At 26.6% G+C, this 57,671-nt stretch carries 55 protein-coding genes and 1 pseudogene (2 of these 56 only partly in view); 10 read left to right on the top strand and 46 right to left on the bottom strand.

What is annotated here, in order from left to right:
- Positions 1-106: the start of an RNA polymerase recycling motor HelD gene (gene helD, locus J2Z25_RS02720; RefSeq protein WP_209738150.1), read on the bottom strand. 2,138 nt of this gene lie to the left of the window's left edge; only the first 106 of its 2,244 coding nucleotides appear in the window; the start codon lies at positions 104-106; its stop codon lies beyond the left edge, outside the window.
- A 945-nt stretch (positions 107-1,051) separates the two neighbouring features.
- Here helD and J2Z25_RS02715 point away from each other — a divergent pair.
- Together J2Z25_RS02715 and J2Z25_RS02710 are read left to right on the top strand one after the other, a co-directional pair.
- Positions 1,052-1,537, top strand: coding sequence for a C-GCAxxG-C-C family protein (locus J2Z25_RS02715; RefSeq protein WP_008678649.1), 486 nt, complete (start codon positions 1,052-1,054; stop codon positions 1,535-1,537).
- 11 nt (positions 1,538-1,548) lie between these two features.
- Positions 1,549-2,478, top strand: a complete 930-nt coding sequence (locus J2Z25_RS02710; RefSeq protein ID WP_209738148.1) for a TDT family transporter — start codon at positions 1,549-1,551, stop codon at positions 2,476-2,478.
- A 146-nt stretch (positions 2,479-2,624) separates the two neighbouring features.
- Here the strand turns inward: J2Z25_RS02710 and J2Z25_RS02705 are convergent, their stop codons facing one another.
- From J2Z25_RS02705 to J2Z25_RS18725, 3 genes and pseudogenes are all read right to left on the bottom strand, one after another.
- Positions 2,625-3,221, bottom strand: coding sequence for a sugar O-acetyltransferase (locus tag J2Z25_RS02705; protein WP_209738146.1), 597 nt, complete (start codon positions 3,219-3,221; stop codon positions 2,625-2,627).
- 392 nt (positions 3,222-3,613) lie between these two features.
- Entirely contained in the window at positions 3,614-3,763 is a 150-nt protein-coding gene (locus J2Z25_RS18730) for a hypothetical protein (RefSeq protein ID WP_280915450.1), read from the bottom strand.
- 56 nt (positions 3,764-3,819) lie between these two features.
- A pseudogene (locus J2Z25_RS18725) lies at positions 3,820-3,924 on the bottom strand (hypothetical protein); the annotation flags it as partial.
- A gap of 477 nt (positions 3,925-4,401) precedes the next feature.
- Between J2Z25_RS18725 and J2Z25_RS02695 the strand changes: the two are divergent.
- Both J2Z25_RS02695 and J2Z25_RS02690 read left to right on the top strand, forming a co-directional pair.
- A complete protein-coding gene (locus tag J2Z25_RS02695) occupies positions 4,402-5,850 on the top strand; it encodes a DUF4317 domain-containing protein (protein WP_209738144.1) in 1,449 nt (482 codons plus the stop codon).
- 53 nt (positions 5,851-5,903) lie between these two features.
- A complete protein-coding gene (locus tag J2Z25_RS02690; RefSeq protein WP_209738142.1) occupies positions 5,904-6,254 on the top strand; it encodes a DUF6568 family protein in 351 nt (116 codons plus the stop codon).
- Between the two features lie 207 nt (positions 6,255-6,461).
- On the opposite strand, the gene J2Z25_RS02685 is transcribed toward J2Z25_RS02690, so the two are convergent.
- The 13 genes from J2Z25_RS02685 to J2Z25_RS02630 all read right to left on the bottom strand — a co-directional run bounded on the left by J2Z25_RS02685 (position 6,462) and on the right by J2Z25_RS02630 (position 19,087).
- Positions 6,462-6,797, bottom strand: coding sequence for a rubredoxin-like domain-containing protein (locus J2Z25_RS02685; RefSeq protein ID WP_209738140.1), 336 nt, complete (start codon positions 6,795-6,797; stop codon positions 6,462-6,464).
- A gap of 1,091 nt (positions 6,798-7,888) precedes the next feature.
- Positions 7,889-8,299, bottom strand: coding sequence for a PTS galactosamine/N-acetylgalactosamine transporter subunit IIA (gene agaF / locus J2Z25_RS02680; protein ID WP_209738138.1), 411 nt, complete (start codon positions 8,297-8,299; stop codon positions 7,889-7,891).
- A complete protein-coding gene (gene murQ, locus J2Z25_RS02675; RefSeq protein ID WP_209738136.1) occupies positions 8,299-9,201 on the bottom strand; it encodes an N-acetylmuramic acid 6-phosphate etherase in 903 nt (300 codons plus the stop codon). Before murQ ends, agaF begins: the two co-directional genes overlap by 1 nt.
- Positions 9,202-9,204: 3 nt before the next feature.
- Positions 9,205-9,915, bottom strand: a complete 711-nt coding sequence (locus J2Z25_RS02670) for an N-acetylmannosamine-6-phosphate 2-epimerase (protein WP_195954150.1) — start codon at positions 9,913-9,915, stop codon at positions 9,205-9,207.
- A gap of 1 nt (position 9,916) precedes the next feature.
- Positions 9,917-11,521, bottom strand: a complete 1,605-nt coding sequence (locus J2Z25_RS02665) for a PTS system mannose/fructose/sorbose family transporter subunit IID (protein WP_209738127.1) — start codon at positions 11,519-11,521, stop codon at positions 9,917-9,919.
- Positions 11,522-11,540: 19 nt separating this feature from the next.
- On the bottom strand, positions 11,541-12,005 hold the full coding sequence (locus tag J2Z25_RS02660) for a PTS sugar transporter subunit IIB (RefSeq protein WP_209738118.1): 465 nt from the start codon (positions 12,003-12,005) through the stop codon (positions 11,541-11,543).
- A gap of 103 nt (positions 12,006-12,108) precedes the next feature.
- A complete protein-coding gene (locus tag J2Z25_RS02655; RefSeq protein WP_209738116.1) occupies positions 12,109-12,945 on the bottom strand; it encodes a MurR/RpiR family transcriptional regulator in 837 nt (278 codons plus the stop codon).
- Between the two features lie 527 nt (positions 12,946-13,472).
- Complete coding sequence (locus J2Z25_RS02650; RefSeq protein ID WP_209738113.1) at positions 13,473-13,682, bottom strand: hypothetical protein; 210 nt, start codon at positions 13,680-13,682, stop codon at positions 13,473-13,475.
- Positions 13,645-13,755, bottom strand: a complete 111-nt coding sequence (locus J2Z25_RS18945) for a transposase (protein WP_425340174.1) — start codon at positions 13,753-13,755, stop codon at positions 13,645-13,647. Before J2Z25_RS18945 ends, J2Z25_RS02650 begins: the two co-directional genes overlap by 38 nt.
- A 269-nt stretch (positions 13,756-14,024) precedes the next feature.
- Positions 14,025-15,347, bottom strand: coding sequence for a family 4 glycosyl hydrolase (locus J2Z25_RS02645; RefSeq protein WP_209738111.1), 1,323 nt, complete (start codon positions 15,345-15,347; stop codon positions 14,025-14,027).
- Between the two features lie 103 nt (positions 15,348-15,450).
- On the bottom strand, positions 15,451-17,007 hold the full coding sequence (locus J2Z25_RS02640; RefSeq protein ID WP_097033457.1) for a PTS transporter subunit EIIC: 1,557 nt from the start codon (positions 17,005-17,007) through the stop codon (positions 15,451-15,453).
- Positions 17,008-17,200: 193 nt separating this feature from the next.
- Positions 17,201-17,941: a MurR/RpiR family transcriptional regulator gene (locus J2Z25_RS02635; protein ID WP_209738109.1), complete on the bottom strand. Its 741-nt coding sequence runs from the start codon at positions 17,939-17,941 to the stop codon at positions 17,201-17,203.
- Between the two features lie 9 nt (positions 17,942-17,950).
- Entirely contained in the window at positions 17,951-19,087 is a 1,137-nt protein-coding gene (locus tag J2Z25_RS02630; RefSeq protein ID WP_209738107.1) for an NAD(P)-dependent malic enzyme, read from the bottom strand.
- A gap of 200 nt (positions 19,088-19,287) precedes the next feature.
- Between J2Z25_RS02630 and J2Z25_RS02625 the strand changes: the two genes are divergently transcribed.
- Both J2Z25_RS02625 and J2Z25_RS02620 read left to right on the top strand, forming a co-directional pair.
- Entirely contained in the window at positions 19,288-19,692 is a 405-nt protein-coding gene (locus tag J2Z25_RS02625) for a PTS sugar transporter subunit IIB (RefSeq protein WP_209738105.1), read from the top strand.
- Positions 19,693-19,887, top strand: a complete 195-nt coding sequence (locus tag J2Z25_RS02620) for a hypothetical protein (RefSeq protein ID WP_209738103.1) — start codon at positions 19,693-19,695, stop codon at positions 19,885-19,887.
- A gap of 220 nt (positions 19,888-20,107) precedes the next feature.
- Here the strand turns inward: J2Z25_RS02620 and J2Z25_RS02615 are convergent, their stop codons facing one another.
- From J2Z25_RS02615 to J2Z25_RS02530, 19 genes are all read right to left on the bottom strand, one after another.
- On the bottom strand, positions 20,108-20,623 hold the full coding sequence (locus tag J2Z25_RS02615) for a hypothetical protein (protein WP_097033461.1): 516 nt from the start codon (positions 20,621-20,623) through the stop codon (positions 20,108-20,110).
- Positions 20,624-20,784: 161 nt separating this feature from the next.
- Entirely contained in the window at positions 20,785-21,132 is a 348-nt protein-coding gene (locus J2Z25_RS02610; protein WP_209738101.1) for a hypothetical protein, read from the bottom strand.
- Between the two features lie 209 nt (positions 21,133-21,341).
- Entirely contained in the window at positions 21,342-22,847 is a 1,506-nt protein-coding gene (locus tag J2Z25_RS02605; protein WP_209738099.1) for a carboxypeptidase M32, read from the bottom strand.
- A 181-nt stretch (positions 22,848-23,028) separates the two neighbouring features.
- Entirely contained in the window at positions 23,029-23,160 is a 132-nt protein-coding gene (locus J2Z25_RS18940; protein ID WP_425340173.1) for a hypothetical protein, read from the bottom strand.
- Positions 23,161-23,186: 26 nt separating this feature from the next.
- On the bottom strand, positions 23,187-23,537 hold the full coding sequence (locus tag J2Z25_RS02600; protein ID WP_425340172.1) for a hypothetical protein: 351 nt from the start codon (positions 23,535-23,537) through the stop codon (positions 23,187-23,189).
- Between the two features lie 220 nt (positions 23,538-23,757).
- A complete protein-coding gene (locus J2Z25_RS02595; protein ID WP_209738097.1) occupies positions 23,758-27,012 on the bottom strand; it encodes a DEAD/DEAH box helicase in 3,255 nt (1,084 codons plus the stop codon).
- Between the two features lie 267 nt (positions 27,013-27,279).
- Positions 27,280-27,756: a hypothetical protein gene (locus tag J2Z25_RS02590; protein ID WP_008678622.1), complete on the bottom strand. Its 477-nt coding sequence runs from the start codon at positions 27,754-27,756 to the stop codon at positions 27,280-27,282.
- A 134-nt stretch (positions 27,757-27,890) separates the two neighbouring features.
- Positions 27,891-28,739, bottom strand: coding sequence for a class I SAM-dependent methyltransferase (locus J2Z25_RS02585; RefSeq protein WP_008678619.1), 849 nt, complete (start codon positions 28,737-28,739; stop codon positions 27,891-27,893).
- A 114-nt stretch (positions 28,740-28,853) separates the two neighbouring features.
- Positions 28,854-32,081 (bottom strand): FtsX-like permease family protein, encoded by a 3,228-nt coding sequence (locus J2Z25_RS02580; RefSeq protein ID WP_209738095.1) that lies wholly within the window; start codon positions 32,079-32,081, stop codon positions 28,854-28,856.
- Positions 32,081-32,785: an ABC transporter ATP-binding protein gene (locus J2Z25_RS02575; RefSeq protein ID WP_008678616.1), complete on the bottom strand. Its 705-nt coding sequence runs from the start codon at positions 32,783-32,785 to the stop codon at positions 32,081-32,083. The genes J2Z25_RS02580 and J2Z25_RS02575 overlap by 1 nt, the downstream gene beginning before the upstream one ends.
- 15 nt (positions 32,786-32,800) lie before the next feature.
- Positions 32,801-33,745: a diacylglycerol/lipid kinase family protein gene (locus tag J2Z25_RS02570; RefSeq protein WP_209738094.1), complete on the bottom strand. Its 945-nt coding sequence runs from the start codon at positions 33,743-33,745 to the stop codon at positions 32,801-32,803.
- Between the two features lie 176 nt (positions 33,746-33,921).
- Entirely contained in the window at positions 33,922-35,163 is a 1,242-nt protein-coding gene (locus J2Z25_RS02565) for a 2-hydroxyacyl-CoA dehydratase (RefSeq protein ID WP_209738092.1), read from the bottom strand.
- A 5-nt stretch (positions 35,164-35,168) separates the two neighbouring features.
- Entirely contained in the window at positions 35,169-38,087 is a 2,919-nt protein-coding gene (locus J2Z25_RS02560) for an acyl-CoA dehydratase activase (protein ID WP_209738089.1), read from the bottom strand.
- 77 nt (positions 38,088-38,164) lie between these two features.
- Positions 38,165-39,181 (bottom strand): LacI family DNA-binding transcriptional regulator, encoded by a 1,017-nt coding sequence (locus J2Z25_RS02555; RefSeq protein ID WP_008678614.1) that lies wholly within the window; start codon positions 39,179-39,181, stop codon positions 38,165-38,167.
- Positions 39,182-39,281: 100 nt separating this feature from the next.
- Positions 39,282-40,799 carry a UDP-glucose--hexose-1-phosphate uridylyltransferase gene (gene galT / locus J2Z25_RS02550; RefSeq protein WP_209738088.1) on the bottom strand — a complete coding sequence of 506 codons (1,518 nt, stop codon included), beginning with the start codon at positions 40,797-40,799 and terminating at the stop codon, positions 39,282-39,284.
- Positions 40,800-40,807: 8 nt separating this feature from the next.
- Positions 40,808-41,794 (bottom strand): UDP-glucose 4-epimerase GalE, encoded by a 987-nt coding sequence (gene galE, locus J2Z25_RS02545; RefSeq protein ID WP_008678612.1) that lies wholly within the window; start codon positions 41,792-41,794, stop codon positions 40,808-40,810.
- Between the two features lie 11 nt (positions 41,795-41,805).
- Positions 41,806-42,969, bottom strand: a complete 1,164-nt coding sequence (locus tag J2Z25_RS02540; RefSeq protein WP_008678611.1) for a galactokinase — start codon at positions 42,967-42,969, stop codon at positions 41,806-41,808.
- 322 nt (positions 42,970-43,291) lie between these two features.
- A complete protein-coding gene (locus J2Z25_RS02535) occupies positions 43,292-45,151 on the bottom strand; it encodes an ABC transporter ATP-binding protein (RefSeq protein ID WP_209738086.1) in 1,860 nt (619 codons plus the stop codon).
- Positions 45,148-47,385, bottom strand: a complete 2,238-nt coding sequence (locus J2Z25_RS02530) for an ABC transporter ATP-binding protein (RefSeq protein ID WP_209738084.1) — start codon at positions 47,383-47,385, stop codon at positions 45,148-45,150. The genes J2Z25_RS02535 and J2Z25_RS02530 overlap by 4 nt, the downstream gene beginning before the upstream one ends.
- 163 nt (positions 47,386-47,548) lie before the next feature.
- Between J2Z25_RS02530 and J2Z25_RS02525 the strand changes: the two genes are divergently transcribed.
- The gene (locus tag J2Z25_RS02525; RefSeq protein WP_008678606.1) at positions 47,549-47,995 is read left to right on the top strand and encodes a MarR family winged helix-turn-helix transcriptional regulator; all 447 of its coding nucleotides are present in this window, start codon (positions 47,549-47,551) and stop codon (positions 47,993-47,995) included.
- Positions 47,996-48,022: 27 nt separating this feature from the next.
- Here J2Z25_RS02525 and J2Z25_RS02520 read toward each other — a convergent pair whose 3' ends face one another.
- The 3 genes from J2Z25_RS02520 to J2Z25_RS02510 all read right to left on the bottom strand — a co-directional run bounded on the left by J2Z25_RS02520 (position 48,023) and on the right by J2Z25_RS02510 (position 49,843).
- Positions 48,023-48,232: a heavy-metal-associated domain-containing protein gene (locus tag J2Z25_RS02520; protein ID WP_209738082.1), complete on the bottom strand. Its 210-nt coding sequence runs from the start codon at positions 48,230-48,232 to the stop codon at positions 48,023-48,025.
- A 24-nt stretch (positions 48,233-48,256) separates the two neighbouring features.
- A complete protein-coding gene (locus J2Z25_RS02515) occupies positions 48,257-48,523 on the bottom strand; it encodes a metal-sensing transcriptional repressor (protein WP_008678603.1) in 267 nt (88 codons plus the stop codon).
- 177 nt (positions 48,524-48,700) lie between these two features.
- Positions 48,701-49,843, bottom strand: coding sequence for a tetratricopeptide repeat-containing glycosyltransferase family 2 protein (locus tag J2Z25_RS02510; protein ID WP_209738080.1), 1,143 nt, complete (start codon positions 49,841-49,843; stop codon positions 48,701-48,703).
- Between the two features lie 230 nt (positions 49,844-50,073).
- Here J2Z25_RS02510 and J2Z25_RS02505 point away from each other — a divergent pair, with 230 nt between their 5' ends.
- A complete protein-coding gene (locus J2Z25_RS02505; protein ID WP_209738078.1) occupies positions 50,074-51,360 on the top strand; it encodes an NCS2 family permease in 1,287 nt (428 codons plus the stop codon).
- A 21-nt stretch (positions 51,361-51,381) separates the two neighbouring features.
- Here the strand turns inward: J2Z25_RS02505 and J2Z25_RS02500 are convergent, their stop codons facing one another.
- Entirely contained in the window at positions 51,382-52,008 is a 627-nt protein-coding gene (locus tag J2Z25_RS02500; protein ID WP_209738076.1) for an NUDIX hydrolase, read from the bottom strand.
- A 159-nt stretch (positions 52,009-52,167) separates the two neighbouring features.
- Here J2Z25_RS02500 and J2Z25_RS02495 point away from each other — a divergent pair, with 159 nt between their 5' ends.
- Positions 52,168-52,386 carry a hypothetical protein gene (locus J2Z25_RS02495; protein ID WP_008678593.1) on the top strand — a complete coding sequence of 73 codons (219 nt, stop codon included), beginning with the start codon at positions 52,168-52,170 and terminating at the stop codon, positions 52,384-52,386.
- Between the two features lie 56 nt (positions 52,387-52,442).
- On the opposite strand, the gene J2Z25_RS02490 is transcribed toward J2Z25_RS02495, so the two are convergent.
- The 6 genes from J2Z25_RS02490 to J2Z25_RS02465 all read right to left on the bottom strand — a co-directional run bounded on the left by J2Z25_RS02490 (position 52,443) and on the right by J2Z25_RS02465 (position 56,798).
- Positions 52,443-52,670, bottom strand: a complete 228-nt coding sequence (locus J2Z25_RS02490; protein WP_008678591.1) for a TIGR04540 family protein — start codon at positions 52,668-52,670, stop codon at positions 52,443-52,445.
- 461 nt (positions 52,671-53,131) lie between these two features.
- A complete protein-coding gene (locus J2Z25_RS02485) occupies positions 53,132-53,677 on the bottom strand; it encodes a hypothetical protein (RefSeq protein ID WP_209738074.1) in 546 nt (181 codons plus the stop codon).
- Between the two features lie 275 nt (positions 53,678-53,952).
- Complete coding sequence (locus J2Z25_RS02480; RefSeq protein ID WP_209738072.1) at positions 53,953-54,639, bottom strand: M48 family metallopeptidase; 687 nt, start codon at positions 54,637-54,639, stop codon at positions 53,953-53,955.
- A 15-nt stretch (positions 54,640-54,654) separates the two neighbouring features.
- Positions 54,655-55,806 (bottom strand): MFS transporter, encoded by a 1,152-nt coding sequence (locus J2Z25_RS02475; protein WP_209738070.1) that lies wholly within the window; start codon positions 55,804-55,806, stop codon positions 54,655-54,657.
- Positions 55,807-55,935: 129 nt separating this feature from the next.
- Positions 55,936-56,316: a desulfoferrodoxin gene (locus J2Z25_RS02470; RefSeq protein ID WP_008678585.1), complete on the bottom strand. Its 381-nt coding sequence runs from the start codon at positions 56,314-56,316 to the stop codon at positions 55,936-55,938.
- Positions 56,317-56,390: 74 nt separating this feature from the next.
- On the bottom strand, positions 56,391-56,798 hold the full coding sequence (locus J2Z25_RS02465; RefSeq protein WP_008678582.1) for a ribonuclease H family protein: 408 nt from the start codon (positions 56,796-56,798) through the stop codon (positions 56,391-56,393).
- Positions 56,799-57,143: 345 nt separating this feature from the next.
- Between J2Z25_RS02465 and J2Z25_RS02460 the strand changes: the two genes are divergently transcribed.
- Positions 57,144-57,671, top strand: the 5' portion of a protein-coding gene (locus J2Z25_RS02460) for a S66 family peptidase (RefSeq protein WP_008678579.1). 336 nt of this gene lie beyond the right edge of the window; only the first 528 of its 864 coding nucleotides appear in the window; the start codon lies at positions 57,144-57,146; its stop codon lies beyond the right edge, outside the window.

The following is a 57,671-nucleotide window of genomic DNA, read 5'->3' as shown; positions in this document are numbered from 1 at the left end:
ATCTTTCTTTGAAATTATGCTTTTCATCAAATTGTTTCTTGACCTCTTTAAATACATCCTGTAACCATTCATTTTCAAGATTCCACTCATAGTTGCTACTATTCATAACCTTTCACTCTCCCTAATATAAATTTATAAAAATAATTTATAAATTCTATTGACATTAAACTTTAGAAGGTGTAAAATATAATTGAGTAAATATATTTTACACTAAATAAACAAAATGATGTCAAACTTCATTGTATCACTTTTATTTTTTATGTCAATAGATTCATATCTCTAAATCATTATATATCTATCAATTATTCCTATTTCTCACATTATAATTTACTTTTTATATTACTTGGATTTTATAAATAAAAAACTCTTACCCATTTCTAACATGAATAAGAGCTCTTTTATTCAACTATATTAATATTCTTCAAAATATCTTAATAATGTATAGTTATATAAGGTTAAACAATTATATTAAGTTATTTTTCTTAAGGCTAAAATATATTTTATTATTACTAGCAGTATTTGTTACTTCATCTACTATTTCTATATCTTCTCTAGTTGACTTCGGTACTTATCCAGATAAATCACATAGATTTCCATCTCCATCTATAAAAACCAACTTTTTATCCATATATACTACTATTAACTTCGCTTAATTTTTATATACTGCTTATTAACTCTAAGGTTCAATATTATATTTCTTTAATTCTGCAAAACATCATTTTAAAACTATATTATAATTTATATCTTCACTATTATGATTATTTAACTTATCTATAACTATCAATAGCTCTAATTCTCCTATTTCTGCTACAAATTATTATAAATTATTTTATAAAATTATAACATAAAATAAATTTTATAAACATCCATAGTTGAATCATAAAATTATTTTGTTATAGTTTTCAATAATTCATAAATAAGTAAATGAATTATTTATTTCTTGATTCTTTTTTCTTTAAAATATTATTATTTATTTCATAAAAACATAAATTTGTATTTAATTTCCTCATGATTTATAATAAAAGTGAATATATAAAATGGAGGTTTTTGTATGAATACAAAAAAAGAGGTAAGTATAAAAAAAATATCTCAAGATGCTGAAGATTTATTTAGAGGAGGATTTTTCTGTTCTGAAGCACTAATAAGTTCGATACGTTCTAACTTTGAGTTAGATATACCAGAAGAAGTAATAGCAATGGCTTCAGGATTTCCTGTTGGAATTGGACGTTCTAAATGTATATGCGGAGCAGTGTCTGGTGGTGTTATGGCTTTAGGTTTATTTTTTGGACGTACTAAACAAGGAGATTCTAAGGTGGAAAAAAATCTAGAATTATCGAAAGAGTTGCATGACTGGTTTAAAGAATACAACGGTAAAAATTCTCTTTGCTGTCGTATACTAACTAAAGAATTCGATATGTCATCTGGAGCTCATAAAGAACAATGTATACATTTTACAGGCATGGTTGCTGGAAAAGTTGCTGAAATAATAGTAAGAGAACTAAATCTTGTTAATACAGACACTTTAGTTACAGTATAGGAGTGCAAGATATGATAAAAAAAATACCACTTCCTATTTCAGGGGTAATCCTTGGTTTTGCAGCTTTAGGTAATTTACTTCAAAGCTATTCTGAATCTATCCGCTTAATATGCGCAATTGTATCTTTAATTTTAGGATTACTATTAATATGTAAAATCCTACTATATCCGTCTATGATAAAAGAAGATATGAAAAATCCAATTATAGCTGGTGTATCTGCAACATTTCCAATGGCTATAATGCTTTTATCTACTTATATAAAACCTTTTATAGGCCAAAAGGCTATTTATATTTGGTATTTAGGATTACTTCTTCACTTAACTTTAATTGTGTACTTCTCAATAAAATTTATATTAAAGTTCAATATAAAAAAAGTTTTTACTACATATTTTATAGTTTATGTTGGACTAGCTGTTGCAAGTGTTTCTGCACCAGCCTTTGAAAAAACAAATATAGGTACATTAGCATTTTGGTTTGCATTTGTATTATGTATGATATTACTTGTAGTTGTAACATATAGATATAGTAAATATAAAGAAATACCTGATCCAGCTAAACCATTATTTTGCATATATGCAGCTCCTGTAAACCTTTGCCTTGCTGGATATATTCAATCAGTACAAACAAAGTCATTGTTAATGATATCTTTTTTATCTGTTTTAGCATTCATAACATTTATTATAGTTTTATTTAAATTACCAAAGTATTTAAAGATGCCATTTTTTCCAAGCTACTCGGCATTTACATTTCCATTTGTTATAAGTGGGATTGCAACGAAAATGACTATGACTTACTTAACTAAAATAGGATATAATGTAGATTTTCTAAAATATGTTGTTTTATTACAAACAATTATTGCTACAGTATTAGTAATTTATACTTTATTTAGATTTATAATCTTTTTAATTCCCGAAAAAAAAGATTATTCTATAAATCAATAATTTTCATCATTAATTCACTTTTATAAATAAAAAAATGAATTGTAAAAAATAATTATATTCTTTTAAGTAAATAAGAAACAACTTACCATATTAAAAACATTGTAAGTTGTTTGTTGTTATTTTGTATCTATTATCTTAATAGAATCTTATTTATAAATCAATTTTTGAGCATTAACTTTATCACTTTCATTAATTTCTCTTAAAACCTTACATGGATTTCCTACTGCAACTACATTTCCAGGAATATCTTTAGTTACCACGCTGCCTGCTCCAATAACTGTATTATCACCAATTGTAATTCCTGGTAATATAATAGCACCTGCTCCTATCCAACAATTTTTACCAATATAAACTGGTTTATTATATTGTGTTACAGGCATACGAAAACCTGGATCTATTGGATGTGCTGCAGTAGCAACAGTAACATTAGGTCCAAACATTGTATAATCCCCCACATAAATATGTGTATCATCTACTAATGTCAAGTTAAAATTGGCATACACATTATTACCAAAATGAACATGCTTTCCACCCCAGTTACTATGAAATGGAGGCTCAATATAGCATTCTTCTCCTATTTCTGCTAGCATTTCTTTTAACATACTTTGGCGTTTCTCATATTCTGTTGGACGTGTTTCATTAAAATCATATAACTTATCCAAACACTTGGTTTGCATCTCTAATAACTCTTCATCACCACAATTATAAATCTTTCCACTATGCATTTTTTCATATTCTCTCATTTTCAATTCTCCTTCTTTACCTGATCCTTTTCATAACAAATAATTTAATTTTAATAAATTATCATATGTATGAATTTCTTTAAATCAATACCTTGTCCATATTTATTATATCTATATAAAAATGTACTTGATAATATCATAACACATATTTTTCAATTACTCTGAAAAAGATATCTTTATTTATCCTCATTAAAGATATCTAGTCTTAGCTGTTCCAAGATTTATTTCTTCATCCTCTGATTTAATATTAAAACTGTAATTACTATTGCTTGCATTAATGACTAAAGAAATCTTATTGGCATCATTTAAACTAACAGTTTTTTCTACTGATTTAATATCACCAATATTAAGTCGTTTTATTACCTCATATCCATTTTCATTTTTTCTTATCGCTAAATCATAAAATATGTTTTTTCATCCTCAAAATATAGAGATGGATCAATTCCTCCTTGGTCTACATAAATAGGATCAGACCATTCATCATAAATATTATCTGTCCAGACATAGAAACTTTGGCTAGTTGTATTATTGGTAGTAGTCATACAAAAACGACCATTGTTATATCTTATTGCTGGGGCAAAAACTCCACCAGAACTATTTATCTTATCAAGCTAAATCTGATTTTTTTTAAGCAATGCCCTATTTGTTTCCAATTGATTAAATCCTTACTCTCGAAAAGAGGAACACCATGGAAATATTGAAATGAACTACATACAAGATAATACGTATCATCAACCTTACATACACTTGGGTCAGGATAAAACCTTTAATTATAGGATTATTATATTTCACTTTATTTACCTCCATTTATAAATATAAAAATCAATTTTATATCATTTACATTAAAAATATCTATTATAAGAATTTTTTAAATTTTATCATAAAATTAAAATACTAAATATCTATATTTATTGATATAAAATACATAAAATTTTACAATACAGCATTATCTATTTTCATCCATTTTTACTTATATAGACATTAATTATTACTCTTCTACTACATATTCTAATTTAAGTTAATTTAATAAAACCTTTAATTAGTTCGGAAAAAATATTATACTAAAATAAGTGTTCAAGTCTTTGATTGACTTACACAACTTTACTTATTGATATAAAATGTAATTAATTTTATTACAATTAATGTTACAAATATAAAAATTAGATTGCGAGGTTTATATATGAGAAAAAAAGATATACTTGAGCTAAAAAGACGTTTAAAGAAAGATCATTGCACCTTCACTAAAATGTGTGGATGCTATGTTAATGGAGAAAAACATATTATTTTAAAATTTAGGGAAACATTTTTAAATTTAGATGAAGATGAATATTTTAAATACTTAGAAATTGCTAAAAAAGTACTCTCTGGAACTATTGGTAACAATATTTTAGAACTTAACTTCCCAACTAATGAAGATCTTATAAATGAAAGACAAATTTCTCTTATGCAGCTTAAAAACAGTCAATTAAGAGATGATACTCTTCTTGATAATTTTTATGACTCAATTATAGATAATTATGATTATACTGGTAACTTTTTAATACTAATTTTTCATGATGCTTATGATGTTATTACTAAAACTAAAGATAATGCTAAAATAGATGAATCAGAAGAAGTATATGAATATGTGTTATGTGCAATATGTCCTGTTTCACTTTCAGAGCCTGGCCTTAGATACTTTGAGGAAGATAATAAAATAAAAGCACGTATTAGAGATTGGGTAGTTGAAGCTCCAACTAATGGATTTGTATTTCCTGCTTTTATTGATCGTAGCTCAGATGTTAATTCTATTATGTATTACACTAAAAATACAAAGGATACACATCCTGAGTTAATGGAAAATGCTTTAGGATGTTATTCAAAGCAAACTGCAACTATACAAAAGGAAATATTCCAATCAATCATTAAAGATACATTTAGTACTGATGAAAAGAAAGCTGAAAAAATCTTTATGGAAGTACAAGAAAACCTAAACAATATGCTTGATGAATACAATGCAATATATGATGATACAGATGCTGAACCTATAAGTTTAACAAAAGATGATATACAAAGTCTATTAATTGAAAGTGGAGTTCCTGAAGAACTTACTACAAAAATTGAAAAGTCTTATGTAGACACCTTTGGTGATGAGCTTCCTTTAGTAGAAAATTTAATTGATGCAAAAACACTTAAAGCAAATGAACAAATTAAAAGAGAAAAACATTTAGAAAAACAAGTTGAAATACTTCAAACTAGACTTGAGCAAGTTAAACAAGAAGCTGCAGTAGATAATGAAACTCCTTTATCTACAGAAAATAATGAAGCTAGCTTAGTAAATAACATTGATAATTTAGAAGTTAATAATGATGCTACGGATCTAGACAAAGAATCTATTAATAATAATATTAGTTTAGAGGAAATTTCTGATACTGATTCAAAAGAAGATTTAGAATCTAACATCAAAAATGTTGATAATACAGATTTAGATGATAATGATACTAACCTTGATTATGATGTTATTCTTCAAGTAAAGCCTGAAAAAATACCTCAAATAAAATCTCAAATAATTGATGGTCAAAAATGTATAGTTATTCCTATTAATGAAGATGAACAAACTACAGTTAATGGCTTAGACGACTTAATTTGATATAGTACTTCAAATTTGGTATAATATTCTAAAAAATAGTAGGAGGATATAAAATGTTTGAAGAAGATCAATATGAAGAAAATATAAAATCATTTAAAAAAATATCTTCTATGGAGGCAGATTACCTATTAAATAATGAAGATAAAACTATTGTTTATATTGGTAGATCAACCTGCCCTTTCTGTCGTAAATTTGCTAAAAAATTAAGTGGATTAGCTAACAAAGTTATTACAAGCATTTATTATGTTGATAGTGCAGATTCTTCTGATAATGAAATTAGATTATTTAGAGATAAATATAATATTGTAACTGTGCCAGGTTTCATTCTTCATAAAAATGGAGAAATAGAAGTTCGTTGTGACTCTTCTATTCCAGAAAATGAAATATTAGATATGTTAAAATAAATACTTTATTGAATTTAAATTAATTATATTAACATAACTTTTCAATTATATATACAATAAATAATAGAAGTATTTTTAAGGCTAAAATTTAAAATTCATATACAAAATTTAAGAACTTACTATATTTAGTAAGTCCTTTTTTTATTGTATTTAGAATAAAAAGAATTATATATTGCATTATCACAATATACAATCTTTAATGTGATTTTACCACTTACCGTTAGTCATATGTCCTGCAAGTTCTGCCTTACATCTTTGCTTTATTGTCCAAGCTTCATTTTTTGCCTTTTCAAATCCATTTACACATTTTGGATCAAGATTTATTTCTATACCTTCTTGTGCAAGCTTAGCAATCTTACTTGCTAGTACAATGATTTCAGCATGAATATCATTAGTTCTATCTGATGAATAAATTTTTTCAGATTCTTCACTAGTAAGTTCAACAAACTTTTCTTTTCCTAAATTACATTTTGGGCATACTTCTGGTGCTTCTATTCCTTCATGTATATATCCGCATACAGCACATTTAAATAACTTTTTCATAATAATTTCTCCTTCAATCTATATCAAAATTTTTCTTGAATTTCCATACTTATATACTACCTCTAATAATGTTGATTGTCAACTAATAATAATTATTATTTATTTTAAAATTAATAAAATTTATATAGCCTTATCTAGATTTTTATTATAATAGTAACTATAAGCTATAAATCCTTAGTACTTTTTATTCACTAAGATATATTAAGCCTAAAAAAAGTAACCTATTTCCTTTATATATTTTTTATAAATTTTGCAGTAACTCAAGCATATATAGTATTATCAGGCACATCTTTATCTTCATAATGATAATATTATTAGTGGGGATATATACATTGGATGTGGAGAAACAGATGCTATGAGAATCATCTCTCGAATAGCTAAACAAATGCAAACAGAATATCCTCATGTAAAGTTCCACTTACGTAGTGGTAAGATCAGTCGGGACTTTTAATGCCTAAAAATAGCTATCTTTCTTCCCATGATGTAATTAATCCTGATGATTTATCAAATCTTCCTCTTTTAATTTCTGCACAAACAATTATAAGCAATTAATTTTCCGGTTGTTTAGGAACAGATTTTTAAATATTAAATATAGTTGCTACATATATTATTTTATATAACGCTTCTTTAATAGTTAAAGAAAGTGTTGGTTATGCACTATGTCTTGATAAAATTATAAATACAACATGAAACAGTAATTTATGTTTCAGACCACTCTCCTCTAAACTTGAGTATTGCCTTGACATTGTTTGGAGAAAAAATCATGTATTTTCTAGCTCAGCTATAAATTTTTTAAGAAGAGTGCAAAAAGAACTTTAACTGCTAAGTTATTTTCAATTCTGAGTAAAATAAAAAAGGTTGTATATTCTCGATATAATATACAACCGTAATTTAAGCCTATAACTAATTTCTTCATCTCTTTTTAAAATTTTGTTCTCATCTTTGTTTTATATAAGAAGTTTTAATTTTAACCTTTAAAAATATGATTTTCTATTAAATAGAATCTATATTTCCAATACTCTATTTAGTTTTGCAAATAATTTCAATTATTTTATTATTTTCTACTTTACATATTCTTCCCCTAGTTATAATTAAAAGTCATCATCTTCAGTAATTTGAATAACAAACTCTCTAATTTGCTCTCTGCCTGAATTTATTATTTCTTGAATAAACTTATTTAAATCATCATGTAAATCTCTTGATAGTGATGCTTCTATCACCATAGGTAAATTACTTGATGCAATAAGCTTAACTTTATCATTTACATATTTAGCAGCTGTTTTAAATGGTGTACCACCTAAAATATCTGTAAATATTATTACGTTCTTACAATCTTTTAGTTTATTAAAGGCATTCTTTATCTCTTCATCAAGCATTTCCGTTGTTAGTTCTTGAACAAAATCAATTGGAATAAAATTTTCCTGTTCTCCAGCTATTAATTTAATAGAGGATGCTAGTCCACTAGCAAAATATCCATGTCCTACTAATATTATTCCTGTCATTATAAATTCCCCTCTCTAATAACCTTAGAAATATTTCCTTGATTTTTCTCTAGCATAAGAGATACTTGATCATAATTTTTCCCTGTTAACTCTATTAAAATTGCATGCTTAACACTACCATTTGAAAGCTTTACTAATTCACTAGCCCTTTCTATCGTACATGAAGTAGACTCCATAATTATTCTCTTTGCTCTTTCTACTAACTTCTCATTAGTCATTTGAACATCTACCATTAAGTTTTTATAGACCTTACCAATCTTAATCATAGTAGTTGTAGAAATAATATTTAAAATCATTTTTTGTGCTGTTCCTGACTTCATTCTAGTAGAACCCGTTATAACTTCAGCCCCAACTACAGCTTCTATGTTAACCTTTGCATGCTTGCCAATTTCACTATTATTTACACAACTTATAGCTCCTGTAAATGCTCCAACTTCATTTGCGTAATCAAGCCCTCCAATAACATAAGGAGTTCTCCCACTTGCAGCTAGTCCTACAACTGTATCCTTATCATTAAGTACTATTTCTTTTAAATCTTCTATGGCTAATTCAGTAGAATCCTCTGAACCTTCCTTCGCCTTTATAATTGCATCCTTTCCTCCAGCCATTATACCTTGTACCAACTCATAAGAAACTCCATAAGTAGGAGGACATTCACTAGCATCAAGTATTCCAAGTCTTCCACTAGTTCCAGCCCCAATGTATATCAATCTTCCCCCTTTTCTTATTCTTTTAACTATTTCATCAATAAGAGTTTGGATTTCCTTATTACACTTTCTAATAGCTGCTGGAATTTTTTCATCTTCTGAATTTATTAAATTCACTATATCTATAGTACCTAAAGTATCAATATCTATAGTATTTTCATTAATTTGCTCAGTTTCTAGCCTTTTTAATTCCATTATTTATTCCTCTTCTTTTATCTTATTGTAATCTTTTATCTTTTCTACAAACTTTTTTGTAATAATTTCTGGTCTTGTTATAGCTGTTCCGATTACTATAGAATGTGCTCCAGCCTTTAAAGCTCTTAAAGCTTCTTCCTCAGTATTAATTTTACCTTCTGCTATTACAGGAGTATCTGTTATAGCAACTATATCTTCAATTACCTTTATATTAACTTCGTTTATATCCTTAGTTTCATCTGTATATCCACTTAAAGTTGTGCTTATTATATCTAAGTTTAAGGGTAATATATTTTTCGCTTCTTCTATAGTAGATATTTCCCCCATAATTAATACATCAGGATAGTTTACTTTAATCTTCTTTACTATATCTTCAAACTTTTCATCATTAGGTCTTTTTCTTGATGTAGCATCTAAAGCTATTATTTCAATACCAGTTTCTAAAATTGCTTCTGCACTCTTATAAGTTGGAGTTATATAAACATTACACCCATCATGCCACTCTTTGTTTATTCCTATTATAGGCAAATCTACTACTTTTTTAATTGCAGCTATATTATCAGGTCCTGTAGCTCTTATTCCTACAGCACCGCCTTCTTTTGCTGCTTTTGCAAAAGCAGCCATAATTTCGCATCCATACATAGCCCAACCTACTCTAGCTTGGCAAGATACAATTAATCCACCTTTTATCTTTTTCATAACTCTATTTTTCATTTTAGAACATACCTATTGCCTTTCCTAATATTCCTAGCACAAAACTTGCAAGAACACAAATATACATTCCTTTTTTATTTCTCTTTAAGATGTTATGAAAACCAAGTACAACTAATAATGGTAAAAGTGAAGGTATAACTGCATTAATTAAATCTTGTACTACTATTTCTTTTCCTCCAAAATTCCATACATAAGCAATGTTAATCTTAACGAAGGAAACGATCATAGCTCCAACTACCATCATACCAACTATAGTAGCTCCCTCAACAAATCTTTCTAATATATCAGTACTCTTCATTTTAGCAACTAGAGATGTTCCTAACTTATGACCATATTTTATAAAATACCATCTAGAAAGAACATTTAATGCGATGTTAGGTACTAAGAATACTACAATTCCAAGAATATTTCCTTCTAAAGCCATTCCTGCGCCTATAGCTGCAAATATTGTCATGAATGTCGCCTTGAATATTGAATCTCCAATACCTGAAAGTGGTCCCATTAGTGCAGCCTTTGCAGCGGAAATTGCTTCTGCCGTAATTGGTTTACCCATAGCCTTTTGTTCCTCTAAAGCTAGTGAAACTCCAAGTATAGCATTTCCTGTATATGGATGGCAATTAAAGAATTCATTATGTCTTAATAATGCTTCCTTTAAATCATCTTTGTTAGGGTATAATTTTTTAAGCGCTGGAATCATAGCATAACAGAATCCTAACGAAGTATATCTTTCATAGTTAATACTTGTCATACTAAAGAAACTTCTTATATATGTTTTAATTAATTCCTTTTTAGTTAAAAGTCCTACAACATTTTCAGTCTCTTCTATAGTTTCATCCTCTTCATCAAAATCATCGAAATCATCATTACTAGACTTTTTACTATCAACTCTAAGAGTAAATAATGCTGATACTATACCTACTCCAATTAATGAAATAGCTAGAACATCTAATTTTAAATATACTGCTAAAACAAATCCGATTAAGAAGAAAGACCAATATTTTTTGAAATTCATCATCTTTAATAACATAGCCATACCAACTGCTGGTAAGATACCTGAAGCAACCTTTAATCCATCAACTATAACTGTTGGCATACTATTTACAACCTGATTAACATAATCACTACCAAAATTTATAGCTAAGAATGTTGGTATAAAGAATACAATAAAGAACGTGATTAAACCTGATAAATGAATTAATTCAACTTTTTTTATTTCACCTTTTTGTAAATACTTATCTGCTAAGTGCATTAGAAATATATTCATATTCCATGCTAACATAATTAATATTTGTGCAAGTATCCCTATTGGTAAAGCAAGTGCAATACCTACTTCAGGATTACCACCATTTGAAATTGCAAATACTGTTGATAGCATACCTGCTATCTGTGCATTAGGAGGCACACTTCCTCCAATAGGTAGAATTCCCATGTACATTAATTCTACGCTACCACCAACAATTAATCCCGTTTTTATATCACCCATTAATAGACCTACTATAGCGCCACCTACTATTGGCCTTGAAATCATCCAATATCCATAACCATAATTTTCAACCATTAAAACAGCAATAAACGTACTTAACAATAACACTGTAACTGTGTTCACTATTCTTCCCCCTCTTATCCTATAGTTTTTCACCTAAATCAATTGATTTATCTGATGGAGTAGCTCTTATTTCTAACTTTACTCCTTCATTTTTTAATTCTCTAAATACATCCCTTAATTCAGCATTCAGAAAAATAGTATTAGATATCTGTTTTCTATCTTCCTTGTGGTATAATCCTCCAACGTTTATTTCCTTTAATTCCACACCATTTTTAACTAGATGCAGTAATGGTTTTGGACTCTTTACAACAACAAAGATTTTTTTCTTTTGATACTTCTTTAGAAATTCAGTAGCATCCTCTTCATTTTTTATGAAGCACCTCATTCCTTGTGGTGTTGCCATCTCTAATAATGATTTTTGAAAAGCATCCTTACAAACCTCATTATCAATCACTAATATTGCATCACTTGGATATTGTACTGACCAAGCAAAAGCAACTTGTCCATGAATCAATCTCTCATCGATTCTTGCTATTGTTATCATTTTATTTCCTCCTTCCAATGTTTGTTCATAGTATAACGTTTTCTTTTATAGATTTCAATGATTTGGTCTTAACATGAAACGGCATTTCAACATTTGAAATCTTTCATCCTTCAATTCTTGTTTTATGTATTTTATGTGAAGAATTTTTATAATCATAGTTACAGTAAACAGTGTATAAAATATCGACTACATGAAGAGATGCTGTACGGGAAGAAATAGCACCGCTTCTAAACTTACTTTCTTTATTGCTTACATAAAGGTTATAATCACATAATTTAGATAAAGTATTTTCACTACTTGAGGTTATAGAAACTGTTTTCACAAAATTATCCTTTAATATTTGGGCTATATCAAGTATTTGTTTTGATTCTCCTGAATACGAAAATAATAAGGCGAAATGCTCTTGATTACTATTTAAAGCTTGTACATATTGACGATCATAGAGGGCAAAATTTATAGCATTTTTACCTACTCTAGTAAATTTAAATGTTGCATCTAGGGCTATAATGTGGCTATTTCCTATTCCGTATAAATCTAAAATTTTTGCTTCCTTTATTAGTTCAACAACCTTTTTTAAAGTCTCTGTATTAATTAATATAGAAGTCTCCTCAATAGATTGGATATTGATAGTATTTAACTTATCAACTATTTCTTTTACATTATCATCTGGACTTATATATGTAGAATCTAATATTTCTATATTTTTACTTTCAAAAATCTTTAGTTCCTGATTTATACTAAGCTTTAGCTTATTAAATCCTCCTATACCAATTCTCTTACATAGCCGTACAACAGTTGCGGCAGAAGTATATGTTCTTTCCCCTAATTCTTTACTAGTAAGATCTATTATTTCATTAGGTCTTTTTAATATGTAATCCCTAACTTGTGATTCCGCCTCTGTTAAATTCTTATTATCCCTAAGCTTAATCAAAATGCTCATCATAACACCACCTTTCTAGTTTATTTTATCATAAACCTTTTCTTTTAACATTGAACAAATGCCATTTTATTAAATAACTGTATTTACCCCCCTACAATATTCTATTATTATAGGCGTTGTAAGTTGATAAAACCTCATACATTCAAATATCCATTTCAAACCGCAGATTATCTCTAATACCAAATTTTAGAGGAAATTTATAAATACCGAGAAGATATCAGAAGGTGAATATTATAAATCTATTTTAATTTGGCAACACATTTCGTGGTTACTTTATTTATATTTAAAGTAACTACTAATTTACTTTAAGTAGTTTTTTTAATATTAATACAAAATTGATTCTTATATAATCATTTAGACAACTCTTATTTTTATCATCTCTTATGTAAATTCTTTCTCAGTGTACCTCCATGTTAATTTCCATTATTACCTATAAACCATAAATAGAATTAAATATTTCAAATAACCTAATTTCAAGTTCTATTTCTAAATTATCAGTTGCTTTTTTCAAAACAAAACTATATCTATTAGCATTCACTTGGATTTTGTACCATCAATAAATAAATTCTCAATTCTATTCCATCCTTCTTTTCTAGTTCAATTACAAATTGTAAAAATAAGTCTTCTACATATTTTTCTAATTTTTGTTTCTGAATATTGTAATGTATTATGCCTTGTCTCCTTTTGCCATTGCAAAAGCTAACGAAAGTTAATATCTCTTTTATAAGCTTTTTCAAGTTTTCTACTAAAATATATTCCTTTCATATAACAATAAACAATTATTCTAAATAATATTTTATATACTATCATTGGATTTCTACTTACAATAGAGTATGCTTCATATAATTTTTAATAATCTAATTCCTCCATTACTTAATATAGTGTTCTTAACGGGTTCATCTTTTGATGTAATAATTTTAAAATTAATTGTGAATTCCAATTGATTGATATATATAATATTTTTTAGATTTATTTTTTTCATATCAATATTATATGCAAAAAGGAGGATTCAAATTTGAATCCTCCTTTCTTACTGACTAGTATCAAAATTTATTTTGATACAGCTCCTTTTAGTAATTCTAAGTTAAATACCAGAAATCCTTATTTTTTTCCATTAAGTCATCTAATACAGCTTTTGCCTTTTCAGGATTTACAATAGTTCTATTTAAAGTTAATGCTTGTAATGCCTTAGTATAATTTTTCTCTAAAAATGCTTCAACTGTAAGAAGTTCATATGCATGTTGCCCTTCCATTAACCCTTTATAGAATGGTTTGATTTCCCCATATTTATAAGGATGTGCTCCATCTTTTCCTACTGTTCCTGAAACTTCAACTATAGCATCTTTACTAAAGTTAGTTATAATATCATTATTTCTACTCATAAGAATAAATTCATTATGAAGATCATAAGCTATGGATTCAGCAAGTTCAATCATTAAGTCTCCAAATACACTATTTGTAATTATTTCAACATCATCTATTGAATTAGCATTAGTAGCTTTAGAACATATGTCCCAAACTTCTTTTTCTCTTGAGTCCTTTGCTTCATCTGCTCTTGTATAATTAGGATCACTTTCAGCTACTATTTCCTCTGCAAAGAAATAATATTGAAGATAAGTTGTTGGAATATATTCATCAAAAAAGTTCATATATTTATTTACTCTTAAGTATGTATCAAGCCAAGATTTAGAACGTTGCTCTGCATTATAAGGTTTAAAGTCATAATCTCTTAAGTAAGTTCTTAGCTTATCGAAATAGTCATTTCCATCTACATCTTTAAGCTCTGTAAACCATCCAAAGTGATTTAATCCAAAGTAAGTAGCTCTTAATTTTTTTTGCTCAACTCCTAATATTTTAGCGTAAGATCTCATAAGTGAATATGGTTGATCACACAAATTTAAGATTCTCTTATCATCTGGAAAGACTTTATCAAGACCTAATGCAACTATTGCAGCAGGATTTGTATAATTTAGTATCCATGTATCTTTTGAATGTTTACGAACTTGATTAACCATTTCTACCATTGCTCCAAGAGATCTCATTCCATAAGCAAATCCTCCTGGTCCACAAGTTTCTTGTCCTACTAATCCATGCTTTAGTGGAATCTTTTCATCAAAACTTCTCATTTCATTTTTTCCAACACGCATTTGACAAAATACAAAATCAGTTTTTTCATATGCCACATCTGGATCTGTTGTGAAAACTACTTCTGTCTCATTGGAATAAGTTTTTAAAACTAACCTAATATAGTCTTCCATTTTTGATGTTCTCTCATTATCTATATCATAAAAAATGATCTTCTTTAGTGGAAATCTATCCTTTAATTTTACTAAGCTTCCTACTAAAGCTGGAGTTCTAGCACTTCCTGCTCCAGTTATTGTGATTATATTACTACTTCTCATTATCTATCCCTCCGCTGTATTTATAATTTAAAAGTTTTCTTATTTTTAATTTTACATATATTAATATTTTTTTCTTATTTTTAACTATTATATTTGCACATTATTACATATTACTTAATTCATCATCTACTGCATTTCTAACAAACTCAACTAAAGGCCCATAAACTATATGAATATGCTTAGATGCTGGGAAGAAGACTCCTGTACATCCTGATGTTTCTAGAAGCTTTTGATCTACTATATTAACTTCACCTAAATCTATCCTTAAACGAGTTATACAGTTATCTACATTCTTTATATTTGACTTACCACCTAAAGCTTTAATAACTATTTTAGCTATTTCATCATATCTTTTTTCTTTTATAAGAGTATTATCTGCAGAAGGTGAATCTTCTCTTCCTGGAGTTTTTAAATCAAATTTTAATATTGTCCATTTAAATACAAAGTAAATTACAACTGCTAAAATTAATCCGATTATTATAAAGCTAACCCAATGAGTATTTTCATAAAGTAATCCAAATATTGCAAAATCAAAAACTGTACCTCTTATATATCCAATTGCAACATTAGCTAATGATAATACTACTGCTCCAACACCTATGATACATGCATAAACTACATATAATAATGGTGCAATAAATACAAATGAAAATTCTAGTGGTTCAGTAACATTACCTAAAAGTGCAGTTAATATACAAGTAATCATTAAAGATTTAACTAGTTTTTTATTTTCTTTATAAGCTGTTTTATACATTGCTAGTCCGATAGCTGGAAAAGCAAACAAAGTACATAACATTTGTTGTTGAGCCATAAATCTTGTTAATGATGGCATCATACTCCAATATTCACTAGTTGGACCTTGATTAAATAAAACTTCATTTAATGTTGGAACAATACCTACAAAAGTTTCTCCATTTATTACATATGACCCACCAGCTTCAGTAAATCTAAATAACGCATTCCAAAGATGATGTAGTCCAAAAGGTATAAATAATCTTTCACCTGCAGCTGTAAAAAATGGACCAACTGGACTTAAAAAAACTACTGATAATTTAGTAAGTAAAGTTACTAATGCTTCCCATATAAATGGTATTGTTAAACCAATTACAACCATAATTCCCATTGTTATTATTGGAACTGATTTTTTACCTGAGAAGAATGCAAAGGCAATTGGTAATTCAAGTTTATAGAATTTATCTGTTGCCCATGCAGCAACTAAACCTGTTACAATTCCTCCTAAAGCGTTTACATTCATAGTTTGTATTCCTAATACCTTTATTTGTCCAAATTGACTCATAACTTCTGGATCTGCTAGCTTTCCAGTTACAGTCAGCCAAACATTCATAGATATAATTAAAATTATATATCCTATAACTGATGCAAATACTGAAATTCCTTTGTCTTTCTTAGACATTCCATAAGCAACACCCATTGCAAACATTAATGGAATATTATCAAATACAGCACTTGCTATAGTTCTTATATTAACTAAAATAGTATTAAGGATTTCATTTCCTAAGAATGGGAATCTTGCTATCATATAAGATTGAACAAGTGCTCCCGTTATACCTAGGATCATTCCAACTGGCGCCATAACAGCAATCGGTAATAGTAATGTTCTACCGAATTGTTGAATCTTTTGACTAAACTCTTTTGACATTTTGTCTTCCTCCATTTATTAAATTATATACTTTATGAATACCTTTTCTTAAAAGAGCGCTCCTCTTAATAATCATTTTACGTTGTGCTTAGAAATGTTGCAATAACTTAAGGTGATACTCTTTTCTTTTATGAAGTCCAAGGTCACAAGAAATGACTTAGGTCATAAATAAAAATAACTCGCATTTTGCGAGCTATTTATAACCAAACTCTTTAATTGAATTTACTAACATCTCAATTACTATAAACATACCAATTCTAGATATACTATCATTAAACTTAGTTTCTGTATCATTAGAGACACAATGAAGAGTATAATCACTAATCTTTGACAATTCATTATTACCAAAAGACGTTATTGCAATAGTTCTAGAACCTTTAACTTTTGCAATATTAGCAACTTCTAATATTTTTTCTGTATTACCAGATAATGAAATTAAAATAACTAACTCATCACTTTCTAATGTATTTCCAACTAAAGTAAGTAAATTATAGTCTTTAACAAAAATACACTTAATTCCTAAAGTTAATAATAGATGATTTAAATAATATCCAGCTGCTTTACTTGTACCTCTTGCAAAAACATAGACGGTTTTTGCTTCAATGACTTCTCTAGAAATTTTTTTGTATAAATCAGCTTCTATAACTACAAAGGTTTTTTCAATATTTTGTTTTAATCCATATTGTAAATCCTCTAAAACCTTTATATCATCATCAGCACTATTATTTGATTTTAAATAATATTTTAAATCTGAAAATCCTTCAAATCCTAATTTTTGAGATAAATTAATAATTACAGTTTTAGAAGTAAATGTCTCCTTAGCTAAATCATTTATTTTCATTTTTATTACCTTCTGTTGATTAGCATAAATATATGTAAATACTTTCTGCTCACTATTAGTTAATTTGTTAAATAATTTAGCTAAATTCTCCATAAAAACTCCTTACTTTTTGAAACTACAAATTATATCACAAACTAAATCTACTATTCTTTTATCAAATACACTTGGAATAATATTTTCACTATTTAGTTTATCTTCATCTATGCAGTTAGAAATTCCTTTAGCTACTTCTAACTGCATTTCTGTAATAATTTTATTAACACGTGCTTTTAAAGCTCCTTTTATTATTCCTGGAAAAACTAATAAATTATTTATTTGATTAGGATAATCACTTCTTCCGCTAGCAATAACCTTTACATTAGCTTCCTTAGCAACTTCAGGCATTATTTCTGGAATTGGATTAGCTAGTGCAAATATTATGGAATCTGAATTCATTGACATTGCCATTTCTTTTGTTAAGATATTTCCTGCACTTACTCCTATAAATACATCTGAATTTACTAATGCATCTTTAAGACTCCCAGCTTTATTTTTATTAAACTTAATTGCACATTTTTCTTGATATTTATTACTTGCATTATCACTAGTGATTATACCATATCTATCACAAATTACAACATTATGAAATCCTGCATCGTAAATTAAATTAGCAATAGCTATTCCTGCTGCTCCAGCTCCATTTACTACTATCTTAATATCAAAATCCTTTTTTACAACCTTTTTAGCATTTAAAAGTGCAGCTAAAACTGCAATAGCAGTTCCATGCTGATCATCATGAAAAACAGGTATATCACAAATTTCATTTAGTTTTTCTTCAATTTCAAAGCAACGTGGTGCACTTATATCCTCTAAATTTATTGCTCCAAAGCTACCTTCTATCAATTTTATTGTATTTACTAATACATCAACATCATTATTGTTAATACAAATAGGAAAAGCATCTACCCCGGCAAACTCTTTAAATAATACGCATTTTCCTTCCATAACAGGCATTGCAGCTAAAGATCCAATATTACCAAGTCCTAATACAGCACTTCCATCAGTAATTACACCAACTAAATTAGATCTTCTTGTATATTTATATGAAGCCTCTTTATCCTTTTCAATTTCTAAACACGGATATGATACACCTGGAGTATACGCAATTGTTAAATCTTCATTATTATTTACAGGACACCTACTTATAACTTCTATTTTTCCTTTCCACATTTCGTGGGCTTGCAAACTTTTTTCTTTCATAAAACATCCCCTCCTTCCTATGTATAATAGATTCTTTTTATGTTCTATTCAATAGAATTGGTATATTTAAGACCTAAGTAATTTTTTGATTATACATAAATTATCTTCAGAAATAAAATAGATTATTAAAAATCTATATACTATATTAGTAAATTTAGGTATTATTATTATATCTTTATCATATTAGGAGGATATTTAAATTGTTAGTATATATATGTTGTGCTGGAGGGGCAACCTCTAGCTTATTCTGCTCAAAAATCAAAAAAGCTTCAAAAGAAAATACCATTTTAGTTGATGATATTATGACAATTATATCAAATTTTAAAGAATACAATGAAAACTACAAATTTATACTCGCTTATGGACCTGCTGAATTTATAAAAGAATCATCTATAAAAGAATATAATCTGAATAATATAATTGACTTAATTTTAATTTGTCCTCAAGTAAGATACCTACTATCATACATAAAAAAGCTTACATCACCTTATAATATAAATTGTGATGTTCTAGATATGAAAACATTTGGAACTATGAATGGAGAAAAAGCATTAAAAGATATAATGAAATATGCTAATAAAAATTACTTTAATAATCCTAATTAAATGCAGTTAACTTTTAATGTATCATCATCTATCCATTCAGCGTCAATAAATTTACTATTTGATTTAGTAGCAAGAAAAACATTTGGTGAATTTTTCAATAATATTTCGTTTATCTTATCTTCATCATATTTAGATTCAATAATAGATACTGCTGTTCTAAATGGAACAGTTGCTCCACCTCCAGTAAATGTATAAGTATAAGTAATATAATTGCCATTATTTCCCAGAAAATATTTTTAATATATTTTATAAATTAAATGATGATTAAGCTAAAGTAAACTATTTTATCTTTTCATAAATAGTGAGTAGTAATTCATTATTAAGAAAATAATTCCCGTATTTGATAACTAAAAATTTAAATTCAAAATCATAATTAAGAGAAATAAAATTAAGAGAATTTACATTAAATTTAACCTTAACATAAATTCCCTTTTATTGTATTTAAGAATTTGTTTTTTTCACTATCATTTAAAAATACTTTAACAGGAACTATTGCAAATATATTAAAATTTTCTTTAAAGATAAAAATTCTTTTTTTATAAATTATTATATTAGAAATATCTTTGAAACTTAATTCACTTTTATTATCATTTTTTAAAATAACAATTTTATCATTTTTTAATTTTAATATTGTCTCACTATATAAATACTTATTATTACTATCTTTATCTTTAAGCCTATGTCTTAATTCCATTTTAACAATAATAGGTAAAAGTACTAACCATACTAAACATAAAATTGTTACTATAATTAAAAAAATATACTTATCTTCATAATTGTATTTAAAATACCATATGGAAATAAGTAATATTATTAACATATAACCATATTTTAAAAAATAATTTTTAACCCTCCTATTCTTTAATTTAGTATTTAAATAAAAATTTAGTTCTATTAAATCATCTACTGTATTTTTATATTTTATTTTCACTTAATCACCTAATTAATAATATTTTTCATTTACATATGATTATATCAATTTATACCAAATTAATCTATGCCAATTTATTACAATAATGGTGACTATTCTAAGATTATGTTAATTCAAGATTTTACTGTTTATTATCCTAAAAAATATATACTTATGGTGATTTATTTTATTTTTTTAACTATTTCTAAACCATATTTATTTAATAAATTTATATCTACATAATTATAAAACTCAATAATTTGACTTAATATTATATTGGCTTCAGTTTTATAGCTAAGAACTCTCCCTTTTGATTCTCGCCTAAAATCGCTCCAGGTCCAAAGATGAGCCGTTCCATTAATTGCTTTAAGCTCATATATATAATTATTAGACCTTATAATATATTGTAATAAAGATAATCTTATATTATTTTTATCAGTTATAAATTCTTGAGGATAAGAATTTATAGTTTTCTTTATTTCTTCATCTAAATTAGAATATTTAATATATAATTCTTTAAATTTTCCCATTGAAATACTCCACTTTTAACATTTTTATATTTGTATAATATCTATTATACCATCTTATTAAAAAAATTAAATTTATAGACATTTTGAGCTTAAATATAAGTTTTTATCTATTATTTATAACTTACTTAAATATTAATCCCTTCGTATAACTTATATACCATAAATACATTAAAAAAGGATAAAACCTAAGTTTTACCCTTAATAAGAAATTATTTTACATTATATATTGTATAGTACTTATTTTTCAAATAATCTATAAAGTATTTAGGATTAAGTTCTTCTCCCGTAATATTTTTTATAAGTTCCTCTGGAGTATATAATGCACCATGTACATGAACTTTTTCTTTTAACCACTTAAATATTTCAGTAAAGTTACCATTTTTAACTTCTGCCATTATATCTGGTTTTTCTTCTAAAAGTTTATGAAACATTTGAGCTCCATATAAATTTCCTAATGCATAACTTGGGAAGTATCCAAAAGATCCATCTGACCAGTGCATATCTTGAAGTATTCCTTCACTATCACTTTTAGGTTCAACCCCTAAATACTCCTTATATTTTTTATTCCATAACTCTTTAAGATCATCTACTTTTATTCTTCCATTAATTAATTCTTTTTCTATTTCATATCTTATTATAATATGAAGCCCGTATGTTAATTCATCTGCTTCAGTTCTAATTAAAGAAGTTTCCACATAGTTCATTGCATCATAGAATTCGTCTAGAGTAATATTTTTAAAATCTTCAAAGTATTTTTTTGCTATAGGTAATAAATATGAACAAAACTCTTTACTTCTTCCTAATATATTTTCATAAAATCTTGATTGTGATTCATGTATTGCCATAGAAGCTCCAGTTTGAAGACCAGTACCTTCTAACTCATCACTTATATTTTGTTCATAAATACCATGCCCACCTTCATGAATAGTACTAAATAAAGCTGAAGTAAATTCATCTTCATGGTAATTAGTAGTTAGTCTTACATCTTTATTTCCAAAGTTCGTTGTGAAAGGATGAACACTTTCATCTAGTCTACCAGCTTCTAAATCAAATCCCATTTTATTTAAAATATATAATGATAAGTCCTTTTGTTTCTTTATATCAAAATTACCATATAAAAAATCACGATTTATCTTTTTATTACTAGCTTTAACATTATTTAATACCTCTATTATTCCATCTCTTAGCTCTGCGAATATTTTATCTAATTTTTCAGTAGTTAATCCTAATTCATATTTATCTAAAAGGGTATCATATTTATCATTCTTAAATCCCCAATAATTAATAAATTCTTTTTGAAATTCAACTACTTTTTCTAAATGAGGCTTGAATATTTCAAAATCATTAGCATCTTTTGCTTTTTCCCAAGCTAATTCTGAATTGCTGCAAACACCAACAAAAGCTACATATCTATCTTGAGGTATTTTTTTAGTTTCATTATAATTTCTTTCAAGTTCCTGTAGCATTCTAGCCTCGGTATGATTCATTTCGTTTTTATATTTGGATAAATCATTTATAAAATCTTCTACTTTAGAGCTAGTAACCATCTTAAAGCTTTCACCTGACAAATACTCTAAAACTTTTGATCTAGATTCACCTGCCTTAGTCGGCATATTAGTTCTCATATCCCAGTAAACTAAACTCATTGCTTGGACTAGTTTTTCATATTCACTTAAATAATTTTTAAGTTCTTCAATTTTTTCTTTTAACTGCATATTACTTCCTCCCTATATAAATTTTACTTATATATAAATATATCATATTTTAATTATTAAAATAAATATATTTTAAATTTATAATAAAACTAAGGTACTAACATATACTCAATACATTATTTATCTAAATAAAAAGAATATGACTTTTAGCCATATTATTAAACATACTTATCAATTAATACTATTGCTGATTAGTAACTTCATTATAAGTATTACCTATTTTAGTTATCTCCTCTTCTGATGCTGGACATAGTGGATAATAACCTTTTTTCACCATCCACCGCCATACTTCATAAGCATGATTACAACTCATAGTAAATGTATCTTTTAAGAATTCTCTTAATCTAGATTACTTGCTTCCATAGCACTCCATGCATATTCTCTACCTGCTCTTTTTAATGTTAACAGATATGATGTTGCAATTTCTCTATCATTTAATGTTGTAGCATTTGTATTAGGAGTTGTAGGTTGAGTCATATTTACTGGTTTTGTAAAGTCTTGTATAGTTTTCTTCAATGCTGGTACATTTAATTTTTGTGTAGGTGTAGTTGCATTTTTAACGTATTCCACCTTTATATTATAATCTTGAATATGAACTGGTAAATGAGTTTCTAATATACTCTTAAGTTCTGGATCTTGAACCATGTTCTTAAATAATCCCATAGATGTTATTGAATTAACACAACTCATTATTAATTCACTTAATTAATTTAATTCATTTGAAGCTTTTGCATATAATAAATGCTTTTCTATTACTTCTAATTCAATACTAATACCCATTTTTACATTATAAAATAGTAAAAGCACAGTAACTTTTAAAGTATTACTGTGCCCTTATATATTTAATATTCTTTATTTAATTATTATTCCTTATATATCATAAAAAGTATTAATATTAATAATCTAAGTACTAATTAATTGAAAAAAGACTTAATATATCTTCTTCGCTTAATGTATTTATACTTGATATATCATTTTCATTATCAATTATCTTTTCAATTAGTTTTCTCTTTTCATCTTGAAGATCAATTATTTTTTCTTCTATAGAATTCCTTGCTATAAGTTTAATTACTTCAACTATATTCGTTTGCCCAAATCTGTGTGCTCTATCAGTCGCTTGATCTTCAACAGCAGGATTCCACCAAGGATCAAAGTGTATTACTATATCTGCTGAAGTTAAGTTTAAACCAGTTCCCCCTGCTTTTAAGCTTATTAAAAATACAGAGTTTATTCCTTCATTAAATTCATTTACAAGTTCTAATCTCTTTTCTGAAGGAATTGATCCATCTAAGTAACTAAACAAAATGTGTTCTGATCTTAATTTACTAGCAATATTTTTTAAAACTGAAGTAAATTGTGAAAATACTAATATCTTATGACCTTCTTCTATACCCTGCTGTAGAATTTCAATAAGAGCATCTACTTTTCCACTAGTTCCAACATAATCATTTATCAATACAGAAGGATCCAGGCACAGTTGTCTAAGTTTAGTTATATAAGATAAAATTTCTATTTTACTTGTTTTTAAATCATCATCCTTAACCTTCTTTTCAATTAAACTCTTAGCATGATCTGCATAAATTGTATATACCTTTTCTTGTTCTTCTGACATAGATACTATTAATTTCTTTTCTATCTTTTGAGGTAGTTCTTTTATTACATCCTTTTTATATCTTCTTAATATAAAAGGCTTAATAAGCTTATTTAACTCTTCTAAAATTTCTTCAGATTCATTTAATTTCTTATGATACCTTACGCTAAATCTTTTTTCATCAAAAAGATAACCAGGCATTATAAAATCAAAAATTGACCATAATTCCATTAAGGAATTTTCAACTGGAGTACCAGTTAATGCAAATTTTCTATATGATTTTATCTTTTTTACAGACAATGAATTTTGAGAATGACTATTCTTAATATATTGTGCTTCATCTATAAAACAATAATCAAATTGTAATTTTTCATATTCATCTAAATCTCTCTTAATTAAATTATAGGTAGTAATGATTACATCATATTTTTCAATATTATCTAATATTTTAATTCTTTCATCCTTAGATCCATTTACAACAGTATATTTAATGCTCGGTGCAAATTTTTCTATTTCACTACTCCAATTATAAATTAATGACGTTGGTGCAACAATTAAAGTTTTAGATGGTAAGCTTGACAAAATAAAAGTTATTGCTTGAATTGTTTTACCAAGGCCCATCTCATCACCTAGAATTCCACCAAAACCTAAATAATCCATCGTTTTAAGCCAATTATATCCTTCCTTTTGGTAAGGTCTAAGTTCTGCAATTAATTTTAATGGCTCTTTAAACGTTAGCTTATTTACATCCTTTATTTTCTTTTGAATTTGCGATAATTCTTTTTTGCCTTTTATATATCTAATATTATTTTCCTTAATAAAACTATCTATATATAATGCTTTATTTTTGCTAAATAGTATACTATCATTTTCTATATCATTTTCTAATGATAATATATCTAGTAAATTTAAAAAGTTTTTAAGCTCTATTTCTTCTAGATCCAAAAATTCTCCACTTTTAAGCTTAAAATACTTAAGATTATCTCTAAGAGCTAATACTATATCTTTAACTTCATTTTCTGGTATGTTATCAATTTTAAATTTTAATTCAAAATAATCAAATTTTCCACTTTGTATATTACCTTTTATATTTTTACTATTGACTTGCTTTATCATTTTAAAGTTCTGTGAATAAAAAACTTCTCCAACATCTTGAAGTTTTTCTATATCATATTTAAAGAATTTAAATAAAAAATCATCGCCAAATAATAAGTAAAATTTATCTCCAGAAGCATCAAAACCAAGAGACCTTAAAAATGACATAACTTCTCTTTCTTTGTTTAAATCTCTATAAATAATTTTATTTTTATATTCATGAAAAATATTAAATTCATGCTCTCCATATTTAACTTTTAAAGTTAATATTACATCTTTATTAACTTTATCAAAATAAAACTTAAACTTAACGTCTTCTTTTACAATTTTATTTTTTATAGACTTATTAATACTTACATCATTAGATAATGTATAAAGTTTAGGTAATAACTTAGATAAAATTCTTATTTCCTCAGCTTTATCTATTGATACAGATTTTGTATTATTAAATATATTCAAATAAGTAGATATATCATAGCAATACTCCAAACTCGGTAAATAAATACTACTTCCATAAATAAATACGGTTCCCTTTTTATCTATTTTTTCAGGTATTCCATCCTCTAAGCTTAATAAATATTCTTTTTCTAATCCTTTTAAAGAAATTTTAATACTTGGCTTATCAAAAATAATCTCACTTTCTACAGGTTTATAAAAAAAGCCTTCATTTAAGTAAACTCTATTTTTTGAAACAGTATCAAAAAATTCTCTTATTAAAAAGTCTGGAATTATTAACATCTTTCCATCTATATATTTATCTTGCCTCCTCATAAAATTTGAAGAAGCTGATTCTATATCTTTTACCTTTTCAATGAAATCTATTATTTTCTTTTCCTTTATACCTAGCCTTTGATATCTTAGATCAAAATTAAAGTCCTTGCCATATTTAATTGGTATCTTATTATAATAAGAAGTTAAAAGCTGATTTATATCTTTAATAACATATAGTCTATTAGAAGATAATCCTTTTAATCCTATCTTAAATTCTGCTGCTAGTTTATTCTTTAAACCTTGTTTATTTATATAAACCTCTATTTTAATTTCATTTTTATTTTCTTCTTCTAAAAGTAAATCTAATATATTCTCTTTTTTACTTTTAAAAATTATCTTATTTAAAAGTGTTTCATTAAATTTTGCTTTGACTTCTTCATTATTATCTAATTCATTTAAAAATTTATAAAAACTTGCAAATAAATGCTTACAACAATAATTATGTTTACGCAACTCATTTCTTTCAAAGTCATCACAGCTACAAAAAGTTGATATTATATTTTTAGTATTTATATCTATTTCCATTTTAGAGTTATACTCATTAAAATAATTTTCTGATATAATTTTAGAATCTATATAAACTAAATCATCATCACATTTCACATTAAAATTAGAAATTAAATCATTTTCTAATATCCTCTTACCGCCCAAATCATTTTTCCCTGATGTATCTTTATTAAATTTTTCTAATAAAACTTGTTTAATCATAATTCTCACCTTATTAATAATGAAATAGTGAAAGAATTAAGGATATAATTCAATTATATTGAATTATAAAAATTGAAAAGTTAATAAAAAATCTTAAAGATTTCTTATTAAAAGTGCTTTGCACTTTTTTATTTTAAGTTTTGCATAACAAAACCTCCTCAATTCTTTCATTCTTTAATTTTTTCATTCCTTCATCTTATACATTGCTTTGCAAAATATAAACTATCTTTAATTATAACAAAAAGAAGCGGCTTTTGCCACTTCTCATTATGCATTCACCCATAACTCCTTTATTTTACATTGCCTATTTTCAAAATCATAGGAAGGGCTATATTTAACTCTTTTCTTTATAATATAATCTTTAATTGAATTTTTAAAATCATTTTCAACTAAAGTTGTAGCAATTATTTTATTATTAGAATCTACAAAACATATAGGTATCCTATCTTGAAATACTAACATTTGAAGATGTTCTTTATCTAAATCAAAATTCTTATTATATATACGTCCATAAATAAATTTATTACCTCCAGCAAATTTAAAAAGTAATGCAAGAACTACTTGTCCATTTATTTTTATAGAATTTGCCTTCATTTCAACAATAGATTCTTCTAGTATATATTTTAAATTAATGTTATCTTCCTTTAAGTAAAAACTAGAATATACCTTATTATCCTCAAATTTTGTAATATAATTACCTATATCTCCGCAATCTAATAGATCTAAATTTTCAGCATAGAACAAAGCCCGTCCCCTCCTAAGAATACAAATTAATCATTAATTAATTATACTACTTATATGCCATAGTATTAAAGGAGTATATAATGGGAATAATACCATTAATGCTTAAACAAGTGTTATTTATTTTCGGATATTTCTTAATTTTCTTTTCTATTAGTCTCATTAATTTTTTCGGTTACTATATCTTTTTTAGTTTTTCTAGCTTCTTTAGGTTTTTCGCCATAAAAAAATAACTTTAATTGCATAATTGAGGAATAACTTAAATTAAAGAAGTTATTATATTCATCTAACATTTTTGATAACTTTGAATCATTTATCATATTGCTATTTATCTTATATCTAAAATTGTCTTTTCCTAAAATATCACTATGATTTATTACTGCTTCAATGTCGTAATTTACAAATCCTAATGACTTTAAAAGAGTTATAAGTACCCTTCCAATTTCTCTATTACCATTTAAATTAGATTGGAACTTCGCTAAATTATCGTTTAAAGCTTTAATTAAATTATTTTTAGGATATGTTAATCCCCAAAGCTCACTATCAATATCAATTATAATTACTTTTCCTCCAGGTTTAAGAATCCTATATATTTCTTTTAATGCCGAAATTGGATTATTAAGATGTTGAAATACAAATCTAGCAATAACACATTCATAATAGTTATCTGGTATCGAAGCACTTGTAATATCATCAACTACAAAACTAACTCTATTACCATATTCTTTATTAAGATTACTATAAGCATATTCAAGAAGTTTTTCATCATTATCTAAAGAAGTAACTTCACATTTACTAAAATTATCTAAGAGTATCTTAGTAAAAAAACCTGGTCCACCTCCAACCTCTAAAATATCACTATCTTCTTTTACTCCTAATAATTTTAGCATTCTCACTTCTTTTTCTGAACCTAAATACGCCTGTTTTTCTAACCTTTCCATCTCTTTCTTGAAACCAATTTTTTCATAAATTTCACTGTATGACATAAATATTTCTCCTAAGATTTATATACATAATATAGTATATACTTTTCAACAAAAATGGTTCTTTTATATAAATCAATAAAAAAAGATAGAAGTTTCCCTCTATCTTATCTTTCATTAATCAACTGATTTTAATGATTCAATCATTTTAACTTTTTTTAGTTTATAATACATAACAATATTTACAAGTACTGCAAATACTATTGTAAGTAGTGCCGATATTATAAAACTTAATGAATCAATACTTCTTCCAAACATCATATTATCCATTTCCACTGTAATCATTATGAATCTATGTAGAAATACTCCTAAAATTTCACCAAACACAATACCAAACACTGTTAATATTATATTTTCCCTATAAATATACGCAGATACTTCATTATTATAAAATCCTAATACCTTTATAGTCGCAATTTCTCTGATTCTTTCACTGATATTTACATTAGTTAAATTATAAAGAACAACAAAGGCTAATGCCCCAGCTGATACTATCATTACTAAAACAACATAATTTAAACTTTTAATTGTATTATCAAAATTATCTTTTATACCAGTATTAAAAGATACACTCTTAACTATAGGCTTATCCATAATTGATTTTGAGAATTGGTCTTCATTTTCTATTATAGAAGTATTAACTAAGATAGAATTAAAGTTACTATCAATATCAAATTTTTCTTTATAATATTTAGAGGACATATAAAGATAATTAAATGTATAATTTTCTGCTATTCCAGAAACCTTCAATGAAAATTCTTTATTGTTAACTTTAACTTTCACATCATCGCCAACTTTAACATTTGCCTTTGTTGCTGCTTTTTCTGAAAGTATTACTCCATCATTATTTAATTTAAGCTTCTCTTTAGATAACCTATTTTGTAGATTTATAAACTGATCTAGCTTATCTAAAGATTCAGGAACTATAATATAAATATCTTTATCTCCGTCACCAGTAACTATCTTAGCACTTTCTGATTGTATCATTAATAGCTTATCTACTTCTGATAAACCACTTATATCTGAAATAATGTCTTGTTTTTCTAATTCACTAGAATCTTTATCTATACTAATAGTTAAATTATATCTAAATATTTCTCCAAATTGCTTATCTACTATAGTCTTTATTGAATCTTTAATTCCAAAGCCAGTAACAATTAAAGCTGTACATCCTGCAATACCAAAAACAGTCATAAAAAATCTTTTCTTATACCTAAATATATTTCTTACTGTTACTTTCCCAATAAAACTTAGCTTATTCCAAATAAAATTAATTCTTTCAATTAAAATTCTCTTTCCATCTTTAGGAGGCTTAGGTCTCATTAAAGCTGAAGGTGTTTCAATTAACTCTTTATAGCATGCAAAAAATGCAGATAGTGTAGTAACTAAAATAGCTATTATAGTTATAGAAATTGATATTGGTATATTAAACTCTAATTCAACTTTAGGTAAAGTATACATAATACCATAGGCATCAAAAACTACTATTGGGAATATAGTTAATCCTATTGCAAGACCTACTATACTACCTAAAAAGCTAGCTAAAAAAGAATATATAAGATATTTTGATACTATCTTATATTTTGAATATCCTAAAGCTTTTAATGTTCCAATATTTATTCTTTGCTCATCTACCATTCTAGTCATAGTTGTTAAACATACTAAAGCTGCAACTAAAAAAAAGAATACTGGAAATATTTTAGCTAACTTGTCTATACTATCAGCGTTATTTTTATAATCTACATAAGAATAATGACTATTTCTATCTAATATATACCAACTAGGCTCTTCAATACTCTTTACATCATTTTCTGCTTTTTTAATTTTAGCCTCTGCAGATGAAATTTCTCTTTCGAATATTTCTTTAGATTTTTCGTATTCTTCTTTTCCCTTTTCTAACTCTTCTTTTCCATTTTTAAGTTCTAATTTTGAACTCTCAAATCGATTAATTGCTTCTTTTTTAGAAGATTCTAATTGACTTTTCTTTTCACTTAATAAATTTTCGCCATTTATTAATTCATTTTCCTTAGTTGTAATTTCTATTTCTGCTAGCCTTAATTTTTCTTCTCCACTTTTAATTTCATTACTAATATATTCTATACCTTTAACTACTTCATCTCTACTTTTAGTTAAAACTTCTAGCTCAATATTTAATTTGTTTTTTTTCTCTTCTGAAATATTAGGGGCTTGTACAGCTAATTCTAATTCATTAACTTTTGTATCTAAACCTACTTTTGTGTCATTTAAAGTTGAAAGAGTGCTTTTAGCTATATTAATTTGCCTTTCTGCATTTAACTTTTCTGATTCAAAAGCCCTTTTTGCAGATTCTAAAGTAGCTTTACCATCATTTATTTTATATTCTGATAAAGCAATTTGATTTTCTGCTTGCATAATTGAAATATTAAACTCATTTTCTTTTTTAGTTAATTCGCTTTCTCCATTCTTTAAGAAAGCTTCTGATTCTTCTAATTTCTTTTTAGCCTTATTTAACTCTTCTTGTCCTTCATTTTTTTGATTTTCAATCTCATTTTTGCTACTATTTATCTTCTTATTAGCTTCATTTACTATATCATTGTATCTAATACTTGCTCTATTATCACCTAGTTCTTCTAATGGATTTTCTACAGTATCAATTAAATCAAAATATTTATTTGAGTATGAATTTAATTCTTTAGCACCTTCCACTGTTACATATGCTTCCGTATATGCAGGAATTTTAAAATTTTCTTGTGGGATAACAATAAAACTAGATATTTTTCCATTACCTATACTTGATCTACCTTTTTCAAATGATAAATAATAAGGAGTTTGTACTTTACCTACAACTTCATATTCAACATTTTCTAATTTATCACTTAATAAATCACTTGTACCTGATGTAAGTTTAATTTTACTTCCTATAGATAAATTTAAAGATTCCAACTTTCCTGCTTCTATGACACATTCATTAGGATTTTCAGGAAGATTTCCTTCTACTAATTTATATTTATTAACATAATTAGAATTATTTAAAGGAATTCCCATAACCTTCAGTACACTTTCTGAAGAATCTATTGTGGTTATTGCATCCAATGAGTAAGTTGCAAATACATCTAAGACACCATTAACTTTACTTATCTCATCTATATCTTCATCTGTAAATCCTAGAGTAGAATATAATGTTAAATCCATAAGATTATAATCATCATAATACTTATCTGCAGTTCTTTTCATATCAACAGGAGATACTTTTATGCCAGAGAAAAAAGCAACACCTAAAGCTATTATTGCAAATATAGAAAAAAATCTTCCTTTTGATTTCTTAATATCTCCAATAACATCTTTCATAAAAGCATTTTTAAACATTACCACTCAATCCTTTCTACTGGAATAGGATTTTCATTTAATGTGATACTTTCAATCATCCCATTTTTAACCTTAATAACCTTATCTCCCATTGGAGTTAATGCAAGATTATGTGTTATTATTACTACTGTCATATTATATTTTTTACATGTATCTTGTAGCAATTTTAATATTGCTTTTCCAGTATTATAATCTAAAGCACCAGTTGGCTCATCACATAATAATAATTTGGGGTTCTTAGCTAATGCTCTTGCTATTGCAACGCGTTGTTGCTCTCCTCCTGAAAGTTGAGCTGGAAAATTATCTTTTCTTTTTTCTAAGCCAACTGCATTTAAAATTTCAAAAGGATCTAATGGATTTTTGCAAATTTGAGTAGCTAACTCAACATTTTCTAATGCAGTCAGGTTTTGTACCAAGTTGTAAAACTGAAATACAAATCCAATATCATAACGCCTGTATGTGATAAGTTCTTTTTCCGAATATTTATTCACCTTATTATTATCTACTATAATCTCTCCAGAACTTGCAGTATCCATTCCACCTAAAATATTTAAAATAGTGCTTTTACCTGCTCCACTAGCACCTGCTACTATCACAAATTCACCTTTTTCAATATTGAATGAAACTCCACTTAAAGCATCAATATTTACTTCACCCATCTTATATGTTTTCTTAACATCTTTAAACTCTATAAAGCTACTCAAAGATATCCCTCACTTTTATATTAAATTTATTTCTTCATCTATTTCTTTATGTGGTATAAGAAACTTAATTGCTTTATTTTCAAGAGAAATACTTAAATTATCATGAATAAAAATTTCTCCATCAACACATATTGTAAACTTTTCTTTAGATCTAACATTTATACTTTTGCATTTTTTGTAAATAATATAGTCTCTTAATTCATCACTTTCAAGATGTTTTCCTTCTTTATAAAGCTTTATTAATTTTATTAATTTAACTCTTGAAACTTTTTTGATAATACATAAATCAATAAATCCATCATTAACTTCTGCTAAAGGAGCCCCTATATAACCACCACCATAAGATTTTCCATTTGCAATTGCACATAATAAAAAATCTCCATGGATTAATTCATTATTATCTATCATTATATCAAAAGTATTATACATCTTATGAATTAATGAATAAAATATTGAAAGTGTATATGCACCTTGTCCATTTACAAATGGAAATTTTTTGAACTTAACCATATTCTCTGCAACTTTTGCATCAAACCCTATATTACATAAATTTACTGAATATAAACCATTTACATTTAATAAATCTACCTCTTGAGTCTCTGACTTTATATGTCTAGTTATATCATAAAAATTTATTTCTGATTCAAAGTTTTTTACAAAATCATTGCCTGTCCCATATGGAATAACTGAAACGCTTGCATTTTCGTAACCAATAATTCCATTGATTACTTCATTTAAAGTTCCATCTCCTCCACATGCATAAAACCTCAAATTTCCTTCTTCACTTTCACATATATTTTTTACATAATTAGTCGCATCATTTTTTCCTTTTGTTATATAAATTCTATATTCATCATACAAATCTTTAAATATTTCATTTATATCATTACTTATTTTATCTGAAACATTAACTTTGCCTGCTTCAGGATTTATCACAAAAAAGTGTTTGTTTTTAGTCATATTTTTTCCTCTCTACCATGATAATGGTTATTTAAAACTGTTCAAAATAAGTATACTATATAAATTTATATTTATCATCATTTTTTATTTTATCAATACCATTTACTACATAAAAATTAAAGCTATATCTATTATACAAGCTTATAGATATAGCTTATTAGTAAATAACATTTTATTTATAAGTAAACATTTAGCTTTGCATTTGATAGCATTAATTTAATTCTATTTTCCTGATTTATTTGAGATTGAGATGGATCATAATCTATAACTACTATATTAGCATTAGGATTCTTTTCTAATATTTTTCTAATGGCCCCTCTTCCTACTATATGATTAGGTAAACATCCAAAAGGTTCAGCACAAATTATATTATTTGCACCTATTTTTATAAGTTCTATCATATTAGCAACTAATAGCCAGCCTTCTCCCATTTTTACTCCATACCCTATATATCCATCTGCCATTTTTCTAACTTCTTCAAAATCTGTAGGTGCTTCAAACTTAGAATACTTTTCTATATTACTATTTATCTTTCTTTGTAGTCTTAAAATGAATTTATAAGCTACCTTTGCAAATTTAGACTTAATAAATCCCCTTTTATATAACTTATAATCTATTATTGAATTTAGTATGCAATAATTAACAAAATCCATAAGTCCAGATTGAACAACTTCTGCATCTTCTTTAACTAAAAATTCTTCTAGATGATTATTACCCATTCTAGAATATTTCATATATATTTCTCCAACAATTCCTACCTTTATTTTTTCTTTTTTATTTATGTCGATATTATCAAAAGCTTTTATAATTACTTTTGAAATTTTTGAAACGTTCATATATTTTATTCCTGAAAAATTTTTATTTAAATATTCTATCATCTCGTCTAATGCTTTGTCTGTTTCTCCATCATTAATTTCATACGGCTTAACTTTATTATATAAGCACATAATTAAATCACCATATAGTACAGCATAAACTGCTTTCAAAATTATTGATGAGCTTAATTTTAAACCTGGGTGTTTTTCAATTCCAGTTAAACTTAATCCAATAGCTGGTACTTCTTCAAAACCACTATTTTCTAAAGCTTTTCTAATTAAATGAATATAATTAGAAGCTCTACACCCTCCCCCTGTTTGACTCATAAGTAAAGCAGTTTTATTTATATCATATTTACCACTTTTTAATGCAGAAATAAATTGGCCAATAACTATCATTGCAGGATAACAGATATCATTATTAGAATATTTAAGACCTGCATCTATTATTGTAGATACATCATCTTCTAAAAACTCTATATCAAAACCATAGTCTTTTAAAATTTTATCTAATATTTTGAAATGAATTGGTAGCATATTCGGTACTAAAATTTTATAATTTTCTTTCATTTCTTTAGTAAAAATCTTATATTCATAATTCATAGTTCTCACCTACTCTTAATTGCTTCAACCATACTTCTTATTCTAATTTTTGCTGCTCCTAAATTACTAGTTTCATCTATTTTTAATTGAGTATATAATTTACCTTTATCCTCCAATATTCTTTTGGTTTCATCAGCTGTTATTGCATCTGTACCACATCCAAATGAAACTAATTGAACTAACTGCATATCGTAATTATTAACTACAAAATTTGCTGCATTAAATAATCTTGCTTGATATGTCCATTGATTTAGCATTTTTACTTCTTTATTGCTTTTATCTATTGGTATTGAATCTTCAGTTAATATAACCAACCCTAAAGAGTTCATCATTTTATCTATACCATGATTTATTTCTTTATCTACATGATATGGTCTTCCGGCTAAAACAACAATTAATAAATTATTTTCTCTAGCATACTTAATAGCTTTCTTTCCTCTATCTAGAATATCTATCTTATATTGTCTATACTCTTCAATTGCTCTTTCATAAGCAAACTTTACTTTTTCTTTACTTATCCAATTATAATAATACTTTAAGGAATTATATAAGTTATCAACTGTACTTTTACTTGAATTTAAATCTAAGTATGGACTTATATAATTAAATTCTTTTAATTTAGAAATATTATTTTTAACAACTTCTGGATAATAAGCTACAACTGGACAATTAAAACAATTATCGGATATTCCTTCATCAAAATTATATGTCATACAAGGGTAAAATATATTTTTTATATCTTTACTTATAAGACTTTCAATATGTCCATGACTAAGCTTTGCAGGATAACATACTGTATCTGATGGAATAGTATGTTGCCCCTTTAAATAAAGCTTTTTTGACGAATCCTCAGATAAAACTACTTTAATATCTAATTCATTAAAAAACTTTACAAAGAAAGGTAAATTTTCATACATATTTAAAACCATTGGAATTCCTATAGTATCCTTTATCCCATCATTATCAGCATATTCCATAATCTTATTATTTTTATATTCATAAAGATTAGGAATATTATTATCATTGTATTTTCCAGTTGGCTTTGAACATCTGTTACCTGATATATACTTTTTACCACCTGCAAATGTATTTATAGTTAAATTGCACTTATTAGTGCATAAACCACATTTAGCACCTTTAGATTCATGATTAAAATTTTTAATGCTTTCCTTATCTATAATTTGAGATTTTTCTATATTTTGACTTTTAGCATATAAAGCAGCTCCATATGCTCCCATTAACCCAGAAATATTTGATCTTATTACATTTTGTCCTAATTCAAGTTCTAAACTTCTTAATATAGCGTCATTACATAAGGTTCCTCCTTGAACTATAACATTCTTTCCTATGTTTTTAGTTCTAATAACCTTATACAATGCATTTTTAACAATACTCATCGAAAGTCCTGCTGAAACATCTTCAATAGTTGCTCCATCTCTTTGAGCTTGCTTTACTGATGAATTCATAAAAACAGTACACCTAGACCCTAAATCTGCTGGATGCTGTGCAAATAATCCTAGCTTTGCAAAACTTTCAGCATCATATCCCATAGCTTTTGCAAAAGTTTCTATAAATGATCCGCATCCTGAAGAGCACGCCTCATTTAAAATAATGCTTTTAATTGATTGATTTTCTATTTCAAAACATTTTATATCTTGTCCACCAATATCAAGTATAAAATCTACATCCGGATTAAATCTACTTGCTGCTATATAGTGAGCTAATGTTTCAACTATTCCAAAATCTATCCCGAATCCCTTTTTTATAAGTTCTTCCCCATATCCAGTAACAGAACTTCCTTTTATATTTATTCTATCTCCAAATTCTTTATAAATGTATTCTAATTGCTCTTTTATTATTTTAACTGGATTCCCTTCATTATGTGCATAATAATGATATAAAATATTATCATCTTTATCTATAAGAACTAATTTTGTAGTAGTACTTCCTGCGTCTATTCCTAGATACGCATCACCATTAAAGTTATTTATATCTCTATCTAATACTTTAGCTTTATTATGTCTTTCTATAAAGCTTTTATATTCTTCCTTAGTTGAAAATAAAGGTTTAATATACTTTTTCATATCTACATTTATATTATTAGAATATGATAGTTTTGAAATTAGTTTTTCATATGTATATGTTCTATCTTCATTATTTGAAAATAACGCAGCACCTCTTGCTACAAAAACTTCTGCATCATTAGGTATTATTGCTTCCTCATCCTTTAAGTTTAGATCTTTTATAAATCTTTCTCTTAGTCCCTTGTAAAAAAATAATGGCCCCCCTAAAAATAATATATTTCCCTTTATTTCTCTACCTTGAGCGAGCCCACCAATTGTTTGATTTACTACAGCTTCATAAATACTTGCAGCAATATCTGATTTACTTGCTCCTTGATTTAATAAAGGTTGAACGTCAGATTTTGCAAATACTCCACATCTTGATGCAATTGGATATATACTATTATATTCTAAGCTAATTTCATCTAATTCTTCTACTGTTATTCCCATTAAGCTTGCCATTTGATCTATAAAAGCCCCTGTTCCACCAGCACAACTCGAATTCATTCTTTCCTCTAACCCATTAGTTAAATAAATTATTTTTGCATCTTCTCCACCTAATTCAATAACAACATCAATATTATTAAATAACTTTTTTACACCAATAGTTGTTGCAAATACTTCTTGAACAAAGGAAATACTTGTATCTTTAGCAACACCATATCCTGATGAACCTGTTATAGAAACTTTTATATCATTATTTATTAACAAATCCCTTATTAATATAATTTCTTCTAATATAGTTTCCCTAACTTTTGTAAGGTGTCTCTTATAAGACTTATATTTTACATTATCATTTTCATCCAATAATACTAACTTTACTGTAGTTGAACCTGCATCTATACCAAGTCTATATATCACTTCAATTCCCCCCGCCTATATAATTATCTAATATAAACAAGCCCTATAAGTAGTATACTACTTATAGGGCAAAAAAATTATACTAATTTACAACTATCTCTAATAATTAATTTAACTGGCAAAACAATTTTTTTACTTAGGCTTCTTTCATCTTTTATTCTTTCTATAAGAGTATTAAGAGCAGTTTCCCCCATAAAATCAGTAAATACTTTTACTGTTGTTAATGATGGAGATAAGTATTGAGCTGTTGCAATATCATCAAACCCAACTATACTTATATCATCTGGGATCTTATATCCATTTTCTTGTATAGCCTTATAAGCTCCTATAGCCATAGGATCACTTGCAATAAAAAAAGCTGATGGAATATTGTTTAAATTTAAAGCTTTACTCATAAGATTATATCCATCCTCTGGTGTAAAATCACCTTTAAATATCCAATTATCATTTAAATTATCGATTTCATTCATGAAATCTTTATATGTTGCTTCTCTATAATTTACAAGTTCTACACCGTTATTGTTATTATTATGTGGAATAACCTTAGCTCCTATATATCCTATATCCTTATGACCTAAAGAATATAAATATTCTAGTGCTTTTCTAACTCCATATTTTAAGTCCACAACAATTGAATCAAATTCCCACTCATCAGGAGATGAATCTATAAATACTATATTTTGAGATAGTTCCCTAAGTTTTTTAATTTCATCATCTTGGAATATTCCTATAGCAATTATTCCATCTAATCCCTTATAATTTGAGGTATCATCATTTAATATTTTAGTATAGTATAATGATTTAAAATCTATATTGTCTTCAATACATTTTTTTTCTATAGTCATTCTAATAGATAAAAAATATGGATCATTTAATTCCTTAACTTCAGTAAATGAACATATTATGCCAATAGTATGATTTTTAAGTTTACTTTTTCTTTCTTTTATTGTAACGTAATTCATTTCTTCAGCTATGCTTAAAACCTTTTTTCTAGTATCCTCAGAAACGTTTAGAGTTTTATCTAAATTTAAAATACGCGAAACTGTCGAAATAGAAACTCCAGCAGCACTTGCAATATCTTTTATAGTCGCCATTATAATCACCTCGATTATCTTTATAATACTTTATAATATCTTAAATAACAATTAAAGATGAGGCAAACTTAATTTTAATATTGCCTCACCTTATATCTTATTAATTAATTGTTTCTTTTAAGCTATTTATATATCTTTTCATAGCTTCTTTTCCATCTTCATCCCATTTAAATACTCCACAATGTTCAAGAACTTTTGAAAATACCTTTCCAACTTCCTTTTCTATAATGGAATCCACATTTTCTTTATTTATAAATTGATTATTTCTTTTTATTTCTTCATACCAATTTAAATGAATTTTCATTTCTTCATTATTATAAATATCGTCAGTATCATTAACTAAAGCTAACTTTATAATTTCCAATTCATCTTTTAGTCTAGCTGGAAGTACTGCAAGTCCTAACACTTCTATTAAGCCTATATTTTCTTTTTTAATATTATGAAGTTCTTTATGGGGATGGAAAATTCCATCTGGATGCTCTTCACTAGTTCTATTATTTCTAAGCACTAAATCTAGAACATAAAATTCTCCGTCTTTTCTAGCTATAGGTGTTATTGTATTGTGAGGAATTTCATTAGTGTAAGAATATACATCAACAATAGAATCACTATAATTTCTCCAATGAACTAAAACTTTATCGGCTAGTTCACTTAATTCTATTCTATTTCTTCCCTTTAATCTTAATACAGTTAATGGCCATTTAACAATAGATAATTCAATATTTTTATAACTATTTAAATTGAATTTATAAACATCTTTTGCTTTATCCATTGCAAATTCATAATTTCCCCCCTGATAATGATCGTGTGTAAGAATAGATCCTCCAACTATAGGTAAGTCTGCATTAGATCCTACAAAATAATGAGGAAATTTTTCTATAAACTCTAATAATCTGTTAAAGGTATTCTTTGTTATTTTCATAGGCACATGTTCACCTGCAAAAACAATACAATGCTCATTATAATATGCATAAGGTGAGTACTGTAAATACCAACTTTCATTATTCAATTCCATCGGTATTATTCTTATATTTTGCCTTGCAGGATGATTTATTCTACCTCTATACCCCTCATTTTCCTTACACAATAAACACTTAGGATACTTAGCCGGTGGTAAATTCTTTGCTGCAGCAATGGCTTTAGGGTCTTTTTCAGGCTTTGATAAATTTATAGTTATATCTAAATCTCCATATTCTGTACTGGATTTCCATACTAAATTCTGTGCTATTCTATCAGTTCTAACATAATCACATGCCTTACTTATATTGTATAAATAAGAGGTAGCGCTTTCTTTTGATTCTTTATAACGATTGTAAAACTCACGTATAACCTCTGAAGGTCTTGGCATTAAAACTCCCATAATCTTAGTATCTAGTAAATCTCTATATATAGGAGAATTAGATTCTAATATTCCATTATTAAATGCATAATCTAATATATTACCTAGTATCTCAGTTGGAGTATTTAAATTTTCATCCTCTATTTCAAAATCTTCATATTCATCAAGATTTAATACATCTAATAAACCATTTCTTATAAATATTTCATCATCTTTAGTAAAAAGCTCATGCTTCAATCCATATTGAATAAGTCTTTTGATTTCCCTACAAATATTCATATCATCACCTACTTATCAAAACCTGTTGGGTTATTCTTATGCCAATTCCAAGCTGAAGCTATTATATCTTCAACATTAGTATATTTTGGGCTCCATTTTAAAGTATTTCTTGCTTTTTCAGCTGAGGCTATTAATCTAGCTGGATCTCCAGCCCTTCTTTCACAAATCTTAGCTGGGATCTCGTGACCAGTAACTCTTCTTGCAGCTTCTATCATTTCTTTAACTGAAAATCCACTTCCATTTCCTAAGTTGAATATATTACTAGAATTTCCACCTCTAAGATGCTCTACCGCAAGAATATGAGCATTAGCTAAGTCTATTACGTGAATATAGTCTCTAATGCAAGTACCATCCTCTGTATCATAGTCATCTCCAAAAATAGATATAAATTCTCTCTTACCTAGAGGAACTTGTAGTATTAAAGGAATCAAATGAGTTTCAGGACTATGATCTTCTCCAATACTTCCGCTTACATGAGCTCCGGCAACATTAAAGTATCTAAGTGATACATATTTAACTCCATGTGCTATATCTGCCCATTTCATCATTTTTTCCATTGCAAGCTTTGTTTCTCCATATGCATTAGTTGGTTCAGTTCTATCTGTTTCAACTATAGGCATTTTAGTAGCTTCACCATAAGTTGCAGCTGTAGAAGAAAATACAATTTTCTTAACATTATTTGCAATCATAACCTTTAATAAAACTTCTGTTCCATGAACATTATTATTGTAATATTTTAAAGGATTTGTCATGCTTTCTCCAACTAAAGAATTAGCTGCAAAATGAATAACTTCTGTTATATCATTTTCTTTAAATACCTTATCAAGCTCCTCTTCATTTCTTATATCAACCTTATAAAATTTAGCTTTGGGATTCACTGCTTCTATATGCCCAGTTTCTAAATTATCTACAACTATTACTTCTTCGCCTTTATCTACTAACTGATAAACAGTATGACTTCCTATATAACCTGCTCCACCACAAACTAATATCATTTCTATACCTCCTAAATTTCTCTAGTTCCATCGCCTATATTTGCTATATAGAAACTAGCTTCGTATCCTATTTTTTCTTTATACCCTTGCCCTACTTTTTCTATAAAATCTTGAGCTCTATCTTTTTTAACTAATGCAACTGTGCATCCACCAAATCCTGCACCAGTCATTCTAGCCCCTATTGTAGCTTCATGATTCCATGCAAGTTCAACTAATGTGTCTAATTCAATTCCTGTAACTTCATAGTCATCTCTTAAAGAAATATGAGATTCATTCATAAGTTTACCAAAAGTACTTAAATCATTTTTTGCTAGTGCTTCTTTAGCCATTAATGTTCTTTGATTTTCATATACTGCATGTTTAGCTCTCTTAATTCTTATTTCACTATCTATTAAATTCTTATTATTTTCAAAATCCTCTATTGATAATTCACCTAATGAATTTATATTTAGCTTTGTTTTTAACTCTTCTAATGCTTGCTCACATTCGCTTCTACGTTCGTTATATTTAGAATCAGCTAACCCTCTTCTCTTATTTGTATTTGCAATTACTAATATTTCATCTTTTAATTCGACAGGACAATAATTATATTTTAAAGTGTTACAATCTAAAAGTATAGCATTATTCTTCTTACCCATTCCAATTGCAAATTGGTCCATTATACCACAATTAACTCCAACGAATTTATTTTCTGCCTCTTGAGAAAATTTTACTAAATCTACTCTATCTATCTTTAATTCAAATAGGTTGTCCATCATCACAGCTATTAAAAGTTCTAATGATGCTGAGGATGAAAGCCCTGCTCCATTTGGAATATTACCATAAACAGCTATATCAAACCCTATATTTATATCATATCCATGTTTTTTCATCACATCGATTACACCTTTAGGGTAATTAACCCAATCATGGGACTTTTCATAACTAATGTTGTCTAAATCAAATTCAATAATACCTATATCCTCAAAGTTGCTTGAATACATTCTTACTTTTTTATCATTTCTTAAGCTTATAACTCCATAAGTTCCAAAGCTTAATGCACAAGGAAATACATTTCCTCCATTATAATCAGTGTGTTCACCAATTAAATTTACTCTACCAGGTGAAAAAAATGTTTTGCAATTTTCTTTTTCTCCAAATACTTTTTTAAAAGTAGCATTAATTTCGTTTCTCATAACAACTCTCCCAATCATATTTTAGATTTCTTTACAATACTATAATATCACCCCAGGAAAATTTTATCAATATATATTTGATTTTTTTACTAACTTTTTACTATATTTTTTACTTGTTTTACTAAAATGCGAAATATTCTATGTTTACTTATTTAATAACTTTACCTACTTCAATATAAGCTTATAAATTAGCAATTGAAAACCTAATAAATACAACTATTTTTCAAGTATAGTCTCATAAAGGTAATCTATAAACAATTACCTAATTTTTCACTTTTCATATTAAAAGAGTATCGTCTAAATATGACGATACTCTTTTAAATTATGATATTTGTGAAGTTTCAAATTGACTATTATATAATGAAGCATAAAATCCTTTTTTGCTTAAAAGTTCATTGTGAGTACCTTGCTCTACAATATCCCCATCTTTCATTACTAAAATTAGATCTGCATCTTTGATAGTAGATAATCTATGAGCAATTATAAAGCTAGTTCTATTTTTCATTAAATTATCCATAGCTTTTTGAATAAGCACTTCAGTTCTTGTATCAACTGAACTTGTAGCTTCATCTAAAATTAATATTTTAGGATCTGCTAAGATTGCACGTGCAATTGTTAATAATTGCTTTTGTCCTTGAGAAACATTACTTGCATCTTCATTTAACTCCATATTGTATCCATCTGGTAATGTTTTAACAAAATGATGAACATGTGCTGCTTTTGATGCTTCTATAACTTCTTCATCAGTAGCATTTAAATTACCATATCTTATGTTTTCCATTATACTTCCGCTAAATAACCATGTATCTTGCAAAACCATTCCAAAAACTTTTCTTAAATCACTTCTCTTAAAATCATTTATATTATGATTATCTAGTAAAATTTCACCACTATTTAATTCATAGAATCTCATTAATAATTTTACAATTGTAGTTTTTCCTGCACCAGTAGGTCCTACAATGGCAACTCTTTGTCCTGGCTTTATTTTACTGGAGAAGTCATTTATTATTATTTTGTCTTCATTATAACCAAAGTGAACATCCTTAAATGTAACTTCACCTTCAATGTCATTAATACTTACAGGATTCTTAATATCTTCAATTTCTTCCTCTTCTTCTAAGAATTCAAAAACTCTTTCTGCAGCAGCTGCTGTAGATTGAAGTACATTTGCAATTTGTGCTGTTTGAGCTATTGGTTGTGTAAAAGATCTTATATATTGAACAAAAGAAAGAATATCTCCAACTTCAATTGTTTTTTTAACAGCAAGGTATCCACCTAATATAGATACCATAACATACCCTAGGTTTCCTATAAATGTCATTATAGGCATCATCATTCCCGATAAAAATTGAGATTTCCATGCTGAATTATATAAAGTATCATTTAATTTATTAAATTCTTCTACAGCAGCATCCTCTCCATTAAAAGCCTTCATTATATTATGACCGCTATATACTTCTTCTACATGCCCGTTAACATGTCCTAAGAAAGTTTGTTGTTCTTTAAAATACTTTTGTGATTTTTTAACTACTAAAGCTATTAATATACCTGATATAGGTATTATTATTATTGCTGCAATAGTCATTGTTACACTTATTGATAACATCATTATAAGAACACCAATTAATGTCGTTATAGATGTTAACATTTGTGATAAACTTTGATTTAAAGTATTACTTACTGTATCAACATCATTAGTAACTCTTGATAAAACTTCTCCATGTGTCATTTTATCAAAGTATTTAAGTGGCATACGATTTATTTTTTCTGCAATTTCTTTTCTAAGATTATATGAAACCTTTTGAGCAACTCCAGACATTATAAATCCTTGAATAAATGAAAATACTGCACTTATTACGTATAATATTAATAATAATGCTATTATATTTCCTATATAAGTAAAATCTATTGCAGCGCCTACTTCTCCTGATACTTTACTTACTAATCCTTCAAATAACTTAGTTGTAGCTTTTCCTAATATCTTAGGACCTATTATTGAAAAAGCAGCACTACCTATTGCAAATATTAATACTGTGATAATTGATATTCTATATGGTTTTAAATATTTTAATAGCTTGCCAACAGTTCCTTTAAAATCCTTAGCCTTTCCGCCACCGACCTGCATTCCACCCATAGGACCACCGAAACCACCATGTCTTTTATTTCTTACATTATTACTCATGACATAAGTTCCTCCTTTGAAAGTTGTGATAAGGCTATTTGCTCGTAAACCTCACAGTTTTCTAAAAGCTCTTTATGAGTTCCAATTCCTACAACTCTTCCTTCATCTAATACTATAATTTGATTTGCATCCTTTATTGTACTTATTCTTTGTGCAACAATTATCATAGTAGCATCTTTAATATTTTCTTTAAGTGACTTTCTAAGAGCAGCATCCGTTTTAAAATCTAAAGCTGAAAAACTATCATCGAAAATATACACTTCTGGTTTCTTAACTAAAGCTCTAGCAATAGATAATCTTTGCTTTTGTCCACCGGATACATTTGTACCACCTTGAGAAATTTCAGTATTATATCTTTCAGGCTTATTATCAATAAATTCTAATGCTTGTGCAATTTGTGCTGATTTTTCTAAATCTTCTGCAGTTGCATTAGGAGAACCATATTTTAAGTTACTTTCTATAGTTCCTGAGAAAAGTACTCCTTTTTGAGGAATATATCCAATTTTATCTCTTAATGATTTTTGATTTACATCTTTTATATCAACTCCATCAATAGTGATTTGACCTTGAGATACATCATAAAATCTTGGTATTAAATTTATTAATGTTGATTTACCACTACCAGTACTTCCAATAATAGCTGTAGTTTCCCCTGGTTTTGCTGTAAAACTAATATTTTCTAAGACATAATCTTCTGCACCTGGGTATTTAAAGCTTACATTTTTATATTCCACATAACCCTTTTTAGAATCCATAAAATTATTAGGGTTTTCTTTATCTTTTATGCTTAAATCTGTATACAGTATTTCACTAATACGTTGAGCAGATACTGATGCACGAGGTAACATTATTGAAATCATTGAAATCATTAAGAATGACATTATTATTTGCATTGCATATTGCATAAATGCCATCATATCTCCTACTTGCATTGTCCCTAAATCAACTTGATGAGATCCTACCCATACAATTAAAAGTGTTAGTCCATTCATTATAAGCATCATCACTGGCATCATTGATGACATTAATCTATTAACAAATAAATTTGTTTTAGTTAAATCCTTATTTGCATTATCGAACTTAACTTCTTCATGCTTTTGAGTGCTAAAAGCTCTAATAACTAACATACCTGTTAGATGCTCTCTAGTAACTAAGTTTAATTTATCAACTAGCTTTTGAACTGCTTTAAACTTAGGCATAGCAAATCCAAATAATACACTTACAAGTAATGAAATTAGAATTACACCTACTGCTATAATCCAAGTCATATTTGTATCTGTTCTTAATACTTTCATTACACCACCAATGCCCAATATTGGAGCATAGAAAACTATTCTAAATAACATAACCATAAGCATTTGAATTTGTTGTATATCATTAGTACTACGTGTAATTAAAGAAGCAGTTGAAAATTTATCAAATTCAGCGTTAGAGAATTTTGTAACTTTCTTAAATACATCTCCTCTTAAAGATCTACTTAATCCAGCTGCTATTCTTGCAGATATAAGACCAACAATAACTGCAGCTGCCATACTAATCAATGCTATTCCAAGCATCTTTAATCCAGAAATAATAATAAAGTTTGTTTGTAGTTTATCTGTATTTATTCCTATTTCAGAATACTCATTTTTAACATATGAGACAGCAGCTTGATCTATCATACTATCCGGCATTTCTTCAAATTTTTCATTTATTGAATCTTTTAAAACATTTAATTGCTCTTTAGGAATATTACTCAAAATAAAAAAAGGATCTGTATCAGCTGGCACAGGCATATTATTTGACATATTTCCAAGCATAGCAGTATCAAAACTACCATTTTCAATTCCATATACAATAAGCTCTGGCTTAGCTAAAATACTATTCAATCTAGATATAGAATCTTTATTTTTTGAATTAAGTTCATATAAAGGTTCTTCATCAAGCTTTGAATAATTTTTTAAATATTTATCAAATTCATCCTTTGAAAGAGTATCTTTATCTAATAATGTATAATTATCTTCTATGAATTTAAAATCATCCTCCCCTATAAATATCGAAAGCTTATCCATTTCACTTTTACGTATTATAGTAGGTACCGAATTTTCTATTCCACCTTGCTGAATACCAATATTTACTATATTAGACATATAATCTGGTAATGATAATTCACTAACAGCTTGAATAAATAATAATATTATTACAGCAATGATAGAACCGATAAATGGTTTTAAGTACTTTGTCAGTTTCATCATTTTATTTATCTCCTTTCAAATCCTGCTTTATTTTTAAGTTAATTATTTAGAAATATATATTAATTATATTTTCATAACTATTATATGTCAATAACATTTATAGTTGTATAATAAAAAAAAATAGTTTATAATTAAATTGTTATAAATACTTAGGAGGGACTATATGAATAATAATGAACTACATGATATATCTGATAATTTACTTAATCTATTATTCCAAATACATAATAGATTATTCAATCCAAGCGAAATGGTTAAAGGGGTTTCCATTCCTCCCTCTCATGTGAAAGTAATATTTTATCTCTCACAAAAGAAATCGATGTCAGTATCTGATGTTGCTAAATGCTTAGATATATCTAAGCCAAATATGACTCCAATAATAGATAAATTAATAAGTAATGGGCTTGTAAATAGGTATACAGATCCAAATGATAGAAGAAAAATAAATATAGAACTAACTGAAAAAGCTCATAACCTTCTAAAAAATAAAAAGCGTGAAATAAAAAATAATTTATTTAATAAAATTTCAACTTTAAATGATGAAGATTTATATAAATTAGATGCTTCAATAAGGGAGATGTATGACATATTAATTAAACTAAAAAAATGAGCAATTAATATTGCTCATTTTCAATTTCTATAATTTGTCTATTGATATTACATCATAGCCTGCTTCATCTATGGCTGCTATTAAAGTATTGTCTTCAACTTCTGTATTAACTAAAGCATTTTTACCTTCTAAGTTAACTTCTAAAATTTCAACTCCACTTATTTCTTCTAATGCTTCCTTTACATGTGCAACACAATGTCCACAACTCATACCTTCAATATTTATTTTCTTTTTCATATTAAAAACCTCCACTTTAATAATTTATCTCGTTATAACTTTATCTAATATTTTCATAATTTCATTTATTTTCTCGTCTCCATCACCACTAATACAAGCATCTTTAACACAATGAGACAAATGATTTTCTAATATTATAAGATTTGCTTTCTTTAATAATGACTGGGCAGCAAAAATTTGATTTGAAATATCAATACAATATCTATCCTCTTCAATCATCTTTATTATTCCATCAATTTGTCCTTTAGCAGTTTTTAAAGATTGTAATGATTTCTTTCTCTCTTCATTCATAATATACCTCCCCCCACCCTCTAGGGGTGTATTATAATTAAATTATAATATTTAAAATATATTTGTCAATATATTTAGTTATATAAATAGTATGTACTTTTAAATATATATTATATTCAAATAAGTTAATAAAAAAAATGTGTTATCGCACAATACGACAACACTTTATTATACTATTTAAAAAAATCTATATCTTCTATCAATCAACTTATAATCAAGATCCGGAGTAGTTTTTCCAAGCTCCTCAAATTTAGATTTTAGAAATTTTCTGTTATAATCTACCTTCTCTATATTTCCACCATATAGCGCTGTTAATTCATTATAATAATAAGCAGCATCATAATCACCTAGGATAGAATAACAAACACATAATTGAATACTTGGTATCCAAGTATAATAATCTCGGTTATCTATTCCAAGATTATCTTTTTCATGAATGCATCCCATTGCAATTTTATACCAAAAAATTGCTTGCTTAATTTGTTTCTTGCTTAAAAATATTTCTGCAAGTCTACAACAAATATCAGCCCTAGGAACATCAAATTCAAAGGACTTTAAAATTATTCCTATTTTCTTTTCTGGTTTATTTGTATTAGTATAGCATTGAATCAAATTAGCTATAGCAGTTTTTACATCTTCCACCCAACCTAATTTAGTATCTAAAAAAGCTTCATATTTTTTTGTAGCTTCCTCATATAAGCCATTATAGTATAGCTCATTAGCATAATAAAACATATCTCTTACGCTAAATTTCTCTCCTTCTTCTTCCATCTTTTTAAATATGGTCAGATTTCTATCCCCACTAGGTTTAACTTTTCCATGATTTACGGATATATCACTATTTAAACTAATTCCTCCTACTTCTAAATATTCGTGAATTCTTCCTATCCATTTGAAACCCTTAGATCTTTTTACTAATCGATTTCTCTTTAAGGAATAAGTTGTATTACCATTTACATCCCTATTTAAAGAATATTCCATAGTTACAGTATCAACATTTCTATCAAAAGTTTCTTTTAATATTTTGAATTTTTCTATATTATCCTCATCCAAATAGTCGTCTGCATCAAGCCAAAAAATATATTCTTTAGTAGCTTTGCTAAAAGCATAGTTCCTAGCTTTTGAAAAGTCATCAATCCACTTAAAACTATATATTTGGCTATTAAAGCTTTTAGCTATATCAACAGTTTTATCCGTAGAACCAGTATCTACAATGATCATTTCATCAATTATATCTTTTACTGAAGATAAGCATCTTGCTAATGTCTTTTCTTCATCTTTTACTATCATACATAAACTTATAGTAATTCTATTTGTCAAAGTTATCCCCCTTTACTCTATTAATATCTTCTATATACTATGATTTAACGAATAATTTTGTTGTAATTTTGCAAAAATATATTTGAATATAATTTTTTGTCTTTTTATATATAAAATTTGACTTTAATTTATTTCTACTCTTTAAATTTAAAAATTTAATGATATAATTATTTAGACATCAATCGGTGCGGGCGGGTGAGGGATAAAGAAAAGAGGTTTTTACAGAAAGGATGGACAAATTATTTAAACTTAAGGAACACAAAACTAATTTTAAAACTGAGCTAGTAGCTGGTTTAACTTCTTTTTTTGCTGCAGTATATATTATTGTAGTTAATGCTAGTATTTTAAGTGATGGAGGTAAATCACAAGAACCACTTATAATTGCAACTGTACTTGCTTCATTTGTAGGATGCTTATTAGTGTCTTTCATGAGTAATACACCACTTGTAATTATGCCTGGTATGGGAATTAATGCACTATTTACTTATACAATTATACTAAGTATGGGATTATCATTTAATCAAGCATTAGCAAGTGTTGTTATGGCTGGAATATTATTTTTAATTGTTGCTATTACACCTTTATCTAAAATACTAGATACATCTATACCTAATTCATTAAAGGAATCGATAACTATTGGAATAGGATTATTTATTACATTTTTAGGCTTTCAAAAAGGAGGTCTAATTATTTCAGATCCATCTACAATGGTCAAAATCGGATCACTTTCAGATCCAAGGGTAATATTTTTCATAGCTATGTTTTTATTAACAGTAATATTATTTGCTAAAAATATTCCTGGTGGATTTTTAATAAGTATAGTTGTTGGTACTATAGCTGCAATTTTATTAAACCTTGTTGATACAACAGGCTTAAAGTTTTCATTACCTAATTTTAATGAATATAAAGGAATTCTATTTAATATAGATTTAAGTGCATTTTTCACTATTCCTTTTTGGATTTCTACTTTTTCATTAACTTTAGTATTAATTTTTGAAAATATAGGTTTACTACATGGACAAATAAATGGACTTTTAAAAGCTCCTGAAAAGCAAAGTAAAGCATTAAATGCTATAGCAATATCAACAATAGCATGTGGTTTATTTGGAACAAGTCCTTCTGTTTCTACAGTAGAAGGAACAGCCGGAATAGCTGCTGGGGGAAAAACTGGTTTAACATCATTAATTTCAGGATTACTACTTTTAATATCCTTATTATTCATTCCATTTATAAATTTGATTCCTAATGAAGTAATTGCTCCAATTTTAATTATTATAGGAAGTTTAATGATTAAAGGAATAGTTAATATAGACTTTAATGATATTTCAGAAGCAATTCCATCATTTTTAATTATTGTTTTAATACCACTAACCTTTAGTATAGTAGATGGTATTGCATTTGGATTTATATCATATACAATAATGAAACTTATAACGAAGAAAAAAGATCAACTTTCTATTGTGATGTATATAATTTCATTTGTATTTATAGTATATTTTATACTACATAGTATTTAAAAATATAAGGCTAGGAATTTCCTAGCCTTTAGTCATATCTTTATTAAAATCATTCAAAAAATCTTCTAATATTAATGCTGTAATACCCCAAATAACATAATTCTCATATTTATAAAATAATGATCTATATACTCCCTCTTTAAACTTATAATTCTTACCTCCATTTATTAAATCATAAGGAAAATCTTCTGAGCGATTAGCTATAATCTTACTTTTTTCTATTCTAGGCTCGTTATTTAATAAGTAATCTAATGGAACTAAAAATATATGATCAACTTCATCTTTATTAATATTTATGTTATCAAAATTTTTAATATATCCAATAAAGGGATGTATTAGCAAACTATAATGAGTAACTAATAAATTAAGTGGAGCTATTATTTCAAAATCTTCATTTGATAAACCCAATTCCTCACATACTTCTCTAGTTACAGCTTCCTTTTCATTTTCTTTTAAATCTATCTTACCTCCTGGAAAAGAAATATCTCCTGGTTGACTTCTCATATGCTTTGCCCTAACTTCAAAAACTATATTTAATTTACCCTCTACTTCTACGAGTAATATAGCTACAGAAGCTCTTTTCATTTTTTGCCATCCATTTATATATGGAATATTATTATAAAATTTTTTAATAACATCATTTATCATCTTTATACTCCTTTTATTTTTACCTTAATCCAATATGATTTAACATTTTATTTATATAAATAATTTTTTGTCTTTCTCCAGCTGAAAACATTTAAGCAATTTGATAATTTATTACATATATTGTATAATATTGTTAATATTATACAAGGACGTGATTTTATGAAAATAAATAACTGCTATGAAGCAGCATTAAGAATGTTTGAACTTTCTGAGGAATTAAGTATATTACTTAATGAAAATCAAAAAGCAAAAACAGAAAGAGAAAAAGAAATTTTATCAGGTAAAATTGATAGAGTAGAAATGGACTTTTTAACACTAAAACATTCACTAGACAAGATTCCATATGAAGAAAAGAAATTATCTATTTTTAATTTATAAAAAAGTAAAAATTTATTAGATAAAGCCTCCATAGTATACTCTATGGAGGCCATTTTTTATTCCTTAATTATTTTATCAATAATTTCTATTCTTTCATCACCCAAATATGGATATAGTTTTAATGATATTTTTCCATCTTTATAAACTCTATCTCCATTTGCTTCAACTATTTTCTTAATTTTACTTTCTAAATTTTCATAACTCAGTAAATCTTCTAAATAATTATCTACTAAGTCCTTTAAACAAGTTGCTAATTCCTTTGGATTTCTATATACGGCTCTCATGTTCATCTCCTTAATACTTTTCTATAGTTTTATAAGTTAATTATAAATACTATAAGTGTTTTTTTCTAGTATTATTTTAAAAAAAATTTCATATTTTATTCATCTTGATTCAAAAAACTATATTGAGTTCTATATAAATTATAATAAAAATCTTTTATCGCTATTAATTCCTCTTGAGACCCACATTCTTTAGTTTCACCATTTTCTAATACTATATTCCTGTTACACTCCCTTATAGTGGATAATCTATTAACTAATGATGTTCTATTATTAAGAAATTTTTTATTCCTTTTTGAATCATCATTTTAGTTTGTTTTATCATATTTAATAAAAGGATATATATCCAGTTCTTAAAAAATTCTGTCTCCAGTAAATAAAGTATTATAAAAATTAAATAAGTTCATGATAGGTCTCTAGAACATTCCACATAAATAGAAAATATAATTAGCATACTCCCATTCCTAATTAAACATATTTATTTCGGAACTTCTTTCTCCTTTCGTTTCATAAACTTTAACTTTCCCATCCTTAGAAATCCATGAAATTGCCTCTTCAGTAAACTCATTTTCTGCTTTAATTGGAATTATTAAATATTCTCCACCTTTTATACTTTCAGAAACTTTTTCATAATTAGTATTTCTTTGTCCCTTTATATAGTCACTAGAATTTAAGCCTTTAGATGCATTTATCTTATGAATCCGTATATCTTTAGCTTCTGATTCGGTAGTCATTATATAAATACAATCCCCTTCTCTATTTACTACACTTATTACAGATCCTTTTGAACTTAAATCTTCTTGTACTTTTTTAATTAAATCTTCTATCTCTACATTTTTTTCTTTAAATGAAGCTTTTAAAATTACAGTATCATCATTATCTTTTATAGTTCTTTGCTTATCTTCTGTTTTATCTTGAATATTAGATTCAGTTTTACTATTAATTTCTTTGTTACTGCAAGAGTAAAATGTTGAAACCACTAAAAATAATAAAATAATAATCTTCTTCATATATTTCCTCCTAAGTTTATAAATTTAATATAATTAGTATTCCAAATTTTTTATAAAAAACTTAGTCTACATTTCAATTAATAATTTTTTATTTAGATAATTTATTTAAAAATTTAATTTTAATATTATTAATTATAAAATTATATTATATAAATAATATGAATGTTTAAAGTTATTATTTTATATTTACCTACATTTAATAAAGTCAATTAATATCAACTATTGTCATGTATAAGGTTAGATATAAAAGTATAGATTTATTCTAAGAAATGGAGCTATGTTAACTTCATTAACATAGCTCCATTTTCCTTTAGCCAATATTTACTTTCTTTATAATTCGGACAGTGTGATTCAACTAATTTCCAAAATTCTTTCGAATGATTCATTTGCTTTATATGACATAGTTCATGAATAATTATATAATCCACAACAAATTGCGGCATAAGAACAAGTCTCCAATTCAATCTTATTTCTCTTCTCGAATTACAACTTCCCCAAAGACTTTTCTGATCTTTTATAATAATCTTACTAGGCCTTATATAAATATTATTAGAAATATCCATTACTCTTTTACCAACAATGTCTAGTGCCATATTCTTATACCAACTTATTAATAATTCATCAATATACTGTCTATTTAAGTCTTTACTATTTATGATTATATTACTATTATCCCTAAATATCTTATCTTCATGTGATTTATTTATTATTAAATTATAATATTTTCCTAATAAGATAGCTTTATTATCAATAGAACTTTCTTTATTCATCTTATCTAGAGATTTTAATATCCAATTAGCCTTTCTAATAATTAAATCATCAATATAGTTATAATCTACTCCTAAGGGTGCAAGTACTTTTATTTCTCCGCTATTTTCAATCTTTATAGAAATATTTTTCTTTTTCTTAAAAATTAATACATATTCAATAGTTTGATTATTTAAATTAACTTTTCTATTCATATAAACAACAATAATTTATCTTATAGATTTCTTTGGATTTGGTAAGAAACTAAAGAAAATCACTACTGATAATATTAATAATATAAAGCCTAATATATACATCCCAACATAACCAAACTTTCCTTGAATTAAGCTATAAATAGATGGATATATAAAATTAGAACCCCCAGTACTTAATACAGATAGTACTGCAAAAGAAGTAGCAACTAAATGCTCATCTAATATTTCTCTTAAATATTTAAATAAGAAACTTAAATATAATCCATACATTATTCCATGAAGCTGATCTCCTAAAACTATAAGGAAAACACTTCCGCTAGAAAATAATAGGACTTTAATTGCAGCTATTGATAAAGCAATAGTAAGACACTTTTTGCTATTAGAATTGCTTAAATACTTAGCAATTATCATAAATGTAAAGAATTCAATTACAACCCTAAAACTTATTGATGCACTATATATCTCATTTGCTTTATTCACATCACCAACTATATCCACTAAGTAAGAAGAATAAGCAAAGTCTAAGCCCATATAGCTCCCCATACCTAGGAATACTACTATTATAAGAAATATAATATTCTTATCTTTAAATAAATCTTTTATTCTTGTATTATTTTGTTTCTCATTTATTTCTATATTATCCTTAAACTTTAAGAGTATAACTAACATCATTGCACTAACCATAAGTAGAGCTAAAATATGTAATATCCTATATCCAAATTTATTTATTATAATACCTGCAATAAATACTATAAATGCATATCCTATAGATCCCCATTTTCTTATATCTGAAAATTCATATCCATTTCTTATTGATAATTCTTCAATATATATTTCAAATATTCCTGCTACTGATCCAAGTAAAGAGCCATATATAGGAGCAAATATTATTGATAAATTCTTATTTATAAACATAAGTCCTACTATAGATATAAAAACGCTAACTAAATAAATTAATATAAATCTATTTTTATTTTTTACTTTAGAAAATCTATTAGATAATATAGGTTGTGCAACTAAAGTAAATAATGCTCCTATTGATACTACTCGTCCGACCTCTCCTAATGATAAACCAATTTCTTGATTTAAATAAGGAAAGTAAAAAGTTGTTAATATACTAAAAACTCCAAATGTCAAGAAGGTAGTCATACTATAATACTTCTTCATTTGTATTACCTCCATTTTATTATTACTACCTGTAAATTTTATCATTTGTAGATAGTAATGTAAATAATAAGCATTTAATAAGCAACAAAATGCTATCTTAGAAATCTAAGATAGCATTTATATTATTTACTATTTATTGCTCCATAATCCATGTAAGTTACAGTATTCTCTAACTCTATCTACATTACCACTTACTTTAAATGTAGCTTGTGGTTTTTCACCTGGATTTAATTCTTTTCTTAAAACTTCACCATCAGTAGTTATAACTTCTACCCATTGAATGAAATGCTCGTCCACCATTGGATGCTCAACTTCTCCAACTTTAACTAAAAGTTCTCCATCTTTTTCTACAGCTACTGGTATATGTTTTTCTACAGCCGCATCAACAGTGTTTTCATTTAATAAAGTCATTTGCTTGCCACAACATACTAAAGTCCCCATTGCTTCATTTAAAACCTCAACCATTGATCCACACACTTCACATTTATATACTTGTAATTTCTTTACCATAAAACTCACTCCTCATTTAATAAATATTTATGATATATATTTTACTATACTTTTCCCATACTTACAAATTTTTCTTATAACTTTAAAGCGTCTTCTGCTAATGTTCTTACATAATTATACTCATTTACTTCAAAATACTCATAATATATGCTTATTCCCAAACCTTCCACTAGATTATTTAATCTATTTGCTAAAACTTCGGTTCCCGGACTTACTTCATGCTCTCTACCATTTAAATATTCTACAAGCATTAAATTTGAAACATATACTATAATGCTAGTAGCATTATTAAATTTTGATATTTCATATATCCCTTGCAAAATAGCATAGATTTGTGCCTCTGAGCAAGTACCTACTCCTACATTTCTTGAAAATGAAATTTCCTCTCCATGATCACTTAAAATTACTCCACCAATTCCAATATCACTTTGAAAATTTCTTGTATTTTTACATTTACCATTTACATAAAGTCTATACTTCATATATCCTCCACTTATAAACTTATATACTATAAAAATATTCTAAATATAAGTTTATTATTCTATAATTGATATACATAATATAGAAATTTTAAAATTAATTATAATATTCATACTTATTTAAAAGTTACGCTTGATATAAAACTATATTATATTGAAATTATTATTATTAACTTAAATTTTTATTCTATTTACATTTTTATATCTATCATTACTTTATTTATATAAATACCTAATTTAATCCCTTAATTTTATATATATGAATCTATACTATGAAACTAATTAATTGCTTTTTTAATTTTTATTTTTTATACTAAATAATAAATAATTAATATTATGGAGGATTTTATGAAAAGTTTATTAAATAGAAATGATACAATTGGACTAATATCCTGTTCCAATGGCTTAGATGTAAATATGAAAGAGAAAATAGACGAATTAATAACTATATTATCATCTATGAAAATTAATGTTATAACATCGAAAACATTGTTTAAAGATAGTTCCGGGATGACATACGATCCTAAAATAAGAGCAAAAGAACTTATGAATTTATATATTAATGAGGATATTAAGATTATATTTGATTTATCCGGTGGAGATTTATGTAATGAAATTCTTGATTATTTAGATTATGATATTATTTCAAAATATGAGAAACCTTTCTTTGGATACAGTGATTTAACTGTAATCTTAAATGCATTATTAAAACAATCAAATACTGTTAATTATAATTATCAATTAAGGAATCTTATAAGAGAAGATTCTATAAACCAAATTAATAATTTTAAAAACAGCATTTTAGAAGGAAACTCTGATTTATTTAACTTTAATTATAAATGGATTCAAGGTAGCTCTATGTCTGGAACTGTTATT

The organism is Clostridium tertium (assembly GCF_017873245.1).
GTDB classification, from domain to species: domain Bacteria; phylum Bacillota; class Clostridia; order Clostridiales; family Clostridiaceae; genus Clostridium; species Clostridium tertium.
The sequence above is the reverse complement of the archived record's forward strand: the minus strand, read 5'-3'. Positions and strand labels throughout refer to the sequence as shown.

Bases quoted from the DNA above. Each gene is read 5' to 3' on its own strand.
- J2Z25_RS18940 (WP_425340173.1), bottom strand. From the start codon at position 23,160: ATGAGTTGTAATCATGCTTATGAAGTATGGCGGTGGATGGTGAAAAAA.
- J2Z25_RS02485 (WP_209738074.1), bottom strand. From the start codon at position 53,677: ATGAAGAAGATTATTATTTTATTATTTTTAGTGGTTTCAACATTTTAC.
- J2Z25_RS02475 (WP_209738070.1), bottom strand. From the start codon at position 55,806: ATGAAGAAGTATTATAGTATGACTACCTTCTTGACATTTGGAGTTTTT.
- J2Z25_RS02535 (WP_209738086.1), bottom strand. From the start codon at position 45,151: ATGAGTAATAATGTAAGAAATAAAAGACATGGTGGTTTCGGTGGTCCT.
- J2Z25_RS02710 (WP_209738148.1), top strand. From the start codon at position 1,549: ATGATAAAAAAAATACCACTTCCTATTTCAGGGGTAATCCTTGGTTTT.
- J2Z25_RS02660 (WP_209738118.1), bottom strand. From the start codon at position 12,005: ATGATAACAATAGCAAGAATCGATGAGAGATTGATTCATGGACAAGTT.
- J2Z25_RS02635 (WP_209738109.1), bottom strand. From the start codon at position 17,941: ATGGAGAATTTAGCTAAATTATTTAACAAATTAACTAATAGTGAGCAG.
- J2Z25_RS02630 (WP_209738107.1), bottom strand. From the start codon at position 19,087: ATGAAAGAAAAAAGTTTGCAAGCCCACGAAATGTGGAAAGGAAAAATA.
- J2Z25_RS02520 (WP_209738082.1), bottom strand. From the start codon at position 48,232: ATGAAAAAGAAAATAAATATTGAAGGTATGAGTTGTGGACATTGTGTT.
- J2Z25_RS02695 (WP_209738144.1), top strand. From the start codon at position 4,402: ATGAGAAAAAAAGATATACTTGAGCTAAAAAGACGTTTAAAGAAAGAT.
- J2Z25_RS02495 (WP_008678593.1), top strand. From the start codon at position 52,168: ATGAAAATAAATAACTGCTATGAAGCAGCATTAAGAATGTTTGAACTT.
- J2Z25_RS18945 (WP_425340174.1), bottom strand. From the start codon at position 13,755: ATGATAGTATATAAAATATTATTTAGAATAATTGTTTATTGTTATATG.
- J2Z25_RS02640 (WP_097033457.1), bottom strand. From the start codon at position 17,007: ATGTCAAAAGAGTTTAGTCAAAAGATTCAACAATTCGGTAGAACATTA.
- J2Z25_RS02685 (WP_209738140.1), bottom strand. From the start codon at position 6,797: ATGAAAAAGTTATTTAAATGTGCTGTATGCGGATATATACATGAAGGA.
- J2Z25_RS02670 (WP_195954150.1), bottom strand. From the start codon at position 9,915: ATGAAAAATAGAGTTATGAAAAAGATAAAAGGTGGATTAATTGTATCT.
- agaF (WP_209738138.1), bottom strand. From the start codon at position 8,299: ATGACAGGAATAATATTAGTAGGACATGGATATTTTGCTAGTGGACTA.
- J2Z25_RS02595 (WP_209738097.1), bottom strand. From the start codon at position 27,012: ATGATTAAACAAGTTTTATTAGAAAAATTTAATAAAGATACATCAGGG.
- J2Z25_RS02645 (WP_209738111.1), bottom strand. From the start codon at position 15,347: ATGAGAAGTAGTAATATAATCACAATAACTGGAGCAGGAAGTGCTAGA.
- galE (WP_008678612.1), bottom strand. From the start codon at position 41,794: ATGATATTAGTTTGTGGTGGAGCAGGTTATATAGGAAGTCATACTGTT.
- galT (WP_209738088.1), bottom strand. From the start codon at position 40,799: ATGAATATTTGTAGGGAAATCAAAAGACTTATTCAATATGGATTGAAG.
- J2Z25_RS02690 (WP_209738142.1), top strand. From the start codon at position 5,904: ATGTTTGAAGAAGATCAATATGAAGAAAATATAAAATCATTTAAAAAA.
- J2Z25_RS02655 (WP_209738116.1), bottom strand. From the start codon at position 12,945: ATGAGCATTTTGATTAAGCTTAGGGATAATAAGAATTTAACAGAGGCG.
- J2Z25_RS18730 (WP_280915450.1), bottom strand. From the start codon at position 3,763: ATGACTACTACCAATAATACAACTAGCCAAAGTTTCTATGTCTGGACA.
- J2Z25_RS02480 (WP_209738072.1), bottom strand. From the start codon at position 54,639: ATGAATAGAAAAGTTAATTTAAATAATCAAACTATTGAATATGTATTA.
- J2Z25_RS02570 (WP_209738094.1), bottom strand. From the start codon at position 33,745: ATGACTAAAAACAAACACTTTTTTGTGATAAATCCTGAAGCAGGCAAA.
- J2Z25_RS02610 (WP_209738101.1), bottom strand. From the start codon at position 21,132: ATGGGAAAATTTAAAGAATTATATATTAAATATTCTAATTTAGATGAA.
- J2Z25_RS02600 (WP_425340172.1), bottom strand. From the start codon at position 23,537: ATGAGTTGTGTTAATTCAATAACATCTATGGGATTATTTAAGAACATG.
- J2Z25_RS02585 (WP_008678619.1), bottom strand. From the start codon at position 28,739: ATGTCATACAGTGAAATTTATGAAAAAATTGGTTTCAAGAAAGAGATG.
- J2Z25_RS02470 (WP_008678585.1), bottom strand. From the start codon at position 56,316: ATGGTAAAGAAATTACAAGTATATAAATGTGAAGTGTGTGGATCAATG.
- J2Z25_RS02540 (WP_008678611.1), bottom strand. From the start codon at position 42,969: ATGAGAAACGAAATTAATGCTACTTTTAAAAAAGTATTTGGAGAAAAA.
- J2Z25_RS02525 (WP_008678606.1), top strand. From the start codon at position 47,549: ATGAATAATAATGAACTACATGATATATCTGATAATTTACTTAATCTA.
- J2Z25_RS02705 (WP_209738146.1), bottom strand. From the start codon at position 3,221: ATGAGAGAATATGAAAAAATGCATAGTGGAAAGATTTATAATTGTGGT.
- J2Z25_RS02555 (WP_008678614.1), bottom strand. From the start codon at position 39,181: ATGGCGACTATAAAAGATATTGCAAGTGCTGCTGGAGTTTCTATTTCG.
- J2Z25_RS02715 (WP_008678649.1), top strand. From the start codon at position 1,052: ATGAATACAAAAAAAGAGGTAAGTATAAAAAAAATATCTCAAGATGCT.
- J2Z25_RS02530 (WP_209738084.1), bottom strand. From the start codon at position 47,385: ATGATGAAACTGACAAAGTACTTAAAACCATTTATCGGTTCTATCATT.
- J2Z25_RS02505 (WP_209738078.1), top strand. From the start codon at position 50,074: ATGGACAAATTATTTAAACTTAAGGAACACAAAACTAATTTTAAAACT.
- murQ (WP_209738136.1), bottom strand. From the start codon at position 9,201: ATGGAATTAAAAAGGCTAGAAACTGAGCAAATTAATGAAAATACTATA.
- J2Z25_RS02620 (WP_209738103.1), top strand. From the start codon at position 19,693: ATGCAGTTAACTTTTAATGTATCATCATCTATCCATTCAGCGTCAATA.
- J2Z25_RS02490 (WP_008678591.1), bottom strand. From the start codon at position 52,670: ATGAGAGCCGTATATAGAAATCCAAAGGAATTAGCAACTTGTTTAAAG.
- J2Z25_RS02580 (WP_209738095.1), bottom strand. From the start codon at position 32,081: ATGTTTAAAAATGCTTTTATGAAAGATGTTATTGGAGATATTAAGAAA.
- J2Z25_RS02465 (WP_008678582.1), bottom strand. From the start codon at position 56,798: ATGAAGTATAGACTTTATGTAAATGGTAAATGTAAAAATACAAGAAAT.
- J2Z25_RS02515 (WP_008678603.1), bottom strand. From the start codon at position 48,523: ATGAATGAAGAGAGAAAGAAATCATTACAATCTTTAAAAACTGCTAAA.
- J2Z25_RS02605 (WP_209738099.1), bottom strand. From the start codon at position 22,847: ATGCAGTTAAAAGAAAAAATTGAAGAACTTAAAAATTATTTAAGTGAA.
- J2Z25_RS02500 (WP_209738076.1), bottom strand. From the start codon at position 52,008: ATGATAAATGATGTTATTAAAAAATTTTATAATAATATTCCATATATA.
- J2Z25_RS02565 (WP_209738092.1), bottom strand. From the start codon at position 35,163: ATGAATTATGAATATAAGATTTTTACTAAAGAAATGAAAGAAAATTAT.